Origin of the sequence: Desulfovibrio sp. JC022 (genome assembly GCF_010470665.1) — a bacterium.
Taxonomy (GTDB): Bacteria; Desulfobacterota; Desulfovibrionia; order Desulfovibrionales; family Desulfovibrionaceae; genus Maridesulfovibrio.
Genome location: NZ_VOPZ01000012.1, coordinates 1 through 57,671, shown reverse-complemented (window position 1 = coordinate 57,671; position 57,671 = coordinate 1). Strand labels below are relative to the sequence as shown.

46 protein-coding genes, 1 tRNA gene and 1 riboswitch (1 of these 48 running past the window's edge) are annotated in these 57,671 nt (G+C 46.9%); of the genes, 15 read left to right on the top strand and 32 right to left on the bottom strand.

All coding sequences use genetic code 11. The annotated features are described in order from the left end of the window. The 5 genes from FMS18_RS17885 to FMS18_RS17865 form a co-directional block, all read left to right on the top strand. On the top strand, nt 1-124 hold the end of the coding sequence (locus FMS18_RS17885; protein ID WP_163296036.1) for a protein-glutamate O-methyltransferase CheR. Its footprint begins 1,439 nt before the window's first position; the window shows 124 of its 1,563 coding nt (coding positions 1,440-1,563); its start codon lies off the left edge, out of view; it ends in the stop codon at nt 122-124. 24 nt (nt 125-148) lie between these two features. Beyond that, nucleotides 149-721, top strand: a complete 573-nt coding sequence (locus tag FMS18_RS17880) for a chemotaxis protein CheW (RefSeq protein WP_163296035.1) — start codon at nt 149-151, stop codon at nt 719-721. Nucleotides 722-743: 22 nt separating this feature from the next. Next, nucleotides 744-3,044, top strand: a complete 2,301-nt coding sequence (locus tag FMS18_RS17875; RefSeq protein ID WP_163296034.1) for a response regulator — start codon at nt 744-746, stop codon at nt 3,042-3,044. Nucleotides 3,045-3,182: 138 nt separating this feature from the next. Next, on the top strand, nt 3,183-4,250 hold the full coding sequence (gene cheB / locus FMS18_RS17870) for a chemotaxis-specific protein-glutamate methyltransferase CheB (RefSeq protein WP_163296033.1): 1,068 nt from the start codon (nt 3,183-3,185) through the stop codon (nt 4,248-4,250). Further along, nucleotides 4,250-6,718, top strand: a complete 2,469-nt coding sequence (locus tag FMS18_RS17865) for a response regulator (RefSeq protein ID WP_163296032.1) — start codon at nt 4,250-4,252, stop codon at nt 6,716-6,718. The genes cheB and FMS18_RS17865 overlap by 1 nt, the downstream gene beginning before the upstream one ends. Before the next feature lie 80 nt (nt 6,719-6,798). Here FMS18_RS17865 and pgm read toward each other — a convergent pair whose 3' ends face one another. The 6 genes from pgm to FMS18_RS17835 form a co-directional block, all read right to left on the bottom strand. After that, a complete protein-coding gene (gene pgm, locus FMS18_RS17860) occupies nt 6,799-8,448 on the bottom strand; it encodes a phosphoglucomutase (alpha-D-glucose-1,6-bisphosphate-dependent) (protein WP_163296031.1) in 1,650 nt (549 codons plus the stop codon). Between the two features lie 261 nt (nt 8,449-8,709). Beyond that, nucleotides 8,710-9,156, bottom strand: coding sequence for a hypothetical protein (locus FMS18_RS17855; protein WP_163296030.1), 447 nt, complete (start codon nt 9,154-9,156; stop codon nt 8,710-8,712). A gap of 211 nt (nt 9,157-9,367) precedes the next feature. After that, entirely contained in the window at nt 9,368-9,988 is a 621-nt protein-coding gene (locus FMS18_RS17850; protein WP_163296029.1) for a tetratricopeptide repeat protein, read from the bottom strand. 64 nt (nt 9,989-10,052) lie between these two features. Beyond that, nucleotides 10,053-10,400 (bottom strand): hypothetical protein, encoded by a 348-nt coding sequence (locus FMS18_RS17845; RefSeq protein WP_163296028.1) that lies wholly within the window; start codon nt 10,398-10,400, stop codon nt 10,053-10,055. Nucleotides 10,401-10,410: 10 nt separating this feature from the next. After that, entirely contained in the window at nt 10,411-11,181 is a 771-nt protein-coding gene (locus FMS18_RS17840; RefSeq protein WP_163296027.1) for a YkgJ family cysteine cluster protein, read from the bottom strand. 345 nt (nt 11,182-11,526) lie between these two features. Continuing rightward, nucleotides 11,527-11,715, bottom strand: a complete 189-nt coding sequence (locus tag FMS18_RS17835; protein ID WP_163296026.1) for a ferredoxin — start codon at nt 11,713-11,715, stop codon at nt 11,527-11,529. A 352-nt stretch (nt 11,716-12,067) separates the two neighbouring features. Between FMS18_RS17835 and FMS18_RS17830 the strand changes: the two genes are divergently transcribed. The 4 genes from FMS18_RS17830 to glyA all read left to right on the top strand — a co-directional run bounded on the left by FMS18_RS17830 (nt 12,068) and on the right by glyA (nt 16,284). Then, a complete protein-coding gene (locus tag FMS18_RS17830; protein ID WP_163296025.1) occupies nt 12,068-13,267 on the top strand; it encodes an aminopeptidase in 1,200 nt (399 codons plus the stop codon). Nucleotides 13,268-13,589: 322 nt separating this feature from the next. Beyond that, nucleotides 13,590-14,183, top strand: a complete 594-nt coding sequence (locus tag FMS18_RS17825) for a VPLPA-CTERM sorting domain-containing protein (RefSeq protein ID WP_163296024.1) — start codon at nt 13,590-13,592, stop codon at nt 14,181-14,183. 192 nt (nt 14,184-14,375) lie between these two features. Next, complete coding sequence (locus FMS18_RS17820) at nt 14,376-14,819, top strand: hypothetical protein (RefSeq protein ID WP_163296023.1); 444 nt, start codon at nt 14,376-14,378, stop codon at nt 14,817-14,819. Nucleotides 14,820-14,885: 66 nt separating this feature from the next. After that, nucleotides 14,886-14,974, top strand: a riboswitch (ZMP/ZTP riboswitch). Between the two features lie 53 nt (nt 14,975-15,027). Next, nucleotides 15,028-16,284, top strand: coding sequence for a serine hydroxymethyltransferase (gene glyA / locus FMS18_RS17815; protein ID WP_163296022.1), 1,257 nt, complete (start codon nt 15,028-15,030; stop codon nt 16,282-16,284). 594 nt (nt 16,285-16,878) lie between these two features. On the opposite strand, the gene FMS18_RS17810 is transcribed toward glyA, so the two are convergent. Beyond that, on the bottom strand, nt 16,879-17,478 hold the full coding sequence (locus FMS18_RS17810; protein ID WP_163296021.1) for a phosphatase PAP2 family protein: 600 nt from the start codon (nt 17,476-17,478) through the stop codon (nt 16,879-16,881). A gap of 320 nt (nt 17,479-17,798) precedes the next feature. Here FMS18_RS17810 and FMS18_RS17805 point away from each other — a divergent pair, with 320 nt between their 5' ends. After that, complete coding sequence (locus tag FMS18_RS17805; RefSeq protein ID WP_163296020.1) at nt 17,799-18,917, top strand: glycosyltransferase family 4 protein; 1,119 nt, start codon at nt 17,799-17,801, stop codon at nt 18,915-18,917. Nucleotides 18,918-18,961: 44 nt separating this feature from the next. Here the strand turns inward: FMS18_RS17805 and hisF are convergent, their stop codons facing one another. The 5 genes from hisF to FMS18_RS17780 form a co-directional block, all read right to left on the bottom strand. Then, a complete protein-coding gene (hisF, locus tag FMS18_RS17800) occupies nt 18,962-19,741 on the bottom strand; it encodes an imidazole glycerol phosphate synthase subunit HisF (protein WP_163296019.1) in 780 nt (259 codons plus the stop codon). Further along, complete coding sequence (hisH, locus tag FMS18_RS17795; RefSeq protein WP_163296018.1) at nt 19,734-20,372, bottom strand: imidazole glycerol phosphate synthase subunit HisH; 639 nt, start codon at nt 20,370-20,372, stop codon at nt 19,734-19,736. The genes hisF and hisH overlap by 8 nt, the downstream gene beginning before the upstream one ends. A gap of 236 nt (nt 20,373-20,608) precedes the next feature. Then, nucleotides 20,609-21,412, bottom strand: a complete 804-nt coding sequence (locus FMS18_RS17790) for a DnaJ domain-containing protein (RefSeq protein ID WP_163296017.1) — start codon at nt 21,410-21,412, stop codon at nt 20,609-20,611. A 9-nt stretch (nt 21,413-21,421) separates the two neighbouring features. Continuing rightward, nucleotides 21,422-21,856 carry a YkgJ family cysteine cluster protein gene (locus FMS18_RS17785; RefSeq protein WP_163296016.1) on the bottom strand — a complete coding sequence of 145 codons (435 nt, stop codon included), beginning with the start codon at nt 21,854-21,856 and terminating at the stop codon, nt 21,422-21,424. Beyond that, on the bottom strand, nt 21,856-22,278 hold the full coding sequence (locus FMS18_RS17780) for a CoA-binding protein (RefSeq protein ID WP_163296015.1): 423 nt from the start codon (nt 22,276-22,278) through the stop codon (nt 21,856-21,858). The genes FMS18_RS17785 and FMS18_RS17780 overlap by 1 nt, the downstream gene beginning before the upstream one ends. Before the next feature lie 144 nt (nt 22,279-22,422). On the opposite strand from FMS18_RS17780, the gene FMS18_RS17775 reads away from it, so the two are divergent. Further along, nucleotides 22,423-23,652 carry a Xaa-Pro peptidase family protein gene (locus tag FMS18_RS17775; protein WP_163296014.1) on the top strand — a complete coding sequence of 410 codons (1,230 nt, stop codon included), beginning with the start codon at nt 22,423-22,425 and terminating at the stop codon, nt 23,650-23,652. Between the two features lie 61 nt (nt 23,653-23,713). Here the strand turns inward: FMS18_RS17775 and FMS18_RS17770 are convergent, their stop codons facing one another. The 7 genes from FMS18_RS17770 to FMS18_RS17740 form a co-directional block, all read right to left on the bottom strand. Next, nucleotides 23,714-24,628 carry a DMT family transporter gene (locus FMS18_RS17770; RefSeq protein WP_163296013.1) on the bottom strand — a complete coding sequence of 305 codons (915 nt, stop codon included), beginning with the start codon at nt 24,626-24,628 and terminating at the stop codon, nt 23,714-23,716. A gap of 143 nt (nt 24,629-24,771) precedes the next feature. Continuing rightward, nucleotides 24,772-25,431 carry a nitroreductase family protein gene (locus FMS18_RS17765; RefSeq protein ID WP_163296012.1) on the bottom strand — a complete coding sequence of 220 codons (660 nt, stop codon included), beginning with the start codon at nt 25,429-25,431 and terminating at the stop codon, nt 24,772-24,774. A gap of 163 nt (nt 25,432-25,594) precedes the next feature. Next, a complete protein-coding gene (locus tag FMS18_RS17760) occupies nt 25,595-26,482 on the bottom strand; it encodes an AMIN domain-containing protein (RefSeq protein WP_163296011.1) in 888 nt (295 codons plus the stop codon). Between the two features lie 254 nt (nt 26,483-26,736). Further along, nucleotides 26,737-27,924 (bottom strand): iron-containing alcohol dehydrogenase, encoded by a 1,188-nt coding sequence (locus tag FMS18_RS17755; protein WP_163296010.1) that lies wholly within the window; start codon nt 27,922-27,924, stop codon nt 26,737-26,739. A gap of 86 nt (nt 27,925-28,010) precedes the next feature. Then, entirely contained in the window at nt 28,011-28,532 is a 522-nt protein-coding gene (locus FMS18_RS17750; RefSeq protein WP_163296009.1) for an AAA family ATPase, read from the bottom strand. 14 nt (nt 28,533-28,546) lie between these two features. Continuing rightward, on the bottom strand, nt 28,547-28,942 hold the full coding sequence (locus FMS18_RS17745; protein ID WP_163296008.1) for a VOC family protein: 396 nt from the start codon (nt 28,940-28,942) through the stop codon (nt 28,547-28,549). Between the two features lie 9 nt (nt 28,943-28,951). Next, a complete protein-coding gene (locus tag FMS18_RS17740) occupies nt 28,952-30,862 on the bottom strand; it encodes a cytochrome c biogenesis protein CcdA (protein ID WP_239061094.1) in 1,911 nt (636 codons plus the stop codon). 111 nt (nt 30,863-30,973) lie between these two features. On the opposite strand from FMS18_RS17740, the gene FMS18_RS17735 reads away from it, so the two are divergent. Then, a tRNA-Lys gene (locus tag FMS18_RS17735) sits at nt 30,974-31,049 on the top strand. Nucleotides 31,050-31,073: 24 nt separating this feature from the next. Here the strand turns inward: FMS18_RS17735 and FMS18_RS17730 are convergent. Together FMS18_RS17730 and FMS18_RS17725 are read right to left on the bottom strand one after the other, a co-directional pair. Further along, entirely contained in the window at nt 31,074-31,787 is a 714-nt protein-coding gene (locus FMS18_RS17730) for a hypothetical protein (RefSeq protein WP_163296006.1), read from the bottom strand. A 142-nt stretch (nt 31,788-31,929) separates the two neighbouring features. Continuing rightward, nucleotides 31,930-32,097 carry a hypothetical protein gene (locus FMS18_RS17725; RefSeq protein WP_163296005.1) on the bottom strand — a complete coding sequence of 56 codons (168 nt, stop codon included), beginning with the start codon at nt 32,095-32,097 and terminating at the stop codon, nt 31,930-31,932. Nucleotides 32,098-32,151: 54 nt separating this feature from the next. Here FMS18_RS17725 and FMS18_RS17720 point away from each other — a divergent pair, with 54 nt between their 5' ends. Beyond that, complete coding sequence (locus tag FMS18_RS17720) at nt 32,152-32,646, top strand: relaxase (protein WP_239061093.1); 495 nt, start codon at nt 32,152-32,154, stop codon at nt 32,644-32,646. A gap of 341 nt (nt 32,647-32,987) precedes the next feature. On the opposite strand, the gene FMS18_RS17715 is transcribed toward FMS18_RS17720, so the two are convergent. From FMS18_RS17715 to FMS18_RS17670, 10 genes are all read right to left on the bottom strand, one after another. Continuing rightward, the gene (locus tag FMS18_RS17715; protein ID WP_163296003.1) at nt 32,988-35,117 is read right to left on the bottom strand and encodes a M50 family metallopeptidase; all 2,130 of its coding nucleotides are present in this window, start codon (nt 35,115-35,117) and stop codon (nt 32,988-32,990) included. A 47-nt stretch (nt 35,118-35,164) separates the two neighbouring features. Then, the gene (locus FMS18_RS17710; RefSeq protein WP_163296002.1) at nt 35,165-36,526 is read right to left on the bottom strand and encodes an efflux RND transporter periplasmic adaptor subunit; all 1,362 of its coding nucleotides are present in this window, start codon (nt 36,524-36,526) and stop codon (nt 35,165-35,167) included. Nucleotides 36,527-36,529: 3 nt separating this feature from the next. After that, nucleotides 36,530-37,297, bottom strand: a complete 768-nt coding sequence (locus FMS18_RS17705; protein ID WP_163296001.1) for an efflux RND transporter periplasmic adaptor subunit — start codon at nt 37,295-37,297, stop codon at nt 36,530-36,532. 47 nt (nt 37,298-37,344) lie between these two features. Beyond that, entirely contained in the window at nt 37,345-38,859 is a 1,515-nt protein-coding gene (locus tag FMS18_RS17700) for a TolC family protein (protein ID WP_163296000.1), read from the bottom strand. A 51-nt stretch (nt 38,860-38,910) separates the two neighbouring features. Beyond that, nucleotides 38,911-44,085 carry a DUF4347 domain-containing protein gene (locus tag FMS18_RS17695; protein WP_163295999.1) on the bottom strand — a complete coding sequence of 1,725 codons (5,175 nt, stop codon included), beginning with the start codon at nt 44,083-44,085 and terminating at the stop codon, nt 38,911-38,913. 435 nt (nt 44,086-44,520) lie between these two features. Further along, a complete protein-coding gene (locus FMS18_RS17690) occupies nt 44,521-48,198 on the bottom strand; it encodes a hypothetical protein (protein ID WP_163295998.1) in 3,678 nt (1,225 codons plus the stop codon). 371 nt (nt 48,199-48,569) lie between these two features. Next, the gene (locus FMS18_RS17685; protein ID WP_163295997.1) at nt 48,570-51,128 is read right to left on the bottom strand and encodes an ATP-binding protein; all 2,559 of its coding nucleotides are present in this window, start codon (nt 51,126-51,128) and stop codon (nt 48,570-48,572) included. A 44-nt stretch (nt 51,129-51,172) separates the two neighbouring features. Beyond that, nucleotides 51,173-52,492 carry a sigma-54 dependent transcriptional regulator gene (locus FMS18_RS17680; protein ID WP_163295996.1) on the bottom strand — a complete coding sequence of 440 codons (1,320 nt, stop codon included), beginning with the start codon at nt 52,490-52,492 and terminating at the stop codon, nt 51,173-51,175. Nucleotides 52,493-52,781: 289 nt separating this feature from the next. Further along, the gene (locus tag FMS18_RS17675) at nt 52,782-53,084 is read right to left on the bottom strand and encodes a nucleotidyltransferase family protein (RefSeq protein ID WP_163295995.1); all 303 of its coding nucleotides are present in this window, start codon (nt 53,082-53,084) and stop codon (nt 52,782-52,784) included. Further along, on the bottom strand, nt 53,084-53,494 hold the full coding sequence (locus tag FMS18_RS17670; protein WP_163295994.1) for an HI0074 family nucleotidyltransferase substrate-binding subunit: 411 nt from the start codon (nt 53,492-53,494) through the stop codon (nt 53,084-53,086). Before FMS18_RS17670 ends, FMS18_RS17675 begins: the two co-directional genes overlap by 1 nt. A gap of 695 nt (nt 53,495-54,189) precedes the next feature. Between FMS18_RS17670 and FMS18_RS17665 the strand changes: the two genes are divergently transcribed. Further along, entirely contained in the window at nt 54,190-54,507 is a 318-nt protein-coding gene (locus FMS18_RS17665) for a conjugal transfer protein TraJ (protein ID WP_163295993.1), read from the top strand. After that, nucleotides 54,504-56,120 carry a TraI/MobA(P) family conjugative relaxase gene (traI, locus tag FMS18_RS20750; protein WP_239061092.1) on the top strand — a complete coding sequence of 539 codons (1,617 nt, stop codon included), beginning with the start codon at nt 54,504-54,506 and terminating at the stop codon, nt 56,118-56,120. The genes FMS18_RS17665 and traI overlap by 4 nt, the downstream gene beginning before the upstream one ends. Before the next feature lie 469 nt (nt 56,121-56,589). Here the strand turns inward: traI and FMS18_RS17650 are convergent, their stop codons facing one another. Further along, nucleotides 56,590-57,363: an ABC transporter substrate-binding protein gene (locus FMS18_RS17650; protein ID WP_163295992.1), complete on the bottom strand. Its 774-nt coding sequence runs from the start codon at nt 57,361-57,363 to the stop codon at nt 56,590-56,592. Between the last annotated feature and the right edge of the window lie 308 nt (nt 57,364-57,671).

Here is a 57,671-nt window from a genome sequence, read left to right as displayed (position 1 = left end):
TTTTCGTATCTCCATGCAGCAGTTGAAAAAAATGGATCAGGAAGAGCCTGTCCCCTGTTCTGACAGTATAACTGCCGGGCGGCTGATGGAAATGGTGCAGCTGGTTCAGAAGAACCTGACTTAGCGGAATTTGACCAGAGGTGGGATAATGGAAAGTAATACCTTGGATTATTTCAAACGGGAAAGTGACCGGGAGCTTCTTCGCAAGAGAGCGGAAAAGCTGGCTCTGAAAATTTCCGATGAGACTGACGGGCTTGATAAAAAGTCCGGTGCACGGGACTATGTGTTTTTTCGCATGGGCCCCAACAGCTATGGTTTTGATGCGTCTGCGGTCAAAGAAGTTATGATTCCGGAAGAGATTGTATCCGTTCCTTGCACCCCTGATTTTCATCTTGGGCTAATGAGTGTGCGCGGACACCTTTGGGCTGTAATTGATTTGTGTGCTTTTTTTAGGACCGGAGAAAGCATTGAATCGGAGAATCCCGGCGTGATTCTGTTGGCGGACGATGAATCTGAATTCGGTGTTGCGGTGGATGAGATCCTCGGGGTTATTTCTGTCTCCGGTGATGAGATCAAGTCTTTGCCTGATGGCGAAAATCGCCTTGCCAGCTTTTGTGTCGGAGTTACCGCTGACCGCAAGACAGTTCTAAACGGTGCGGCGTTACTGCGTGAAGAGTCTTTCATGGTCAATGAATTTGTAGGCAGTAACCGCCTGTCTTAACGGAGAACACGGAGAAGTTGATATGCCCATGATTGACGGTGATCTCAAGAATAGGCTGCTGGCCGCATTCAGGGGGGAAAGTTCTGAGCGTATGCGGGTGCTTTCTTCTGATTTTTTGCAATTGGAAAAAGGATGCGGCAGCGAGGACCTTGCCGCAGTCATTGAGTCTTCATATCGCGAATTGCATAGTCTCAAAGGTGCAGCCAGGGCAGTCGGACTTGGGGTGGTTGAGGAGTTTTGTCAGGCATTTGAATCTTTTTTTTCCGTGCTGAAACAATTGCAGTTGGTCCCTTCAGGCAAGACCTGCTCCATGATGCTTGGCTGGCTTGATCTGTTGGAAGATATGCTCCGCGAGGAAGATGATTCCGTGGAGGCTAAAGCATCTCCTGCCGTTATGCTGGCTATTTCACGGATGCAGGAAGTGGTGGATTCACCGCAGTTGATTGATGGGGTGGATGATCTTTCAACACAGGTTGATGCTCTGTCGGAGGCTGAAGATAATGTTGAAGGTCATGACACGGAAAGTGATTTCGGTGAATTTGAGCAGAATGATGCTGAGCTCATTAAGCATGACAGTGGTACAAATCCGGCTGCCATGGGCGATAGTGTCCGGGTTAGCTCATCGTTTCTGACCGGACTTCTTTTGCAGACAGAAGAACTTATTTCGTCACGAAATGCACAGCGAAGCAGGATTCAGGAAATTTCAGAGCTTGATAAGCTGCTTGCTGATTTTACGAGTTTTTATCATGGCTCCAATGAGGGGCATGTTGCATCATTATCCGGTGAAGAGCTTAAGCAGAATTTAGTGATGGGCAAAAAATTGGATGATTTTTCCAGAAGATTCAGCGCGCTGGGTGTTTTGGCCCGTAAAGCAGAGCGGGATCTTACTTCCAAAATTGATTCCCTGCTTGGTGATTTTAAAAATTCGATGCTGTTGCCGTTTTCATCCTTGCTGGACGTCTTTCCGCGGATGGTCCGTACTTTGAGCATGGAGCAGGGCAAGGAATGCCGTATGGAAAGCAGCGGGGAAAATGTGCGTATTGATCGCAGAATCCTTGAAATGCTTCATGATCCGCTCATGCATATGCTGCGCAATTCCATTGATCACGGCATTGAGAGCAGGGAAGATAGGATTGCTCAGGACAAGGACCCTGTAGGGCGGATATTTTTTTCCATTACCCAGAGCGACCGGGACGTGGTCAAGATTGTCTACGGTGATGATGGCCGGGGTATTGACCTTGAACGTTTGAAAGCAGTTGCGGTTAATAGCGGTATTATTTCAGCGGACGATGCGGAAAATATGGACCGCCGTTCCGCACTGGAATTGGTGTTTATATCCGGCATGTCCAGCAGCAAGATCATAACTGATATTTCCGGGCGTGGATTGGGTATGGCCATTGTCCGCGACAAGGTTGAATCCCTTGGCGGCAGTATTGTGGTTGCCAGTCCGGAAGGTAAGGGATTTCGGATTGTTTTGAATATCCCGGTTGCCCTGACATCATTCAGGGGGATTGTTGTTGAATCCGGTGAAAAAAGTTTTGTCGTGCCTAAATCAGGCGTGCGTAAGGTCATGCTGGTCCGGCAGGATGATATTGCTTCAGTCGGAGGCAAGGAGACGGTTTTTGTTTTCGGCAGACCTCTTCCTCTGATTAGCCTTGCCGAAATTCTTGAGTTGGAAAGTAAGGAAAATCAGGATGGTGCTTTTCCCGTTCTGATTGCCGGTAAGGGGCGTAAGGCTGTTGCTATAAGTGTAGACGGTTTGTCCGGCGAACAGGATGTGATGGCTAAAAGCATGGGTCCATTGCTGAAAAGGGTTCGCAATGTTTCCGGTTTTTCCATGCTCGGTTCCGGTGAACTCGTACCCATTCTGCATACACCGGATATGGCTCGTACCGCACTGGGAATGCATGCTGAAGGGCGGGTACGTTCAGTTGTGCACAGGCAGGGAATCAAGGAACTTAAAACAGTACTTGTTGCTGAGGATTCCATCACTTCGCGTATGCTGCTCAAAAATGTTCTGGAAGCAGCCGGGTATAACGTGGTTACAGCTGTTAACGGTCTTGATGCCTTGCAGAAAATAGAATCGTCGTTGCCGGATGTACTTGTTTCCGATGTGGAAATGCCGCAGATGGACGGATTTACCCTGACTTCAAAGGTCCGCAGTATAGACAGCTGTGCCAATTTGCCTATTATTTTAGTGACCTCACTCGGTTCTGCCGAGGACCGTGAACGCGGAGTTGAAGCCGGAGCAGATGCCTACATTATTAAATCCAGTTTTGATCAAGGGAATCTATTAGAGGTTATCGATCGGCTTGCGGGTTAAGTTTTGCTATTAAATTCAGGGTAGTGGGGTATTTATTTGATGGATAACAGTGGTAAGTTTGCATGTGGGATAATTAGAGTGTAGGGGATACATCCGTATGTGGATGTTCTGGCTGGGATTGAATGGAGTTGGAAGTAAGTGATTAAGGTTCTGATAGTGGATGACTCGGCATCTGTACGCACATTGTTTGCGGAGATGTTTAAGCGCGAGGATGATTTTGAAGTGGTCGGCTGTGCCGAGGACGGCTACTCTGCTTTGCGCATGGTCCGGGATCTTAAACCGGACGTGGTCACCATGGATGTGAATCTCCCCGATTGCGACGGATTTCGGGTTACCCGGATGATTATGGAAGATAATCCGGTCCCTATTGTGATTGTAAGTGCCATTTACCGGGCCTCGGATGCTGAAATCGGGTTTCGCCTTATTGATACCGGTGCCCTTGCTTTTCATAATAAGCCGGCCTTGAAGAGTGAGAATTTCGAAGAGCAGATGCAGGATATCATCCTCTCGGTACGCTTGATGTCCGAGGTTAGGGTGGTCCGCCGTAAGACCCGTTTCAGAAGGGAAGCTATTAACGAAAAAGTTGTTCCGGACAAAGTTGCTTCTCGCTCGGAATCGTTGACCGGCAAGGGGAAAATTGTTTGTATCGGTGCTTCCACCGGAGGTCCGCAGGCAATTAAACAAATTCTTATGTCGTTGCCGCAAGGCTTTCCGGTTCCCATACTTATTGTTCAGCATATGTCAGACGGTTTCACTAAAGGTATGGCCAACTGGCTGAAGAATCATACCGGCCATGATATTAGAATTGCTTCCCATGATGATGAATTGAAGCCGGGAGTGATTTATTTCGCCCCTGAAGGCGTTCATACGGAAATTTCACCCAAAAGACGTATTGTTCTTACGGACGCGCCCAATGTTAATGGTATTAAACCCTCAGCTTCGGTGCTTTTCAATTCAGTTGCCCGCAATCTGGGACGCTCTGCCGTTGGGGTTTTGTTAACCGGGATGGGCCGGGACGGTGCGGACGGGTTGCTTGAGATAAGACGCAATGGTGGCTACACTATCGCGCAGGACGAAGAAAGCTCAATTGTTTTCGGTATGCCCGGAGAGGCGGTTAAAATCGGCGGTGCCGTTTCTGTTTTGCCACTCGACAGTATTGGTGGTGAGCTTTGCAGGATTTTTTTGGGATTGCTGGAGGATAAATAGTGGAAAGAAATCATATTCTGGTCGTGGAGGACAGCCTCACCCAGGCGGTTAAGCTGGAATATATCCTATTCGAAAAGGGATTTAAGGTTTCCCTTGTGTCCAGCGGCGAAAATGCCCTCCAGTTTCTTGAAGAAAAAGAAGTTGATCTGGTTATCAGCGATGTGGTTATGCCCGGTATGGACGGGTACGAGCTGTGTGAAAAAATCAGGATGAACTCCCGTTACAATGATGTTCCGGTGATCTTGCTGACCAGTCTTTCCGAGCCTGGAGATATTATCAGGGGCCTAAAGAGCGGGGCAACAAATTTCGTAACCAAACCTTATGACGAAGGTTTTCTGCTCGCCCGTATAGAGTCGGTTCTCAAGCATAAATATTTTGATGCGGAAAGTTCCACTGAACAAGAAGTGGATTTTGAATTTCAGGGGGTCAAGCATGTTCTCAAGGCTGATTTCAGTCAGGTTTTTCATTTGTTGCTTGCGACCTATGAAAATACGCTCCTGCAATCTCGCCAGCTTGATATCGCCAATCGTAAATTGCTTGCCCGTGAAGAACAGCTGAGTTCTGTGCTGGCTTCTATGTCTGCAAAAATTGCTGTGCTGGACACGAATATGAAGATCATCGCTGCCAATGAATCGTGGCGGGGTATTTTCACACCCGGCACCAGTGAGGAAGCTCTGGGCGGTCTTGATTTTAAGGATGCAATATTTTCTTCGGGCTGCTTACGCGGTTCCCTTACCGAATTGGTTGCCGGGGTCCATTCTGTGGTGGATGGAAAGAGCAAAAAATTTTCCTATGAATATTCATTTGAGCAAAATGGTAAGCCATGCTGGTATTTGCTGGAAGTAACCCCCATGCAGGGGGAGTCCGGCGGGGCAGTGGCTTCTTTTATTGAGATTACCGAGCGCAAGGAGATGGAGCGGGAGCTCATCGAAGCCCGTGATGCAGCTGAAAAGGCCAACCGCTTCAAGTCTCGTTTTCTGGCTTCCATGAGTCATGAAATCCGTACCCCTCTTAATGCCATAATCGGTATGACTGACCTTACCCTGCGTTCAGAGCTTTCTGCAAAGCAGACTGAAGATCTTGAGTTGGTGAAAATTTCCGCTGACCAGTTGTTGACCCTTATTAATGATATTCTCGACCTCTCCAAGGTTGAGGCCCGCATGCTTACGCTGGAAGAGATTGATTTCAGTCTGGGCGAAGCTATGCGGGATGTGGTCAGAAGTATGGAACAGCAGGCCAAAGACAAGGGTTTGGCTCTGAGTATTGAGGTTGGTGCAGATGTGCCCGTTGCGGTCTGTGGTGATCAGGGCAGGTTGAAGCAGATCTTGTACAACCTGATCGGCAATTCCATTAAATTTACCGAATATGGCGGTGTTTTTGTTCAGGTCAGTAAACTTGAAGACCGTAAAGATGCCGGCGAAGCTGTGATTCAGGTTTCTGTGCGTGATACCGGGGTCGGAATTCCTGACGAGAAACAGGAAATAGTTTTCAAGAGTTTTCGGCAGGCCGATGACTCCACTACCCGCAAGTTCGGTGGAACCGGGCTGGGCCTTGCTATTTCACGCGAGCTTGTGGAACTGATGGGCGGTCGTATCGGAGTTAAGAGTTCCGAGGGATACGGCAGTGTTTTTACTTTTCAGGTGGTTCTCAAATATGGGGATTCCAGCAGACTTGCATATGATAGCCCTGCTGAGCCTTTTGCTAATGTCTCAGCTGCTTCTGCCGTATATTCAATTCTTCTGGTTGAGGATAATCCCATCAACGTGCTTGTGGCTACCAGCCTGCTTGAGAAGATGGGACATTCCGTGGAGGTGGCCTCCAACGGTCTGGAAGCTGTCAGTATGCTTTCAGGAATTGATGTGGATCTTGTGCTTATGGATCTGGAGATGCCTGAAATGGATGGCTTTAATGCTTCACGGTGTATTCGTGACGGTAAAGCCGGGGATTCTGTTCGCAATGTTCCCATTGTGGCAATGTCCGCCCATGCCATGGCGGGTGTTAAGGACAGGTGTGCCAAGTCCGGAATGAATGATTATATTGCCAAGCCGGTGCAGTATGTTGCTTTGCGGGAAGTAATTTTAAGGACAATGAACGAGCGTTCCAGAGTTTCCGTATCTGTGCAGGAATCTGTTCCTTTGTCCAGCAAAGTAATTGACCCTGAGAAAGCGCAAGCCATGTATCAGGGGGACAGTTCATTGTATAATGAATTGTGCGGTATGTTCATGAGTGATGTGGCTGGTGATATTGAAAATTTCAAGGAAGCCCGTGAAAGCAATAAGGATTCTGTTGCCAGAAGGATAGTCCATACCCTTAAAAGCAGTTGTGCGGCTATTTGTGCCCCCCGTGCCCGTGATGCAGCCGTCTTGCTGGAAAAGGCATTGATAAAAGAAGATTCTCAAGCTGTTGAAGAGTTACTCGCCAGATTTGAAGATGAGGCTGCCATGGTGTGTAAAAAGCTGACTGATTAGCCTCTTTTTAATTTTTGATCATAAAAAAGAGCGGTACGCATTATGCCTACCGCTCTTTTTTATGTCTAGTGGAATGAATTTTATTTCAATGCAACTTCAAAGGCGGCATTAACTATTTTGCCCGCTTCTTCCTGAATGGCTACAAGATGAGCCAGTCCCTTGAAGGATTCAGCGTAGATTTTGTAAATTGATTCTGTTCCTGAAGGACGGGCAGCGAACCAGCCGTTTTCAGTCACAATCTTGAGGCCGCCGATGGCTTCACCGTTGCCGGGGGCGGCGGTGAGGCGTTCTTCAATTGTTTCACCTGCAAGGGTTTTAGCCTTGACCATGTCCGGGGTCAGAATACTGAATGCTTTTTTCTGTTCTTCAGTAGCCGGGGTATCGATACGTTTGTAGACCGGATGCCCGAACTGTTTTTCCAGGGTGGTGTAATGTTCACCGGGGTCCTGCTCGGTGATGGCGGTGATTTCCGCAGCCAGCAGGTTCATGATGATACCGTCTTTGTCGGTAGTCCATACTGTCCCGTCTTTTCTGAGGAAAGATGCACCGGCACTTTCTTCGCCACCGAAACCGCAGGTGCCGTCCAGAAGCGGGTCCACAAACCATTTGAAACCGACCGGGACTTCCATGAGCGGGCGGTTGATTGATTTTGCCACTCTGTTGATCATGGAGCTGGAAACAAGGGTTTTACCGACGGTTAGTTTTTCACTCCATTGCGGCCTGTGCTTGTAAAGATATTCAATGGCAACGGCCAGATAGTGGTTTGGGTTCATCAGGCCGCGGCTTTTGGTGACAATGCCGTGCCTGTCGGTGTCCGGGTCGTTGGAGAATGAAATATCATACTTATCTTTCAGTTCGATGAGTCCGGCCATGGCGTATGGTGAGGAGCAGTCCATGCGGATCTTGCCGTCCTTATCCACATGCATGAATGCGTAGGCCGGGTCGATTTTTTTATTCACCACACTCATGTTCAGGCCGTATTTCTCGGCAATGGGTTCCCAGAAATCAATAGCGGCCCCACCGAGTGGATCAACTCCGATGCTCAGGCCGGCAGACGCAATGGCCTGCATGTCGACGATGTTTTCGAGGTCGTTTATATACGGGGTGGTGAAATCGAATTCCTGAGTGGTGTCAGCAGCCAGAGCACGATTGAACGGAATACGCTTAACATCCTTCAGGCCGTTTTTGAGAATCTCATTAGCCCGGTTCTGGATGGTGCTTGTGATACGTGTTCCGGCAGGTCCGGCACTGGGCGGATTGTATTTGAAACCTCCGTCGCGCGGAGGGTTGTGTGACGGGGTGATGACCACGCCGTCTGCAAAGCCGTCCTTCCTGCCTTTGTTGTAGGCGAGGATGGCGTGAGAAATTGCCGGGGTGGGGGTGTAGCCCTTGTCATTGAGCAACACGGTAACGCCGTTGGCAGCAAAAACTTCCAATGCTGAAATCTGGGCCGGTTCAGAAAGGGCATGCGGGTCTTTGCCCATGAAGAGCGGGCCTGTGTAACCCATGGATTTTCTGTATTCGCTGATGGCCTGTGCTATTGCGAAAATGTGGGCTTCGTTAAAGGAACCGTCAAGGGCCGAGCCTCTGTGCCCGGAGGTTCCGAAGGCTACAAGATGAGAGTCAACGGAAGGATCTGGTTTAACGGTGTAGTATGCTGATACGAGTCTGGGGATGTTTTCAAGGATCTCGGCCGGTGCCGGTTGTCCTGCTAGTTTGCTAAGTGCCATTTAATCCTCCGAATTAATGTGTACCGATGAAGAATATCAAAGAAATATAAAAATACAATAGTTATCAGTTCTTTTTAAGCTGATTGTAACCTGCTTCAAAACAGGAATCCTTTTGCCTTAATTAACAGGTTGCTTATCCCTTTGTCCATAATTCTCGGCAGATATCGCTGTTGTTTTGTTTATAATTTAAGCGTCTGAAAAGCTGTTCTCAAAGGTGAGTTATTTTAATTCGTCGGAGCACGAGAGTTGTAATATGGCAGTTTAAGGAAGGAATATAAAATCCCGGTTCAGGAATGTTCCGTATAAAAGACAGAATCCGGTCAGCAGGGCAATTATGGAAAAGAAGATTTCCTTTGTCTCGGTCTTGTGGGGATTTTTGAGCAGGTTGAAAAGTTGTACAGGCAGGATTAATCCCCTGATACTGAAGATACTGCCGATAATTATCAGCACAGGGCCGAGCATGGGCATTCTTGCAAATTTTCCGGCTCCAGAAAAAGCGTAAAGCCCGAAGGCTGCTATTATAGTTGCAATGAATACGGTCAGTAGCGGGGGAATAGGTGAGTGTTTTTCCGCAAGGGAGCTTAGGTCCTCGCCGGCACCGAAGTAGCGGTAGGCTTTAGGGCCGACAATAATTATCACTATGTGCAGAATGGCGATCAGAAAGCAGACAATGCCACTGAAAGTAAGTAAGTCAGCTGCGTTATGCATATGAATCCGGTTGTGCAGTTAGGGAATGTGTCGCAGGTGGCAGGCGTGTTCAGCATGCCGTATTTTTCTCATTCAATTTCTTTTCTGCAACGTTAGCATAATTTATTGCTGTTTACGAGAGTAAGTATCAGCTTGATTTTAGAGCCCTAAAAAACAAAAGCTCCCCGGTCATAATGACCGGGGAGCTTTTAAATGCTGTTTCAAAAAGCTTCTAGCGATGTTCTTCAAGTTCCTTGAGGAAATCATCAGATACGTCAAAACCGGTTTCAACGGCTTTGTCTACGCATTCGACTGCTTTTTTGTAATCTTCTTTTTCAGTGTAGCAGAGGGCGAGGTTGTTCCAAGCCGGACCGAAGTTGTCTGCAAGTTTGAGGGCTTTTTCACAGACTTCGATGCAGTCGTCGACTTCGCCTTCGTTAAAGTATGCAGCACCGAGGGTGGAGAGAGCCTGCACAAAGTTGGGATCGTATTTGATGGCGCGTTTCAGGGCTTTGATTGCCTTGTCGGTTTCGCCCTGTTCCATGTAAACATACCCTATGTTGCCCCAGGGTACTGCGAAGAAAGGACGCTGCTGGGTAGCGGTAATGTTGTAGCGCAGGCAGCCTTCAAGGTCGCCGCGCTGCATGGCGATACCGCCGAGCTGCACGTATGCTTCCGCCATTTTGGGGGATTCGTCGATAGCTACGAGGAATTCACGCTCAGCTTCCATGAACTCTCTTTTGGAGAGGTGTGCAACACCAAGGTTGTAGCGGGTGTTACTACAGGTGGGGCTGGCTTCTTTTTTCTTTTTAAGATCTTCGATGTAGTCGTCGATATTGTCAAATTTCTGCATGGAAAAAACCTCTTATATTTACAAAAAAGTTTGTCTTTGTTGGCGGTTAACTGCGAAATTAGGGCTAAGGATTCTTGCCTTCTTTTTTCAGCAACTCATCGTACCAGACGCAAAAGTCGAAAATGGGGCGAACTTTTTCAAAGTTCATAACCAGCATTACTCCGAACTCGGCGGCAGCCTGAGCGTATTCCGAGTTACGGCTTACATGGACATCCCTGATGAACTCTTCGCATAACTGCTGTGAGGTTCGTCCGGTAATGTCCTGTCGAAGGTCAATGGGATCGAAAGGCTTTGCGAATGGTTCCCACTCGTCATAACCGATTTTGTCGACAAACCTGCGCCTGCGCGGCGAAAGTTTTTCGTACATGTACTTTTTTTGTTCTTCCAACTCTTCCGGAGTAAGGGTGCCCACTTTTAATCTCCTAATTCTCGGGCATTGCGCCGAGTTCAACAGAGTAGTTGCAGGTGGCACATGCGGATTTGTCCTTGTCGCAGGTTCCGCATTCTTCGGAAGGAGCTGCTTTTTCCGCCGGGGCTTCCTCTTTCTTTCCGGTGTTGGCGCCGAGGTATTCCGCTGTGTATTCGGTAACCAGAGCCATGGAAACAGGAACAAGCACTTCAGGCAGTTCCTTAAGGGAAGAGTTGATGGAAGCAGCAAGTTCTTCGCTGAGCTGCATCAGTTTGGACTGCAATGTGTCCATATTGATGGTGGGGTAAGCCTTACCCGGGGTGAAACCTGATTTTTGGCAGGAATGGGCCTGTCCGCCGATGTTCATGGGAACACCGTAGATGCGACAGGTCAGGGGCCTGAAATCATAGAGTGCACAGAGGTTGCTTTCCTTCAGGAGCGGACATTTAACCCTTGCAAGGGATACTTCCTTGAGGATTTCTGTTGTGGAGGCTCCGGACTGGCTGGCTTTGAAAGCTCTTCTTTTGATCTTATGGATGTGTCTATCCGAAACATCTGCTTCATGCATGATCTCAGAGCGTTCCATGCCGCTGTAAATTTCGTTGAACTTGCGGTTGATGTAGATCGCTTCCACAAGAGTCAGATCGAAGAGGGCGTGGCAACAGTCGCTGCATCCCTTGGCACACTTGATACCGTCTTCAGTCTGTTCGGATATCTTATTGAAAGTCTTGTCCACTTCAGCAACAAGATCTTCATATTTTTTAAAAATTTCTTTGAACTCCAAAGCAAAACCTCCGTAAAAAAAATATGTTCAGAGTCTTGGCGGATATGTCCGCGTAAGCTCGTATAAACTAAGTCTTATTGTTCAGCAGTCAATCGTCTGCGTGAAAATAATTACTGATTTTTTTGAAACCGGACCCGCACGGCGGTTTCATAAGTCGGCACAGAGAGCATGCCGGGGATGGCGCATAAAAAAGGGGAAAGGAGAAGGGGAGGAGAAAAAGAAATCCGGCTCCGGCAGGCTGGTCCAATGAACAATGTATGTTCGCTGACCCTTAATTAAAGAGCAGGCGGGAATCTGGGCTAGACCCTGATTCCCGCCTTGTAAACTTCGCTAATGAAGAATTTTCTACTGCTCGTCGATGGTAATAGCATCCTGTTCGCAAACTTCGATACAGGACTCACAACCGAGGCATTCGTCTTCGTTAACAGCTACTGCTTTGCCGTCCTGAAGTTCGTAAACTTCGGTAGGACATACATCAACACATTCGCCGTCACCGTTACATTTGTCATTATCAATGGTAATAATGTAGCTCATAGAGTTACCCTCCAAAAAGATTGATTTTTTAGCCTCTGGTAGCCTGCGTACAAAAGCCGACAGGCTACGCAGTCTTTTAACAATTAGGATTGGGTCGAATTTGGTTCGACTTTGACCCCGACTCAGGGCTATTGAAATGTGGATAGCCACAAGCTATCCGCATGTCAAGAACACAGGTACTAAAAAGTACAAGAAACATCTTAATTATCTAGATTATGATTTTCAAGCAGAGATTATGATTTTCAATTCAGAAGGGTGCTTTTTAAGACTATAGAGGATGACATTGCTTGAACATTGAATTAGTAGGTGGCTTTAACTGCCAATACTTGATGCTATAATTTTAGGAGTTTTTATGCTGACTAATGAACAGCTCGATAAATATGTTGATGCCCTGTGGTGGGGTCTGACCACCGCCCGTACAAAGCCTTATGAAAAGGGCGATTTGATCATGGTCCGCTATGAAGCGGAAGCTCTGCCTCTTGCTGAAGCTGTATTCAAACGGCTTATTGATGAAGGGCTTAATCCCGTGCCCAGAATGACCCTGACTCCGGAAATGGAGAGAAGTTTCTACGGCGACGGCAATGACGATCAGCTTCGCTATATTGCTCCGGGTGAAGAGGAATTTACCCAAGGTCTCAACGGCTTGATTGTTTTGCTGGCTCCTTCGTCCCTGACCCATCTAGCCGGGGTTGAACCTTCCCGCATGGGAAAATGCGCGGTTGCCCGCAAGTTCCTGCGTGATATTATGGAAAAAAAGGAGCAGAAAGGGGAACTCGGCTGGACACTTTGTTCTTACCCCACAAGGGCGCTTGCTGAATCCGCCGGACTTACAATTAAGGAATTCACTGCCCAGATAGTCAAAGCCTGCTATCTTGATGAAGATGATCCGGCTGCCTGCTGGAATTCCGTTTTTGAAAAAGCTTCCGAGGTTAAAAATTGGCTCAACGGTCTGGGTATTGAGTCCTACCGTGTTGTGACCGACGATATGGACCTGACCGTGAAGCATGGCGAATTGCGTCAGTGGATCGGTGTTTCCGGTCACAATATTCCCAGCTTTGAACTTTTTATTTCACCTGACTGGCGTGGAACATCCGGTGTCTATTACGCGGATCAGCCTTCTTACCGTTCCGGTAATTATGTTGAAGGCGTACGCCTTGTTTTTGAAGATGGCATAGCCAAGGAGGTCAGTGCCAAGGAAGGTGAGGAGTTCGTTAAAAAGCAGCTGGCAATGGACGAAGGTGCATCCAAGCTTGGTGAATTTTCCCTTACAGACCGTCGCTTTTCCCGTATTGACAAATTTATGGCCAACACCCTTTATGATGAGAACTACGGTGGAGAATTCGGGAACTGCCATGTTGCGGTAGGTTCTTCCTACCCTGATACCTATGCGGGGGATCAGGCCGAACTGAATGAACAGATGAAAGAAGAGCTTGGCTACAACACCTCTGCCTTGCATTGGGATCTGGTAAATACACAGGATAAAACAGTTTATGCTAAGCTAAAAGATGGCAGCGAAGTGGTCATCTATAAGTCTGGTGAATTTCAGATTTAAGTTAGTCTTCATTTTTTGAAGTTTGCATCAGAGTCCCGGCTGAAGTTTTTCAGCCGGGATTTTTTGCGCCATCTGTTTCTGGCATTGACCTTGCTTGACTAAATAAATGCAGCTGGCAGCTGTCGGTATTATGGCAATGAGCACTTGTTTTTTTGTTGATAATACATAATATATTTATATGTGTTTTTTGACACATGTTTAAAGTTTCGAAATATTAACAGGTTGGCTTACCGTAGACCTGATACGGTTTTTCCGGGATTTCTTGACTGAATTTTGTACAGAGGTTATTTTCAGTCTAGGAAAATCGGTGGAGGTGATCCTAATGAAGAATATTTTAAGCATTCTGGCTTTGCTGGTTATTTTTGTTCTCCCGGCACAGGCTTTTGCTTCATCTTATTATTATACCCTTGAAGGTACTGTTGGTGCCATCAGTGATGGTGGCGGGTTGGCCAGTGCAGCCGGGTTATCCATCGGCGATACTGTGAGGTATGTGATTGAAATCGATACTGATCGGACCGGATACTATACGCAGAACAACGGAAAGACTAAAACTGTAAATAAATCTTATTACAGTTCTTTGTTTTCAGGTACGCTGAATGGTTATGGATCCAATACTAATGCATACTTGAAGGATGGTAAGCACAATTATTATGCATACACTGGAAATGATTATTCATCAGTGTATATGAATGGTTGGGGGGATAGTTTTACAGATCTCGCCATCGGTTCAACTGTGCAGCAGGTATATGAAGCCGCTTACAATGTGGAAGATAATTGGTCCTATACTCAGGTTGCAGCAGTAGATTTGAAGGTTACCAATATCTCCAATGTTGCCCCGACCCCCATTCCGGGTGCCGCATTTCTCATGCTCGGTGGGCTTGGTGTGGTTGGATTTGTGAAGCGCAGGTTTTTCTAGGTTTTCATTTAAATTGTAAAGAATTAAACCGGAGCTGTGATCTGAATTAAGGTCGTGGTTCCGGTTTTTTTTGTTTTTTGGGCAGTTATTGTGCCGGAGTTAGATGCTGTTTTTCGGGAGCTTGAGCTATACGTCCAATTGGAATACGTTAGGGAGTAAGTAATTTAACGAATAAAAAAGGAACTTCCAAACATGGCAAAACACTACCAGCCCCGTATGCATTCTGCGGAGCATATTTTGAATCAGGTGATGGTACGTAAGTTTGATTGTGACCGCTGTTTCAGTGCGCATATCAACAAGAAGAAATCCAAGTGCGATTATAAGTTCGAGCGCGGGTTGACTGACGTTGAAGCTGGTGAGATCGAGCAGGGTGTTAACGAAGCGATTTCTTCAGAATTGATTGTGACTGAACAGATGATCAGTCTTAAAGAGGCCGATGAACGCTTCAATCTGACCCGTCTTCCTGAAGGAGTGACCGAGGTGCGGGTGGTAAATATCGGTGATTTTGATGCCTGTCCCTGTATTGGTGAGCATGTTGAAAAATCCAATGAAATAGGTGAATTCAAGATGGTTTCACACAGCTTTGATGACGGTGTCCTGCGCATACGCTACAAGCTTGGTGAACCGGAAATTTAAGCACAAGTTGAAAAACTTGTTTACAGAGGCTGAATCTGTTGCTAGTTATAGGTCAGTTTTTGAACACACATTCCGTGCAACTGGCGATGTAATGTGGAATTAACCACAGGGAAACACGGAATTTATTTTACCTGCCGCTCGCCTGGGCCTCGTCTTTTTCAAGACGTGCTTCCTTGCCTCTTCATGAGGCGATCTACAAGGAGTGCCCATGCAGGAATATCGAAATCTTCTCCAATCAAATGACCCCGACATTTTCAATGCACTTTCAGGCGAGGAATCCCGTCAGAAAGTCGGTATTGAGCTGATCCCTTCTGAAAATTACACCTACCCCGAAGTTCTCTGCACCCTCGGCAGTGTTTTTACCAACAAATACTCCGAAGGTTACCCCGGCAGACGTTACTACGGCGGTCAGGAATTCACTGATACTATCGAAGACATTGCCCGTGAGCGGGCAAAGCAGGTCTTTCGTTGTGAGCACGCTAATGTACAGCCGCTCTCCGGTTCTCCCATGAACCAGGCTGTATATCTCGGCCTTCTTGAACCCGGCGATACTATTCTGGCCATGGATCTCTCCCATGGCGGGCACCTCACTCACGGTGCCCCGGTTTCCTTCATGGGCAAGCTTTTTAATTTCATCCGCTACAAAACTGATCCGGTTGACGGTGCGATTGATTTTGACGAGCTGCGCAAAACCGCCCTTGAACACAAGCCGAAAATGATCCTTTGCGGATACACCTCTTATCCCCGCGATCTGGATTACGCCGCCTTCAAGAAGATTGCCGACGAAGTTGGGGCTATCACCATGACCGATGCCTCGCACTACGGCGGTCTCATTGCAGCCGATGTCATCCGCAATCCCTTTGACTTCGGCTTTGATGTTGTCACTTCTACCTCCCACAAGTCCCTGCGCGGTCCCCGTGGCGGAATGATCCTTTGCAAAAAGGAATTCGCGCCCAAGATCGATAAAGCCGTCTTCCCCGGTTTGCAGGGCGGACCGCACATGAACACCATTGCCGGTATCGCGGTTACCCTCAAAAAAGCACTTGAGCCGGAATTCAAGGAATACGGCAGGCAGGTGCTGCTTAATGCAAAAACATTGGCGGATGAACTGCTGAAATCCGGTGCCTCCCTAGTCACCGGAGGAACAGACAATCACATGATGGTTCTCGATACCGAGAAGAGCTACGGCATCAATGGCAAAGTTGCCGAAGAACTGCTCGATGAGGTTGCTATCACTACCAACAAACAGATCGTCCCCGATGACCCCAATCCGCCCCTGAAGCCCAGCGGTATCAGGATCGGTACTCCCGCAGCCACCTCCCGCGGCATGAAGGAGTCCGATATGGTCAAATTGGCGGGTTGGATGACCACCATCCTCCAAAATCCTGAAGACAAAAATCTGGCCGTCACCACCCGGTCGGAAATTGAATCTTTCTGCTCAAGGTTTCCGGTTCCGGGAATCTAGTTGAAAACTCCTTCCTTCCAATGTGTCCGGGATTCCACGCATCCCCGGGAATCCCGGACAAATATTTCTAACCGGAGCTGGCTGAAAATTTTATTGTAAATTGTCTTGTGGGTAACAACTTTTTTAGCCAGCCCGGTAATTTTTCATCACCCCATCCTTCAAATAAAAAATCGACTTGGTCCTTACGGATCAAGTCGATTTTTTAATGTATGGAGCAAAGGTTGTTTTTTATGTACCATTGTAAGTAGGAGAAACAGTCAATCAAGGAGCAGGGCAATGAAAACGAAAGCGTTGCGGGTCGCAGTACTCGCGTTTGTTTTGGGGATAGGTTTTTTTCTAGGCACAATGTTTGGCAATCAAGGTCAAGCTGCCGGAACGTGTGATGTTAGAACCGTAATGTGTAGTTCCTCGTTTATCAGGCTGGATATTAAGGCTCCTGTTCCTATTACTAAAGTGAATAGGCACATGTTTTATCAAAAGGATGCAAACACATGGAACCTGAGCATATGGTATAACCAGTAGATTGTTTCCGCACCAATCTTTGCAGTCAAGTAACTAAATCCCCCTCGGAATTTTCCAAGGGGGATTCAGTTTTTAAGGCCTATATTTTTCCGGCAACTTAAATTTCAGCCAATAACTCCAAAGCAGCCAGACTGAAATGGCGATGCAGGCCCCAAAGGCCCAGCCTGCCATGACGTCAGTAGGGAAATGCTTTCCCAGATAGAGGCGAGAATAACCGACCCCGATGGGCAGGAAGAGCATCCACGGGCGCAGTTGGCGGAAAAAGAACATGAGCATGACCGCGAAGGCCATGGAGTTTGCAGCATGGGCGGAAGGGTAGGAATTGCCGCGTTCTTTGGTCTGCTGGTAATCCAGCGGTCTGCGTTGCCAGATTCCGTCTTCTTTGAAATAGGTCAGGGCAATGGAATTGAGCGGGCGGACCCTGCCTATGGATTTTTTGATCATGTTGGTGGAAAAGTCGGCCAGCCCCATGGTGGCGGAGATTAGCAGGATAATGACTAGAAATTTTGGACCTTTTTTCCAGACTCCGAAAATAGTGACTACCGCGATAATGGTCCAGAGCAGGGCTGCGGAGGAAAGCAGAGGCATTGCTATGTCCATCCAGTGCTTGCGGAATATCTGGTTGACCAGAATGAATATCTGCATATCAAGCGGTTGGGTATAAAACGGCACTTATATTCTCCTGTGTGAGCGTTTTCCTTGGCAAGACGGTTGTTTCCGAATAACATCCCCGTCCGTTACAACGATTTCAACTCGGAATTTTAGTTTCAGGCGGCTTTTACGCTGCCAGACATGGTTGCGAGTATCAATATAAATAAAAGCCCGCAAGGGATCAGACTGCTGATAAAGCACCATCTGCGTCGTTGCTGCGAGAAATACTGAAACTCACGTATGCTTAATACGCTTCGTTCCAGTATTTTTCTTGCGCCTAGCATCTGGCACTTTCTCAATAGTCTGACGATTTTGTGAGTAACCAGATACATTAAATATAGATGAACATGAAAAGAATAGCCCTGATTTTGCCCCGTTTTGGCCGCTACGGCGGGGTGGAGCGTTTTGGATACAATTTGAGTGCAGCCCTTACCGATTCCGGATATTCCGTTGATTTTATCTGTGCGCGGGCTGAAGATGAACCGCCGCAGGGTGTGAATATCATCAACGTGGGGCGTTATGGATTCTGCCGGGCCGGGAAGTTGCTCTGGTTTGTGCTGGCTGCTGAAAAGGCGCGCAAGAATGGTAATTACGACCTGACCATAAGTCTCGGTAAATCCTTGAATCAGGATATGTTGCGCATTGGCGGCGGGCCGTTGGAATCTTTCTGGTCCCTGTCGCAACGGGCGTGGCCTAAAGGCTTTGCTCGTTCTTTCAAGATGTTTCGCCGTCGTACTGCGCTGGTCAATTTGATCATCAAATATATTGAGCGCAAACAGGCTGCTTCTGATTGCCGCATGGTTTGCGTTTCGCACCGGGTGCGTGACTGGATGGTTGATTCCCATCCTTCCCTTGCCGGACGCAAAATTGATGTCATCTACAATAAGCCGGATTTGTCGTTATTCAGCCCTTTCTCGCAAGAGGAAAGGAATTTCTCCCGTGCAGAATTTTCCCTGTCAGAGAAAGATGTCCTCATCTCCACTGCGACAACAAATTTTGCGCTCAAGGGTGTTTCGGTCCTGATCAAAGCCCTTGCCGAACTGCCTGAAAATTACCATCTGCAAGTGGCCGGCGGGCGCAATCCGTCCAAGTACATAAAGCTTGCCAAAGAACTGGGCGTTGCCGGGCGGGTGCGTTTTCTTGGGAAAGTGGAAGACATGCCTGCTCTTTACGGGCGTTCCGATGTTTTCGTACTCCCGTCATTTTATGATGCCTGTTCCAACTCCGTACTCGAAGCGTTGGCCTGCGGAGTCCCGGTAATCAGTTCCCGCGACAATGGAAGCAGCTATTTCCTGCCGGAGGAGCAGATTATTGATGACCCGTCTGACTACATGAAGCTGGCTGAAATGATCCCAAAGACAGCCACAGAGGAGCAAGGCCAACCATTCCAATGGCCGGACGATGTTCCATGCGGGATTGAGCCGTATCTAAAATTTGTAGAAGAGTTTTTGAGTAAATAAAAAAAGGCGAAGCTGAGAAATCAACTTCGCCTTTAAATTTTAATTTACCAGCTGCTACGAACCCGTACACCTTTCGATGCCATGTGTTCTTTGAGCTGCGGGATGGTGTAGTCACCGTAGTGAACGATGGAGGCGATGAGCGCGGCAGTGGCGCGGCCCTCGGTTACGGCCTCGACCATGTGCTGCGGATTGCCTGCACCGCCGGAAGCGATAACGGGAATGTGTACGCTTTCAGATACGAGACGGGTCAGCTCAAGATCGTACCCGGTTTTAACGCCGTCCGCGTCAATGGAGTTGAGGCAGATTTCGCCTGCTCCGAGTGCTTCGCCGGTCTTCGCCCATTCGAGAGCATCAATCCCCATGTACTTGCGGCCGCCGTTGATGACGATTTCAAAGCCGGAAGGAATCTTCTCGGATTTTTCAACCCGTTTAACGTCCATGCCGAGTACGATGCACTGAGAACCGAACGCTGCGGCACCTTCGCTGATGATGTCGGGATTTTTGACCGCACCGGAGTTTACGGAAACCTTTTCCGCTCCTGCGAGCAATACGTCGCGCATATCCTGTACGGAGTTGATGCCACCGCCTACGGAAAAGGGGATGAAGATCTCGGAAGCAACACGCTCAACCACATCAAGGAAAATTCCGCGTCCTTCGGAAGAGGCGGTGATGTCGTAGAATACGATTTCGTCCGCACCCTGCTCGTAGTACAGGCGGGCGGTCTCAACTGGATCACCGATATCAACGTTGCCTTTGAACTTGATACCCTTGGTGAGAATTCCGTTCCGTACATCGAGGCAGGGGATGATTCTTTTACTAAGCATCGGAAGCCTCCTTGCAGTATTCATAGAAATTTGAAAGCAGCTTCAGGCCGGGATTACCACTTTTTTCGGGGTGGAATTGTACAGCCCAGAGGCCTTCACGCCCGTGCAGGGAACAGAAGGGACGACCATAAGTGGTTTCACCGATGATGTGTTTTTCTTCGGGAGCCGGGTAGTAGCTGTGTACGAAGTAAAAATGTGCTTCAGGATCGATATCTTTGAAGAGAACGCAATCCTGCTTGAGTTCGATGGTGTTCCAGCCCATGTGAGGCACACGGATGGGCACGCCTTCATAATCTTCCCATGAAGGGTTGAAGAGACGGCATTCACCGGGAATTACGGAAAGAGCCTTGGTGTCGTTTTCTTCGCTGTAATCCAGAAGGATCTGACATCCGACGCAGATACCGAGCAGCGGTTTTTTCTGCTGTACGAGTTCTTTAAGCAATTCGTCCAGTCCGCCGGATGTGAGTTCATCCATAGCCTGACCGGCAGCTCCGACGCCGGGGAAGATGATGCCTGTAGCATTGGACAGGACTTCCTTGTCGGCGGTGATCTGGTTTGGAATGCCGAGTTTGTTCAGTGCGCGCTGCACACTGGTCTGGTTTCCGGCCTTGTAGTCAAGAATAGCCAGCATGAGATGGGCCCCCTTGTGTTTGTTAAATACTTATTGAACCGCAGAAGTCTGTAACTTTAATGAGGGTATATTTTCCGAATGCAGAGTTGAACCCGGAAGAATGGCTGCCTGTACGGGCAGTACATTACGGTTCTGTTCTAACTATAGGAGCTAGTCAAAAAAGCGAAGGAAAACAAGTGAAAATGTAAATAGGGTAATTTTTTTTCAAAAAAAGAAAGTAGCAGAGTATGAAAAAATTATTTTGCCAGAATTCGTAAGTAAAGATCGCCCTTGAAGGGACCGAGTTTTCTGCCTTGCCCTTTTAAGCGGATAGGACGCCCTATGACGAAATCGCGGGGCAGGGTTATCTCAAGGGTTTTGCTCTTTTTGCGGATGCCCTGTTGCAGGGTGATGCGTACGGTGCGACCGGGATGCAGGGCTGAAACCGGGAAATACACGGTCTGTTCATCGTCAAGCTGGCCTTTAAACCATGACTTGACCCCTGAGCCCAGACCGGATGAAACATCCACCGAGGCGGTCTTGTCTCCCCAGTTGACATTCAGCTTACGTTCTTTGACCGGGGCGCTGGGTTTCTGGAAAGGTTTGTCCTTGCTGATCTGGCTGTAGATATCCTCGAAAACCTGCCGGGCAAAAGGATCATTTAATATGTCCTTAAGTACGTCTTCTTCTTTCTGGAAAAAATAACGGCTTTGCTGGGCGTTGGAGGTTCCGTTGCTGCGAGCCTCGGTTTTGGCTTTGGATTGCTGTGCCCGATATGCGCTGGCACCTTCGCGTGCGGTCTTGCGGTCTGTCTGCGCTTTGCTTGTGTTCTGGTGGGTGTATGAACGTTTTTCCGAAGTTTTTCCGTTACTTGTGTTGCCTGTTACGTTCTTGAGAAAAACGTATGCTTCGTTCAGTTGGCGGAATTTCTTGGCGGCATCAGGGCTGGGGTTCAAGTCCGGGTGCATGCTGAACGCCAGCTTACGAAAAGAACGTTTGATGTCCTCTTCGCTGGCGTTGGGGCCGACTTTTAGAATGCTCTGTGCCTGTCTTGTGTTCATATCAAATTTTTAATCTTCAGTGATAAGTGCGTTGGGTGCAACATCGGGATCGTGCTGGCGCAGTCCCTCGGCGCGGATGTATTCCTTGCCTTCTTCTACGAATTTGGAGTGTCCGGCTTCTTTGTTAACGCCGGGGCAGTAATCCTGAATCATTTCCCAGCTCATTTCATCCACAAGGTTGCCCCGGAAAAAAGGCCAGGCACGACAGATATCCGGGCGACCGGGATGAATACCGCAGCCTTCATTATAAAATACACAGTACCCGTCTTCGCCTGATTGGAGGCGGATTTTTCCATTTACGGTTTCGCTGTGTTTTTCAATCAGTTCCTGTTCGGTGATGCCGAGATGATCGGCGAGACGATTGCGGTCCTTTGCGGTCATGATGATGCCGCCTTCGCCCTGGCAGCAATGGCCGCACATCTGGCATTCAAAAGCCTTACTCATTATATTTTGCCTGCTAAATTTTTATGGTCAATCATTATGCAACGGTCTTCAATTACTGTGATATCTTTGCCGGAGAGCAGTTCACGCGCCTCAGGGCTGAAAATTCCTTCCTGCATCCAGAAGCACTTGGGTATGGTTTCAAGCTCAAGTACCTCGCGGGCATGGTCCGCGCAGAACTGGGAAGCCCTGAACAGGTTAACCATATCGACCGGAACGGGGATGTCCTTAACTGATTTGTATGTCTTAAGGCCCCATACATTTTCTCTTTTGGGGTGCACGGGGATGACCTCGTAGCCCGCGTCAATCATATAGCGGCAGACCCTGTCCACTGGACGTCCGGGTTTATCCACCGCGCCGATTACGGCTATGACCTTGACCTCATCAAGAAGTGCGGCTACTTTTTTTTCGTCAAATATAAGCATATTCAGATCTCTCCGGGCGATTAATTCCAGCATGCTACAGTAAAGCACGGTTACTTGCAAAGTTCTCTTTTACCCGGCTAGCGGGTTTTTATTTTCTCAAGAATCCTTTTTATATGAACTCGATACATCCAAGGAGTAAATCTCATGTCTGATCTGGAATCCAACGTAGTTGTTCCGCGCAGTGAACTTGAAGCCCGCTGGGCAAAGTGCCGTCGTTTCCTGCCGCAAGTAGCTCCGCAGGCAGGGGGCATGCTCTGCTTTTCGCGTTTGCAGATTTATTACCTCTCCGGCTCCTTTGTCAACGGTGCAGTGTGGCTTCCGCTGGAAGGTGAGCCGATCCTCTTTGTGCGTAAGTCCTGCGATCGGGCAAACATTGAAAGTGCCATGAAAAATATCGTCAGCTTCAGATCCTTTAAAGACCTCGCCCCTCTTGCCAAAGAGTTGGGCCAGCCATTGACCGAAGTGATGGGCGCAGAGACCGCCGGACTTACCTGGCAGCTCGGTGAGATGCTTACTTCCCGTATGTCTGAATATAAATTTGTTCCCGGCGACAAGGTGCTGGCTCTGTCCCGTGCTGTGAAATCCGAATGGGAACTGGAAATCATGCGCGAAGTGGGACACCTGCACCATACTGCGTTGTTTGAGATTCTGCCGGAGCTGCTCGAAACGGGCATGAGTGAGATGGAGATTGCGAAATATCTCTGGAATATCTTTTTCGAGTTGGGGCACGAGGGTCACATGCGTATGCAGACATTTAACGAGGAAATTTTTCTCGGGCATATTTCCGCCGGGGATTCCGGGATCTATCCCAGTTCATTCAACGGTCCGCTTGGGCTGCGCGGTGTGCATCCGGCTTCACCATTTATGGGCAGCGGCGATAAATTCTGGAAGGAGGGCGCGCCCCTTTCCGTGGATTGCGGGTTTGTCATGCAGGGCTACCACACCGACAAGACTCAAGTTTATTGGTCCGGTCCCAAGAGTTCCATCCCCAAGGAAGTGCTGGATGCCCAGTATTTCTGTCAGGATATGCAGGCCCTTGCCGCTGATCATCTCATGCCCGGAACCCTTGTCAGCGAAGTTTACGCCAAGGTAATGGAACAGGTTGAGAAGGAAGGCTTTAGCGAAGGTTTCATGGGCATCGGCGAATGCAAGGTTCCATTCATCGGGCACGGCATCGGCCTTACCGTGGACGGCTTTCCGCCCATTGCCAAGGGTTTTGACCTGCCCGTGGAAGAAGGCATGGTCTTCGCCCTTGAGCCGAAGCAGGGCATCCCCGGCATAGGCATGGTCGGGGTGGAAAATACCTTTGAAATCACCGCTGACGGGCCGGAATGCATCACCGGGGATGATTACGATATTATTTGTATTGAGTAGGGGGCCCTGATTTAAAAGTAAGAAACGGTGCGCAGGTAGTTGTAACCTGAGCACCGTTTTTTTACTTGAGTTGAAGGGCTGTTTGTCTTCGCATGGTTCTTTTTTTCAATAGCTGTGGGATAAACGCGCTGGCGAGGATGATCATAACTCCTGCGACAGACAGGGCGTCGGGCAGTTCCGCAAAAAAGAAGTAGCCCAGAAAAATTGAGTAGATCATTTTTGTGTACTCAACATTTGAAATCACATTGGCCTCACCATATGAGTATGCGGTTACGCTGATCCATTGGGCTGCAGATGAGATCAGGCCGATAAATATCAGGATTGCCAGTTCAAACGCAGTGGGCCATTTCCAGTAGATAATGCTGGGGAGCAGGGTCAGCAGGCCTACAAAGAAAGCCTGATAAACCAGCAAATTTGTTTTTGATTCCACGTGAATTATTTTTTTCACGCAAAAGACCGCTACTGCCGCAGCAACAGCTGACCCAAGTCCGGTCAGGGTATACAGGAAAGTCATATTTTCCAGTGAAGGTTGAACCACCAGCATAACGCCTGCAAAGCCAGTAACAATCGTGGTCAGCCGTGATTTGCCTATTGCTTCGTTCAAAAGAAATCTGGCAAAGAGTGCTACGAAAAGCACTTTGCTGAATCCCAGAGCCGTGGCCTCGGCAAGAGGAAGGTTGCTTACGGTGACAAAGCCCAGCAACAAGGCAAAGAAAGCCCCGCCTATGCGTAAAGCATGAAGTTTCAGCATGCGCGGGCGGAGCAGGGTGTCTAAGTTTTTATATATTGATGGTGACAAGACTGTGATGAAGACCAGTTGCCGAAAGAGCAGTATCTGGAAAACATCGATGTTATCACTGATTTGTCGGACACAAACCCCGACAGTAACAAACATGGCATTTGCCACCAAGGCCAGCATGATCCCTTTAGCAGAATCCGGTAGCATTAAGTTCGGTGCGTGCGCACGTATGCTCATCTAAAATCCTCGTGTAAAATGTTTTTGTTGAGGATTAAGATAAGGGGTGAAGCTGTAGACAGGTCAATATGCATGAAATAAGAAGTTGCGTAGTTTTTTGCCCTGCGCAACTTCTTTTTTTTATATATTATTAAAACAATAGATTACAGCACAGTGATTACATCTTCCAGTGCCAGCCTTGCTTTAGGCTGACCGTGGTTGTAATCCCCGCCTTCCAGATGATATCCCAGTGCCAGTGCTGTTTCGCATACGTATCCGCCAAGTTCTTGTTTGAATATTTTACCGATAAGTTCAGAATCAACGCCTTCCATGGGAGTGGAATCGATTCCCAGCCTTGCAACCGTATGCATGGTATTGCCCAGTGCTAGGTATGTCTGGGCTTTGGTCCAGCAGCCGTTGAATCCGGTTTCATCGGTATTCAGTCCGGCAAAGAACATGCCTTTTTCCATCATCTCGTCATACTTATCCGCAGGCAGATGGCCTGATTTGACCTCGGCATCTACAACTTTTTTGTATTGTTTTTCTGTGAAGTAGGGATTGTAAGCAAATAAAATAATATGTGATGCCGCCTTAGCGTGGTGCTGGTTGAACTCAAATTTATTGGCGAATGTATCGTGAAAACGGCTCTTAGCTTCATCGCTTTCAATGATAATAAACTTCCACGGTTGTGAATTGACCGACGAAGGTGACATGCGCAGAGCTTCTTTGATTATTGCCATTTTGTCGTTTGGAATGCGTTTGGCTGCATCGTATTTTTTGCAGGCATAGCGGAAGTTAAGGTCTTTGATGACAGGGTGATTCATATTCGTCTCCATTTAAAGATTCAAAATTATTAATTGCATGAATATTATCTGGAAGTTTTCGAGCTAGTTTAGCCTATCACTGCGGGCTACGCCAACCAATTAAAAAATCCCCCGAAACCAAACGGTTTCGGAGGATTTAATTCTGTCTTAGTCTTAATAAATATTACTTCACATCAATATCAAGTCCGCTTGCGGTCTTGGTGATGACCGGGGCCGGGGTCTGGCCTTTGAGGTCCATAACCATGCGGATTTTATCGTCGTAGATGCCGATCCTGAATCTTGAGAAGATGGGATTCTCCGGCTTGAGGACGGTAGGTCCGAAGTAATCCCATTTACCTTGAATATCTACCACTAGGCGGTTGGGATCTTTCAGGAAAAATGATGTGTAGGACAGGGGCGAACCACCGAGATCCAGACTGATTCTGGTTTTACTGTCCACTTCCTTGAAATAGATGGACTTTAGTTTGCCTTCCTGTAAGCCGTGTTTTTCTTCTTTGGGTTTTAAGACTTCTGCTACAGCTTTAGCTGAAGAAGTCGCGTTTTCTACTTCTGTGCCGTTGAAGGCCAGAATTGTTTTCGAAGTGGCGTTGACCTGCGTTGCGTTGCTTAATCTCGCATTCGCGGTGCCGTTTACGGCTGCAATGGCAACAGTCCCGTTTTCAACAATAACCGAACTATTGGTGGCATTGGCAATAGCCATGGACAGCAGGGGAAGTTCGTTCTCCGGCTCTGCTTCAATGATTTCAATTTCTTTCTGTTCAGCAGGGGCGGCCATTTGTGGCTCTTCTTTGAGCAGCCAGCTTTCCGGGAGCAGCAGTTGCGGATTGATAAAGGCGAGAATTGCCAGCGTACCGAAAATATGGATCAAAGCCTGCTTGCTGGTAAAGTAATTGCCGTAACGGCGGAAGCTGCGGCTGCATGAGCCACAGGTATAAGACCTGACCGGGACGAGCAGGGAAATAAGCACGTCAGAAACCAGCCCCCGCCTGAAATATAAGCGGTTGCTGTCGCAAAACGGGCATTGAACTATTGCTTTCTGCTTTTTAGTCATTGTGCGGTATATTCCTCCGATCCCCATCTACCTACACTTTTGATCTTACCAAAATTCTTTAATTGTCTGTGGTTATACTTATAAAAGACCAGCCGACAATGTCAATCAGCAGTTAGTTAGAAATTAGTATCTTTCAATTGAAAGTCATAGTTTCCAAGTCTGCAGCGCGAAGCCTATTAAAAAGTTTTGAAGGGGGAATCCAAAGGGGGAAACTTTTCCCAAAAGTTTCCCCCTTTGGCCCTCGGAGAGATTCTTTATCCCGCAATAGCTTCGGACATGATGCATTCGAGATCTTCGCGTTCCATCTTCGCGGGGGTGAACTCGAAAAGCTTGCCCATGGTCTGCTCGGCGATATCCACCAGTTCGGCAACGTCTTCTTCTTTTGCTCCGTAATCCTTGAGGGATTCATCGTTGAATCCGGCCCGTTCGAGCAGGGAACGCAAACCTTCAAGAAAAACGGTAGCACGCATGTTTTCGTCAAACTGTTGGGTATCGTAACCCATAGCCATGGCCAGATCTTCGAAACGTTCCGGGCTTTCCGGGATCAAACGTTTAAAATAGGGCACGGAAAGTTTGGCAAGGCCGAGACCGTGCGGCAATTCAGGATATTTTGCACTCAAAGCATGCTCAAGAGAATGCTGGGAAATGCAGCGCGAAAGGGTTTCGCACATGCCTGCGGCGGTGCTGGCCCAAGCCATGACTGTGCGGGCTTCGATGTTGTCGCCTTCGGCAATTGCCATGGGCAGGTAATGGCTGCTCAGGTGTACTGCTTCCAGAGCCAGCATGTCGCTCATGGGCTGGTGCGCGGTGGAAAGGAAGGTCTCCACTGCATGGAAAAATGCATCGATGCCGGTGTAGGCGGTGGTGCGCGCAGGGACGCTGACCATGAGTTCGGGGTCAACGATGGAAATTGCGGGGAAAGTGGAATCATTACCGAGGCTGATTTTTTCAATACCACCGGATTTGTTGATCACTGCCCACTGGTCCGCTTCGGTGCCTGTGCCTGCTGTGGTGGGGATGGCGATGAGCGGTGCTGCCGGGTTCTCAGGGTTAACTCCGCCGCCGGAACCGGCCTGCATGTAATCCCAGCATTTGCCGACATTGGTGGTCAAAAGGGCGATGGCTTTGGAAGCATCAATGGTGGAGCCGCCGCCAAGGGCTACGATGAAGTCGATTTCTTTTTCGCGGGCGATTTTCGCGGCCTCGTCAACCTGATCTGATTTCGGGTTGGGGGAAATATTATCAAAAACAACGGTGGAAACATCCTGCTTGGCAAGTGCGACCTGTACTTTATCGAGATAGCCGTTCTCAATCATGGCCCCGGATTCACCGATGACGACCATGGCTTTTTTGCCTTTGGGCAGGGGCAGGGTTCCCAGTTCTGCAAGTTTACCGGGACCGAAAACAATGCGGGTGGGGATAAATATTTGAAAGTTGAGCATGCGCTTCCTTTATATATGTAGTTTTAATGTTGCTGTTGAGCCACGTGATAACTGACTGCGGCACAGTCGTAAAGGGCAGCATACACCTAAATTTTAGTGCGCCACTCTTTAATCGAGAGAATCAGCTCTTGAAGGCTTTCATTCTGGGTTTTGCCAGCCGTATCAAGTATAATTCTGTCTGACTGCCAAGGGTGGTATTCTCGTTGCCCAACCTGTTCCCATGTGGGTAGTTTTAATCCCTTTATGGGCGAAGGGCGGTTTTCAACCCGCTTTTTATGTTCTGTTTTGTCGGAGCAGATAACTTCAATATTAATAAATTCAGCACCTGCATTAATAGCAACATCTTGCCATTCAGTGCGGGTCAATTCAATGGGGTTGCAGGAATCGGCGATAATACTCATGCCACCTTTAAGATTATCTGAGGCAACCCGATAAGCAAGGCGGTATCCCTCGCCTTCGACTTTGAAGTTGCAGAGGTCGCGTATTGCTTGCTCTATTGTATCTATCCTGAGATAGGCACAGTTCAATTCGGAACTCACCCCTTGGGCCAGTGTACTTTTTCCTGATCCCGGAAGGCCGGAAAAAATATACAAGATAGTTGTGTTCAAACGAAAATCCTTAGTTAGTCTTTTTTGTCATAGGTGATGAGATTCAAATAAATTCCTTGCGGGTCCTGAATTACGCAGAATCGCCCGACATTTTCAATTTTTGTTGGCGCAAGCATTACTTTACCGCCGGACTTCTCAACCTGTGCGGCTGATGCATCCACATCGTCCACAGTGATATACGGGTCCCAGCAGCCTTTAATGTGCTCAGGAGTATCAGCGGGCTTAATCATCATTCCTGCTGCCAAGCGTCCGTCTTTGAAGGCTGTCAGGTAGGTATCGCCGTAAATTGTTTTTGACTCCTTAAATGTCCAGCCCAGAAGATCTCCATAGAATCTCTTGGCCGCTTCAAGGTCGGTTGTAAGCAGTTCGTTCCAACTGAAAAATCCGTGTGATGATGAATCGTTGTGCATATGTTTTCCTTACTTCAGTGTTTGCGATAAAGCTTCATCCATCTGCCCGGTGGTGTACAGGTCGCGAATTACTGTGGGCGACGACGAATCCTCTCCGGGTTTGAAGATAGCTGCCAGCGGGATGGAGCGGCTGCCCAGTGCGCGCAGAAATTCATCTGCCACCTTGTCCGGGGCGGTGAGGTCGACCTTGATGAAGGTCAGGTTGTGCTTTTCCTGCCAGCGGTTCAGATTGGACGGGGTCAGCACGGTCTGTTCCAGCACTTTGCAGGAGGGGCACCAGTCAGCGGTGAATTCCACCAGCATGGCTTCCTGTCCGATTCGTTCGGTAAAATCTTTCTGCTCAAAGCTGATCCAGTGGGCGGTACGTTCCTGCGGAGTCGCGGCCCAGAATCCGGTAGTTATGCATATTGCCAACGCAGCGATTCGCAGCAGGTACATGGATGATTTTTTATCAGTGCCGGAAGAAAGCCCCCACATCCACGCGCCCACAGCGGTGAACCACATAAAGATCATAGTCGGGATGTACATATCTTCAGGCAGGATGCTGAACAGGTAGATGCAGGTTCCGGCAAGGAAAAATCCTGCGGCCCGTTCGATCCAGATAGTCCATGCTCCGGGTTTGGGAAAACGTGTCGCCAGTGCCGGGAAGAAGGCCATCAATATATAAGGCAAGGCCATGCCTGCACCTACGCTTAAGAATACTGAGCTGATCACATAATGTTGCTGCACCATGGCCCAGCCGAGCACGCCACCGAGGAACGGTCCGCTGCACGGTGTTGCCAGCAGGGTAGCGAGAACCCCGGTAAAAAGGGCCTGCCTGCGTGGTCCGCTGTTTTCTGAACCGAGCTTTAGATCCACGATGGGCAGGTTAAACAGCCCGAACAAACTAAGGCTAAGCGCAAAGACAACCCCGGTCAGCCCGATAACTACCGGGGGTTTCTGGAAAATTTGTCCCCAAGCCATTCCGGTTATACCGAGAATTCCGCTGAGAATCCCGAAATAGAGAAGAATGCCCAGCGCAAAGAAAATATTGTGTTCCCGGAAACTGCGTTTTTGTTCTTCCGCGCTTTTATGTCCGGCCCCGGCGAGCAGGGTGGAGAGCTTCAGGCTGATCACCGGAAGTACGCAGGGCATGAAGTTGAGCAGGAATCCTGCCAGCAATCCAAACAAAATCGCGGTCGTCAGGTCGGTAACTTCAAGGCCCGGAGTAAAAGAGCGGGGCTTGAGTGAATCAAAAGAGAATGTGGCTTCCGTCTTGTCTTTCGCCATGTTTTGAACGGGCGGGGCGGTCTTTTGCGGCTGGATTTTGGTGGTCTTTGCCGCATTTTTTCCTTCAACTTTGGAAGCAATATCTTTCAGAGAAATTTTGATGGTCTTGGCACCTTTGCGCATTTTCGCAAATTCCGGCCACCACGGTTGCAGGCTGGCCTGCGGCAGTTTGTCCGGGGAAACAGCCATGCCGAAGAAGCTGAGGTCAGTCTTAAAAGGTTGGCAGGCTGTCTTGGAACACATGAGCAAAGAGAGCTTGGCTTTGAGGGTAAATGATTTTAGTGCTGGCGGCACCGGAACCAGAATCGGGGTCGGCTCTGAGTAAGTGGCAACTTTTTTCCCTTTGTTAAAGGGATCATCCTTGAGTTTACCCGGAAGATAGATGGCGGGAAGAATTGTGTTATCCGGGGTAAGGGTGACCTTAAGAGTGGTTGGCTGGCCCAGTTTGCCCGGATTGTGGGAGTATGTGTACCAGCCGTTTTTGGGTTCAAGCATCAATCCGGCCAGAATATTGGTTTTTAGCCCGGCCAGTTTTTGATCATCCTTGGTAAGACTGTACAGCTTCCATTTGGTATCAAGATTGGGATTCTGATTCTGGGCACTAACAGCCGTTTGCGGACAGATAAGCGCAAGGGTCGAAATGAAACTCAATAAAATTAAACAAATTAGCTTAAAACGCATTTAGTTGCCTTTTTTAAATAAAAAAATGAAAAACCGATTGACATCCGCAGTGAATATATCTAAATCCTTTTCTCACGACACGGGTCACTGGCTCAATTGGTAGAGCAGCGGACTCTTAATCCGTTGGTTCAAGGTTCAAGTCCTTGGTGGCCTACCACAGTAAATACAGGGTGTTAGACGTTTAGTCTAGCACCCTTTTACTTTTTGTTTTTCCGATCTCTCCCGGTCCTCTCCCGGTTTTGGGGGATTTTTTTAAATTTGCCAGAAATATTTGACTGAATCTGCTGGTTGAATTTTTCATACATCCCTCTAAGTTCTTGATATGGGGCTGGTGGAGAAATAAATTTTCGAAATGATTCTTCTGCTTTTTCGATAATGCATTGCATTTTTTACTTATTTCATCATCAGTTGTCTCCCAAATGATGTCTTCCAACGCATACATTTCATCATAAAAGGCTTCCTTTTTCTCGGGGGATAATATCTCAGGATTTTTAGGCCAGTACCGACGCGCCAGCTTTCTAGTGGCTATTTGTATCTCTCTGATAATATCAAACACATCGTCAAAACATTCAAGCTCTGCTTCCCCAAATAATACTCTGCATCGTTGTCGTGTTGTGCGAATTTCATTGAATAGCTCACTCTGTTTATCGATACGAGAAAACACAACATATGACATGTCCAAAGCCCTTTTCGCTTTTGGATCTTCATCATCATTTATTTTTCGACTAGCATATTCAATGCCAGATGAAAATGAATTCCTGATCGCTTTAATTGCAGTCCTTGCCTCATAAATTAAAAATAGAGATTTTTCGGCAAGTTCGGAATTCCTTTTGTATTGAATCTCTTTCCTCCAAGCATTTATTCCAAATATGGCTACAATGGCCCCAGCTGTCACTGAAAGGTTACTGATGATGGATACGCACTTTCTAAGCTTATATGTATTTCCTTGATTCTACTTGTCTTTTGATGAGTTTATCTGTGTTAAAAATTGTGCAGAGGGGCCATCCTTTAGCATTTTTTTATCGATTGTGCGGTCTTTAGTTCTTCTTGCTCAAATTTTCGGGAATTGCGACTGCTCTTTTCAATCCTATTTCTTGAACATGGTTTGCGAGTTCAAGTTTTTTGTTTTGCATTTTTGGGAACATCTCAATGTCTCTCATAAGTTCTTTCTTGTATAGCTTTGGAATATGTTCCTGTCTTGCCATATGGTTAATGCGGAGTTGCGGCAGCAAACACCTTTCAATCGCTGGAATGATTTCTTGAAATGGAAGGCTGAAAATGGCGATGAAACAGCTTTGCAGATTTTGCGTTCAAAGAAGGAGCCGACTCAAAATCAGCCTTCCCTAGAATTTGTTGGCCCAGCCTCAAAAGTTTCAAGCCTGAAGATCAAGCAAAGCCAATTCAAATCAGATTCAAGCTTAGCATGGAAAGATAAACGGAAGCTTTTGTCCATTTCCAAGATGCTTCAGTTGCAGGCAGAAGAGGCCAAGTGCGTGACCGATCCTAATCAACGCAATTTGAATCAAATGACTTGGCGTGTGGATTCTTCTGGAAATGTACTCGACACGCTGAAGAATGGAGCCATAGTTAAGGATAACGGCAATAAAATTTTCTTCAGCGTGAATGAGCCGGGAGCCACACAGGTTGCGCAGAATTTTGCGCGGTTGATGCTTGGGCGGAATGTAAAGGTTTCTGGGAATGAGATTTCGAACAGTAGGGGCAGAATTTGTAATGATAGAATTAGCCATGTGTAATTGGTTTTCTTCTGTGTGATGATAGGGTGATTTTATGTGTTTTTGAAGGAATTAGGTGTGATCTTGTAGGATGTATATGCTATAGAATTTATTTCTGTGATCACGATAATTATGTGTATTTTGTTGCAGTCTATGAATTTATATATGGACTATGTTTTTAGTATTGTTTTTGGTATCAAGGTGACATTGTTGATCAGATTGTTTCCCAAAATGTTAATTAGTTATATTTGTCTATCGATAATAATGCCGCCAATTCGTGATGGGGAAAATATGTCTAGTATGATTAAAAGGATAGATTGGTTTATTCAATATAAGAAACCCCAACGATCAGTTCGTAAAAATCAAAAACCACTTTCCCGCAACAATGTACGATAGACCATGCGGGCCCAATGTATCAGCAGAGATTTATTTTTCGTCTTCAGGCGAACGATGCCGCTCTCCCCTAGCATCAGGTCTTTTGAGCTATCATTCGGGGAAAGTTCAATTGAATACCATGCATCGACGGTTTTCATTCGCCCGGATGTATCCGGGGCGACCGGAATCATCCCTTCTGCCATTGAGGTCAAAGCTGAGTGTTCAATGTCTCTGGATCGTTCCGGACTGATCCTTTTCACCATGACATTAATCTCGGGTGTCATCGAAATTGGCTGAAATGTTCCTATTGTATTTACAGGAATTTCGGAGAGACTGTTTTCATTAACATAAGCCCGCACAATTTTTTTTTCTGGGGCGGCTACACGCCCTAGAATTCTTTTTTCATTTACAGGTCTTCCCGGGTAAAGGGTTTCATCCCACCAGAGAACTTCTCCGCCGCTCCGAGCAACAATTTTCAGCTCGTTCATCCTATCACGAACCCCGTCAAGTCTAGCCATGATCTTTCCGATTTCTTCTAATTTTTGGGGTAACATGACTTTTTTTTCTTCATTCAGCTGCAAATCACCTTTCTGTAATTCCAGAATTTCCAATTCCGCTTCAAGGGTCGCAAACTCTGTTTCAAGTTCAACTGAAGAAAAGCTTATAATCTGGGCGTTTGCTTTCAGAATATCACCTTTTTTGACATGAATGTGATCCACAACTCCGGGAAAAGGAACATAGACTATCTGCATATTTTTGGAAACGACAATAGCCGGAAGAGTTATGCTGCGTTCAAGAGGCAGGCCGACCCAAAGCCCGGTTCCGGCAAGCAGAACGGAAGCCACAATCATGGCAGGTGTAATTCGGATACGGGATAACATTCCAAACAAAGCCTTGACCTCCTTTAAAATAGGACCAAGCACAAACCACCATATTTCAATAATGAAAAGAGTCAGGCCAAGTGTCTTGGTAAACTTGTAGTATACAAATATAGCGATCCCCAGATAAAGCAGCAACCGGTAAATCCATGAATAAGCTGCATAGATCACAAATCCAGTCATGCGGCGGGCGCTGATCCTTTTCTCCGGGTTGGGCTGTTCGACGCCAAAGAGGTGTTTTCTGTACAGCCAGCGGGTGCAGTTAAAGGCCCTGCTGCGCAAATTGTCGATACCCCATAAATCCATAAGCATATAATAGCCGTCAAAACTCATGGCCGGGTTCAGGTTTATTGCCAGCGTTGAAATAAAAGAGACCGATGAGACCACAAAACAGATGCTGTTAAACACTCCCGGCGGCGATATTCCCCAGCCGAAAAGGGCCAGTCCGGCGATAACGAACTCGGTTGCAACCCCGGCGGCACCGATTCTGAACCGTTTTTTCCGATCATTTATTTTCCACGCATCAGTCGTGTCGCAAAATGCAACAGGCCACATCACAATGAAGGCAATCCCCATGACCGGCACCCGGACGCCTGCGCTTTTAGCTGTATATGCATGAGAAAATTCATGGATCGTTTTTAGCAGTACAATTGAAAGCACATACCAGAACAGTCCTAGCGGGTTGAAAAAATATGAAAAGGTGGTGAGGTACAATTCCCATTTCTGAGAGAGAATAATCAACCCGATCAATCCAGACAGCATATATATGCACAAAGCAGGAGTAGAAACAAAAATCCGCGCCATGACGAGGGTTTTATCCAGAAACAGATCCGGTTTGAAAAGAGGAAGCCTGATGTATAGATAGTTTTTGACCAGCAACTTGATGAGGCTGGTCCTGCGGGCTTTAACCTGCTGCATTAGCGTTTCAACCGGGAGAACAGCAGTCGAATCGGTCAGTCCTGAATTTACAGCTTGAATTACAAGCATATTCAATTCCGGTAAAGATACCCGTACTGTTGTTTCCCGCTCAAGTTTTTTTTGCAGAGAACTGAGGGTGGAAGAAGTCCGTAGCCTCTCAAGCACCATAGCTTCGGCCCAGTGAACTTTGGCAAAACGGCGTTTTACCGGATCATGCACAGTGTAGGTTGGTGCTCCGTCAATAGAAAGTGGACCGATTAGGATTTCGAGATCGGATCGCAGAAGAGGCAGAGGAGCATCGGGATCAATTTGATCAAGCATATTTAAAGCTCATGCTGGAAATGATAGATGTCATAGTCGGGAAGATCCTAAAGCCCCAGAAACCTGTTGAATGCAGCCCACGGCTTCCTGAACAGCCAATAGCCCAAGCTTACTTTGTCTCCGTACAGGATTGCAGTTCCTTTCAACCCGATCTTAACTCCAGATTCTTTCTGGACCCATTCAGCTTCAGCCTGAACTCCTGCCGGAGTATCGGCATTGGAAAATATTTCATTGCCGACATAATCCAGCAGTGCAGGGATTGTTTTTTCAGGAAATACATTAAGCATAATTTTTGCCGGACGCTTGAAATCAAAGGGCATGTTGTCATCTTCAGGAATATGTATTCTGATCTGGGTGTTATCCGGATCAACAACAGACAGAACTCTCTCTCCGATGGAAACAGGACGACCACGCCATCTTTCGGGATCGCTTATCTCTGCAATTCCCTCTTTTTCCGAGCGTACCTCAAGACGCGAAACATTATAGCGGGCTAAATCCAGCCGAGAGTTTTCCTGCTTCAGCCTATGTTCAAAAATTTTAATCTCGGACCGTGCCCGCGGGTCAGCAAAGGCCTGCATTCGTGCCCGGTCAAGGCTGGATTCTATGATTTGTACTTGCTCCCGGGCCACGTTGAGTTCTTTTTCTACCATCCTGCGGTCATAGACAAACAACAGTTGCCCTACTTCAACTTGATCTCCAGGGCGAACCTTTAGTTCATTCACAACCCCGTTTAAAGGGGCTGTAACAACAAGTGGTTCTTTGGCTACAACTTCGCAGGGAGCCACCACCCGTAAAGGCAGACGCAAGAACATGAGCAAGACTATAAAAAAAAGGCAAAATGTCATGGAGCGTTTTTTTTTGCCAAGGGCTTTGAATTTTTCGAAAAAAGGTCTTTGAGGATGCAATCTTTCCCAGGCGCCGCCGTAGCCCATGGTAAGAGGGGAAAGTAATTTCATTTCCTGTTCGGACCAGGTCTTCCCGTTCCAGCACTCAAGCCAGATACCGCCTACAGTCTTGCCCCACGCCCGTATGGGCATCCAGAGCACAGAAATTCCGCCGCTTATTTTAATGTAATCTTCCCAGCTTTCCAGAGCATTTTTTGTAAAACTATCTTTGCTGATAATGCTGATTTTATTTCTGGATTCCAGCTCCTTGATCATGGAAATCCATTGTGCAGCTTTTTCTGAATTCTTGTTTACTTCACTTTGTCCAGAAATTCCACTTAGTGAAGGAGATAAGGAATCAAAACGAAAAAAAAGCGCCCGATCATAATGGCAAAGTCCAATGCTGCGGTTGAGCATTCTGAAAACAAGTTCCTGTTCGGATTTAGCTAGAACAGCCTCCAGCACCAACTGGTGCAGCAGACTGACAACCTTGAGCGCGGTGGCAGAAGAAGTGTCGTGTTGCATGATTTAATTCTCGGGAATGATCCGGATCGCGCCGCGCATTCCTCCACGCAATTCTCCGGATGTATTTTTTATTTCAGCATAAACTTCAAAAGAACGGCTGGAGGGATCAATCTCCGCCCCTATATGAGATATTCTGCCAGTGTATGACTTCCCGGTTTCCTGAATGGATACATGGGCTGCACTGTCTATTTTGACATTCTCATACATTGAGGAAGGGAGCAGGAACTTTGCAAGCAGCACTGAATCATCAACAATGTCAATGAGTGGCTGGCCTACTTCGACCCATTCATGCGTATGTATTTCAAGTTTGGAAACCCGTCCGCTGAACGGAGCATGGACAGTGCAGCGACTAAGTTTCTGTTTAGCAATGACAAGGTCGACCGTGGCTACTGTCTGTTTGGAACGAGCCTCTTCAAGTTCAAGAATGGATACTGATTTAGTTTTGAACAAATCTTGCGTAATCTCAAATTCCTTACTAGCGCGATCAAGCTGGGCCTGAGCTTTACGCACGTCAAGTTCGGCAGGCCCGTTGTCCAGTCTGATCAGGGTATTACCCTTACGGAAAGACTGGCCGAATTCTTTATATATCTTAATTACCCTTGAACCAATTTCTGCTGCCAGCACTGATTCATGTCGGGGAGCAAGTACAATGGGGATTTCGCCAGTTGCAGGTTTCTGCGCAAAAGCTGAGACTGAGCAAAACAGCAAAATGCAGACAGCCAGAAGAGCAGTCTGCATTTTAGCACAAATATATTTAATGCGTGGGTTCATTTCCCAGCATCCTCCAATGTGTGGGTCTTATTTATATTATTTAATTGTTACTTTGCGGTCAGAGGAACGGACAGTTCATCGCTGGTAAAGGCGATCTCTTTACCATGTTCGTCCCAATCGCGACCGAGACTGTTCAGGATGCGCTGACGGGCAGTCATGAGCCTTGCATAAGCTGTTAAACGCGCCCTGTGGGCAACAATAAAGAGCTGGTCTGCATTGAGCAGGGTGCTTTCTTTGAGTCTTCCATTTTCAACCTGCAAGTGAACTTCTCTGGCAAGTTCTTCACGCAGGTTCTCCAGTTCATAAGCCTGCTCGACCTGACGCAGATAGTTGTCATACTCAATCGTGGCCAGCCTGAGCTGGGTAAGAACGGCCATAGCCATATTCATTCGTCTTTTTTGGATCAACTTGCTTCTTGCAAGTGCTGAGCTGTGGTCGGCACTTGATTGCGGAATGGAAAGCAGATCCCAGGAAAGACGCAGACCGGAAACAAACCAGTCATGACGGGTCAGGTATTTGTTGTCATCATGCTGATAACGCGCAAAAGGAGTAAGTGCTGGAAACATGCGCATGATGGATATTTCAGCTTCCTTGGCTGAAATTTTCTCTTCCAGATCTAGTTCGAAAAGCTCCGGACGGTTTAGGAGAGCTTCGCGGTCAAGATCTTCAGAGTCTATGCGGATCGGTCCAGGAATCGCTAAAAAATCTACTCCCTTGAGTTCAAAAGGAGTGGAGGGGGAAAGGCCCATCAATCTGGCCAGTTCGGTCTTGGCGGCCTTGTACTCGTCTGAATATCTTGTGAGACGGATCATGAGTTCCGCGATGTCAATACTGCTCTGCAGACCATCAACTTTGGGAATATGATTCATCTCCATCTGTTTTTCAATTATCTCCTGACGTTCGAGAGCATATTTCATGACAGTTTCAGCCTGCTTAGCTGCCTCTTTGGCTACTACAGCCCGCAGGTAAGCTCCGGTAACGTCAAGGGCAAGATTTTGTTTCACGCGCTGCATCTGCAACTTGCGCATCTGAACCCGGTCTCCGGCCTGTCTCCAGCGGTTGACGTTCACGGCCAGATCAAGCAAATCCCATGAAAGTTCAACACTTTCGGTACTGGTTTCAAGCTCGGAAGAAATGGATGGGGCTAAGGATTCTTCCCCTGTGGAGTAGTTCACGGATTTGCTGGGAACGTGCTGGGACTTCCAGCTACGTTCGGCATTGGCAATCAGAGAAGGCAGCATACGAAGCATGGCCGCTGTTTCCATCTCACGCTGCACATTCTCTTCTTCCTTGGAAACAGCTGCATCAAGGTTATGGGTCATAGCGTACGCAATTGCATCATCAAGTGAAAGAGTCCCGCTTAGAGTCGGCAATGCTATTACTTTTGTTTTCCCGGCTGTCGGAGGCAGTAGGTCTGCATTTCCAGAAGTAAATTTGATATCGCCTTCGACATTGAAAGCGCGTAGTTGCTCAGGGTTTTTCTTGGGAGCACACCCCGTGAACAAAAGTAGCGTCACTGCCATGAGTACATACATTAATTTTAAATCTGCTCTCTTTCGCATATAGAATCCCTTTTTCAAGAAGCTTGAATTATATAAAACAATCCAAATTTATTAATTTGAAAGCATTGCTTTTGCTTGATCCAGCTTTTGTAGCAACTCATCAACATTTTGTCCATTTTCAGCGCACTTTTCGCAAATCTCGGTCAACTGGTCCGTCATCTTATTCAGTGTATCTCCTGCTGCAGGATTAGCTGACTGTCTTGATTCTCCGGCAAGCTGAGCCAGAGTGTCAACGGCATGTTCAAGGGAGGTAATGGTAAAATCTGGTGTGCTGGAGCTGAAAGACAGCCCGGATAGTGCATTATTCAACTCGCTGAGACTGGGCTGATGAAGTCTTTGTCCCTCGGTTCCTTGAGCTGTTTCAAGTACTGAAGTAGCTATAGCTGTACTCTGGTCGGAACCAGCGGGCTGCTCAGGACCAGCTGCTACAGATGTAGCGGCTTTATCTGTAATAGAAGTCCGAGATTGTGCCTGAATGGAGGTGTCTGCTGTTGCAGGTCCGTTATCCCCGGCTGGCGTGCTTGTGCCTGCTCCATCTAGCAGGGAGTTGGCATCAATTCCAAGGGGATCGCCCTGTCCGCCGAAGCCGGAATCAATGGATGCTCCGGCACTGTCCAATACTTGCAGAACCTGATTGAGATCCACATCAGCTGCTCCGGGACCATCGCCCATATCACCTGAAACGCTGCCTCTGCCAAGAGCTGTTATAACCTGATTGAGATCTGCGTCAGCCCCTGCGGGGCCATTACCTTCGGTTCCTCTTCCGCTTGAGGCGGAATCTATAGAAATTTCTCGACCTCTTTCAGTCTCGGATTCAATAAATTCATTACCGAAATCGCCATTTGAATCAGCTGAATCGGCAGGATCAGACGGTTCTGTTGTTGAGGGAGTTTTGTCTCCTGAAGAATTATTGCGAACCTGTTCCGGTATGGGATCCGGGGTAGTTGCAGGAGTCTCGGCTGTATCTGTATCTGTTTCAGGTTCAGGTTCAGGTTCCGGTTCCAGCGGAGGCGGAGGAGCCTGATAATTCAAGGTGATGGTTCCGGTCTGGGCTTCTTCTCCGTGCTCACCGCCATCTTGAATATTCACTGTAATGCTAACAGCGGAAGTAAGCCCGTTTATCGGCTCGAATGCTGCCGCTGCCAGAGCTGTATTAACTTGCTCAACGGTTCCGGTAATGGTCCAGATGCCTGTTAGTGCATCATATCTTTCATTACCGCTATGGATTGTACTGATACTGCCCTGAGTTATATCCGCAAGAGTTAATGTTGCGGTAACCTGTTCGTCGGTATCAGGATCACTGACAATAATGTCATCCAGCGCGACAGAACTGTCTCCATCAGTATAGGTTTGCACCTGATCAACATTGGTTGCAGCAGGACTATCGTGTGTAGCTGTTATATCAATGTTCACGGTGCCGAGCGTCACGTCCGAACCGCCGCCTGTACCGGTGTTGCCTCCATCGTTGATTGTTACAGTCAAGGTGGCTGCATCATTGCCGTTCGCATTCAGGGCACTGGTATATTTGACATTGGAGGCTGTGTTCAGGAAAGCGTCCACATTGGCAAGCGTGCCGCTGAGGGTGATCGCACCTGTTCCTGAGCCGGACACGGTAACGCTACCGCCAGTGCTGGCTGCAAGAGTTCCTGCGCTGGCGGTCAGGATCAGAGTTATGTCTCCTGTTCCCGCATCAATATCTTTTAAAGTTATAGCCGAAAGGTCCACGTTGGAAGCCACATCTTCGATAACGGTCACGTCAGAGGCAAGACCTGTGGCAGACGGATTGTCATTCACCGCCGTGATACTGATGGAAGTTGTGACCGTAGCCCCCGTATTGCCACCTGTATCTCTTCCCGCCACCTCTACGGTGCGTGTGGTGGTATCCGGATTTTCCGAGCTGTTGTTGTAGATGAGTTCCCGGAGCAGTGCCTGATAATTCGCAGCTGTGGCAGATCCGGAAAGCGTGATCTGTGTGGCGGAATTATAGGTAATGGTAATGCCATTCACTGTATCACCGCTGTTGCGACCACTCATGGTGATGGATTCGGATACGCCATCCTGTGCATTGGTCAATTGGACGGTCATCCTGTTCAGATTTTCGCCGTCCGGTTCTATAATGGTGGCCGTGCTGGCTGCCAAGGAAACGTTCATGTCTCCTTCATTGAAAGAGACTGTGTGATTTTGGTTGTCCGCAGTTCCGTTGAGGTCAATAACCGGGGCCGCTACAACTGACACTATGGAAGTACGGGCGGTGGAATCGCCGTCACCGTCATTAACCATGACAGTTATTGAGCGGTTACCTGTGGTTATATCCGACCCTGCATCTGAGTTGGAATACTGCACTCCCCGTAGGACGGCCTGATACACGGAAGCACTGGCTGAGCCGGTAATGGACAAGATGCCCGTATCTGCTGTGTAACCTACGGTCAGCCCTGCATTGGTGGCCGCCGTGGCGGCTGCAACGTCTAGACCTAAGCTTTCAATGGAATCACCGTCCAGACGCGAGGTCAGGGTTACAGTCATGGATTCAAGAAAATCACCGGTATCCGCATCGCTGATTATGGCATCGGCTGCAATGGGTACGCCGGAACTTCCTGCTGCAAAAGTGGCGGTGCTGTCGGTTCCGGCTGTGGAACTATTGAGGTCAATCACGGGCAGGTCGTTCACAGCGGTCACTGTTATGGAGCCGGTGGCTGTGCCACTGGAATAAGCCGTGTCATTGCCGTTTGTGGATGTGTTGGCGTAATTGGCAGTGGTTCCTGTTGAGGCCGTGCCTGAACTCTGGTCCCAGCCGCGCATAGTAATGCTTGAGGTTTCTGCATTATTGCCGTCCGGTACATAACGCACCCATGCTGCCCCAGTGAGCAGCAGAGAATTACTAGGTGAAGGTGTCTGGGTGTCGGCAAAGGATATCCAGTTCCCATTTGCACCATCTGTAGAGTCTGTGGAGAATTGCCATGTACCGTTGCCGGAAGTGCCCGTCACGGCAATGCCCAGTGTATCGAGGTCCACATCGGAAGTGGTGAGACCTCCGATAATGGTACTTACCTGAACCCCTGTGGATGCGGTGTCTTCATTGATGGCAGTAAAGTCGTATGCTCCGGAGGTTTCGGGCGCATCATTAACACTTGTGATGTCCACATTGACAGTCTTGAGAGCCACATCCCCGCTGGTGCCGTCATTGACCGTAAGATTCAGGGTGTCGCTGTTGTCCCCTTGGGTGTCAGGGGTGTTATTCTTATATTTAATGTTGGTAATCTTATCCAGATAGGCATTGATATCAGCAACCGATCCTGCCAGAGACAGCGTGCCTGTCCCGGATCCGCTGATGGTGACACCGGAAACCGAACTGTCATTGGCTGCCGTGGTCAAGGTTCCTCCACCTGCAGCAATCTTGAGGACGACGTCCTCACCGTCAACTTCCTGCACGCTGACGCCGGAGAGGTCTACGTCGGAAACGGTATCCTCCAGAACGGAAACATCAGTGGGTGCTGTGCTGATGGTCGGGGCGTCATCCACCGGGGTGATTTCTATGGCAACAGTGTCGGAAGCCGAGGAGAAAGCGGTACCTGTATTGGTATTTTTGAAGCTTCCATTGTAATAACCGGCACTGCGGTCATAGGCCTTGAAGGTTATGGCGTCGTTGATAGTTCCGTTAAAATCGCTGTTGGGTTTGAAATAAATTCGTGTATTGGTGTAATTCAGAAGTATTAAGGCGGAGTTTGCTGACACATCACCTGAATTTAAGGCTTTCCATATACAATCGCCAGTGCTGTTTACCGTATAATACAGCGTCCCTTTGTCGCTGATGCCGGTAATGGCTATGCCTCGTTTAACATTGTCGTCCACATCATAATAGTTGTCCAGAGAACCGGCGGTTTCGGTGGAATCAAGGATCGAGTATGCATATGCGGACGTGCCTATGTGTTGGTTTCCATTGGTCGGCGCGCCGAGATCTTCGGAAATTGTGGGCAGCGTTGGCGATTTTGTATTGTCGAGGATGGGGGCGGTATTGGGGTGTTTTACATCCTTGAAAACCAGATTATCAAGAGCGAGAGAAAAGTAATTATAATCAGAGTAGTTTGTGTCTTGAATATAAATCTTCTTCACACTGTTGAAATTGGACAGATTGACAGTTTTGGTCTCACCACTACCTATTGATTCAGTGGTCATGGAAATCCAGTTTCCGGAGGTCGTCAATCCTTTGATCACAAACGGCATTTCGTAATGTTTGTGATTCGTAATATCTAAAGACGACAAACCGAATGATGATCCGTCACTTACTGTGATGATTACTCTTTTTTCATTTGCAGACGTTTCAAACCTTTCCCTGTCTGCGGAAATAGATTCGGCTTGTCTTGTCGAATCGAAAATGAACGTAAAACCATTGGTCGTATATGTGGCGTTGTAAGAGGAATCTCTACCCATGGCAGAGTCGTTGGAAAAATCAATTGTGAAATTCTTACCCAGCACCCCGTCAAAATCATCGATAGCTTTATCACTAAGCGGGGAATCCGTTTCAATCTCGCCGGTGGAGACTTCAAGATCCCAGTCACCACCCGCATCAGCAGCCCCGGTATTATCATCGGAAGCGGCTACGTCTGCACCTGTGAGCTCCGCTACGGCATTGACAAACTCCTGCCCTGTTCCGGTAGCTATTTCACAGCCGTAGAGCAGCAGATCACCGTCTTCGTTCAAAGATTCTCCGATGATGGATAGGTCACCCTGATGATCATCCAGATTCTGCGCAGAAATCGTTTCTGTTCCCAGAGAAAAAAATCCTTCGCCGCCGTGGGAGATGATGTGGATGGCGTCCAGATCGCTTCTGCCTTCAAGGATGGAGACCATCTCGGACATGGCGTCGCCGTCACCGCTGAGCAGTATAACTTCAACACTCTCGTCGATGTCCTGCAGGAGTGCTTCGTAATTGTCTACGCTGGTGTCAACAAAGACCAGCTCTTTCCTGACGTCTACAGGCGTGGCAAGGGCTTCGACCATCTCATTGACAGCCTGCTCCGGTTGGGTCTCGGACGTATTGTCAGAAGCACCATCAACGTTTTGATCCGCATGAGGTGCGTCAGCGTTGTCAGCCGCATCAGTGTTTTGGTCCGCCTGAGGTTCGGCAATATTGTCGGCAACAACGTCCACAGCCTCATTCACCAAGACATCAGCCGCTGCTGCTTCGAGCACGATGCGCTCTTCAAGGAACATTATTTCAAGATTCATGATTTATCCCCTCAAAAAAGAGAATCTTTTATTTTAAGCTAACTTTTATTTCTTAAAAGTTAAAATTTTGATGTTCTACTGCGAGCAGTATACAAAGGCACATCTATGCTTATGGTAACCGCATGTCAAAGTGGAAATTAATAGCAAAAAATGTCGTGCTACAACTAATACGACACGCTATTTGAACTTTTTTGCAAACTTAGAAGTTTGGGTATTTGTTAAGTGAAAAATAATTCAAAAAAATGGAGGTGCATGTGGTACCGGATTTAACAAATAGGAAAAATATTTCTTAATAATTGCTCAAAAAGTAATTATAATTTTTATGTATAAAATAAATTTACCCCTGTATTTAACCCAAAAGAATAAATCCCTTCTTTCAGTTGTAAAGAAGGGATTTATTCTTTGTTCAGTTAATTATCTAGTCATGTTAAATTTTTATTTCTTAAAGCGACAACGGAAGAACGCCGCCACAGGTGCAAAGGCCAGCATCAGCCATTCCAAACCGAAGGTCTGGGCGGGGTTGAAGACACAACCGGAGGATCCTGAACTGGAAGTGGTGCCGAGAACTGCCGGGTCGGTGATCTTACCGGCCACGCTGTCGTCATCATACTGGCTGCCGTCTGCAAGCGCGAAGTAGACAGAATATGTGGTGCCTGCAGCGAGGGTATCACCTGCGCCTATTGCTCCACCCACAGATGTGGTGATCCAGAAGTCACCGGAAGTGGGGCTTGCCGGAGCTGCACTCAGTCGGTTGTAAGTCAGGTTGCTTCCGGTTGCTTTGAGCTTATAGAGAATTACTTCGTTAAAAGCGAAATTCTCAGTCGGTGTGAAGTTGAAAGTGAAGGTGTGAGTTGATCCACTGACAACACCGCCGGTGGTGGTGAATTGCTGTACATCACTTATAACAGCCATCTCCGGGGGAGTTCCGTAAGTCTGAGTCAGAACTTCCGGGGTTCTTTTTACCGGAACCTCGGAATCTACAACAGCAGTATCTTCGCTGTTCGGATTGACGTAGTTATTCTTTGAACCGCCGCCGGAAGAGTTGATCTCATCAAGATATGAAGTACTGTCCGCACCTACTGTGAGGATATACTGGCCTTTGGAAGAACCGCTGATATCTGCTAGGGCTACACCATTCCTGACAGTCTCAGTGGACCATGCCTTGGTTTCAACGTTATAAGTATGAACTTTACCAGCATCGTCGGCAGCATAGAGAAAACCTTCGTATGCCCAGCAGGAAATCAGGTTAGGGTTGCCGGTGATTGCAGGCAGTTTGATTGCAGAGCTGCCATCATAGATTGCAGTGTAACCGTTGTTACCTACGATATATACTTTCTCGCTGGAAATAGCGATAATATCATTCAGAACAGGAGCATCGCTCAGGGGTATGCCAGTGATGACCCAGCTGTCACCTGAAGCTAACTCAAATTTATAAGCCCTGTTTCCGGTATGATCGCTATAAATTGCATAGAGTGTGTTCTCATCCAAAACACTCAATGCGTTAATACCAGTGGGCATATCCATACCGGAGGTACCTTTTGTTTGTTCTGTGTAGGTAATCTGATTACCACTCATAACGCCCTTGACCAGACCGCGCCCGCTAGTACCAAAGTATAAAGTGGAACTGTCAAGAGTGTGCATGTCCAGAACAGTACCGGTGGCTCCTGAATCCACTCCGATTTCAGTCCATTCAGTTGCGGTCAAGTCTTTCCACGCTAGGCCGCTTCCTGTGGTTCCGTAGGAAACGAAAACCTTATCTCCGGCGCCGCTTACTTTATTGAAGTCGTTAGCACCGAAGAATGAATCATTATAGCGTTTTTCCTTCCAGACGATGGAGTCAGTACCTGCTTTCCGAGTACCGTTGTAGAGCAGGCCATCCTGACCGGCTACATAGATTTCACTCTTGGTTGCGTTGAAGACGCTGCTGATCTTGGTGCCCACCGGAAGCGCGCCGCTAGGCACTGCGGCGGTGAAGGTGTTACCTGCGGAGTAGCCTAGTTCGTCAAAGTCATAAACAACGACTTTGGCTCCGGAAGCTGCAACACCGTATGGAGAGCTGATTCCTAAAGTACCTGCAAGGTCTTTATAGTTTTCCCAGCCCCCGCTATCAGTATAATGCCAGATTCCAGGGCCATCTGCTCCACCGGGTTTGGCTACTATAGTCATGTCAGTTGCAGAACCGGAAATATCGCCAATTTTATTCGCAGCATCAATTCCGGTTGCTGGGCAGTTAAGGGCTTTGATTTGTATTTGGTTGCTGGTTACATCTGCTCCGGCCTGATCAGTGATCAAGTGTAACTTGCCATCAGAGGTAACCAGAACAACGCCATTGGTCACAGAAAATAATTTCTCCGCTGTTGCACCGCCAAGGGTGCCGATATATGTGGTGATATCGGTTGCAGCTGTCCATCCCGGACCTACTTCGGTTTTACTCACATCTAAATGATCATCAATACCAGCGTTGGTAACACGGGCGTAAACAGTAGTTTTTGTGCCTGAATCAATTCCGTAAAGACCATTGGTTGATGCGGCAAGGGATTGTACACCCCCGCTAAGCCCACTACCGGCCCCCATAAAAGATATAAAAGATGAAATTGTTCCAAGATTCCTTGCTCCAAAGTTTGTACTGGCAGCTTTAAACAAAATCGGTTCATTGTTGTAATTTACAACAGCTAAATGAGATGTTGCTATTCCCCCACCTATGTTAACTGCACCCGGTTGGTTTGTTGTATCACCTACTTTATAAACGAGGACATAATTATTCATGCCATCACTACCTGTGCCAGCTACGTAAGTGTCACCGCTGGAAGTTGTTCCGGCCACAAGCTTTGAGTATGTATCCGGGCTGATACTACCTGAGAGTCCTGTTGATACTTCAGTCCATGAAGAGCTGGGATTAGTAGAAGCGTACAGCTTCGTTGTAGAGCCGTCAGTCATATAAAATGTTGCGTCGTAAGCCAGTATTGATCTGGGAGTGGGGGTTCCGGAACCGGGCAGTCCGGTCACAGAGCTGATGTCAGACCAGTATGACTCAGATCCGTACATGGATGCACCGTTGTTACCGGAAGCAAAAGCCCTCTTGGTTGCACCATTGATTACGAGATTTACATCATTCAGATCTTCGGACGATCCGCTGGGCTTGGCAACCACTTCGCTGCCTGAAAGACGGAACAGGCTGCCCTCAGCACCGGAGATGTAGCCAAGACCGGCAGCACTGTTATACTCAATTGAAAGCAGATTGGATGTTCCGGCATAGGAAGTGGTTCCGTCTGTCTGTTTGAGCGCAAGCTTTGCTGTTGTGATGTTGGCTGTCAATCCGTCAAGATCCTGCGCGCCTTTAACGGCTGTGGCTGTATCACCGACAACATACCATGCACCTTTAGCCTGAATTGAAATATCATTGATGTTCGGGCAATTCTCAACATTGAAACCGACAACAGTGTCACTTCCAAGGGTCAGTGTGTACATGTTGTTGGCGTTACCATTGCCGCCGCCTTTACCGAAAACAACGACCTTACCGTCTTCCCCGGTCAGGTCTTTAATACCGGTGACTCCGGCTGTGGCAATGTTCTCGCCTGCGAGGTCTGCAGCAGTTACAGCCCAAGAGCTGGCAGAGACATCGTAATAAATTACAACACCATCTTGAGTCGCAATAACGATATCGCTGTCAGCCGCACCATCTCCGCATGTGGTAAGACCGACGATAGTCTTACCTGCAATTGCGGCTTTGGCAGGATCAGCTATTCCCACAACTGACCATACGGAGCCATCGGAGCTGCTGACAAGTTCTCCTGTAGTCGTAACAGCCCAAAAATATCCCGAAGAAGTTGTCTCGTATGCGGCATCTGCAAAGTCTTCGGTCACGGAGGTTGTTCTTTTGGACCATTGCGGATCATTTCCCCTCATTGCATCCTGAGACATGCGGTATATTTTACCTTCCGACCCGACGATTACCATGCCTTCATTACCTGAATTAGTGACAGCACCGGCTGTAATATTCGCAGCCAGTTTGTTCGGCGCATCAGAAGTCCAAGCGGCAAAAGCCGGACCGGAAACTGCACATGTACCAGCGATGGCAGCCACTGTAATGGCAGCTTTTATTTTCTTGATCATTGTCATTTATAAACTCTCCTAATAATATACTTGCTAAGCAATCCTTAACAACTGAATATTCTTGTTTAAAAGCTTAGTATTATTATAAATTTACTTATGTTAAACCGGAAATATAATTCAAAAAGTGACATTTTGTGCTCACGCCCTCTGTTTCTTGAAATAAATTTCACATCCAGATGGCGGGGTTGATTGTTTGATGTAAAATAATTCAAATGTGGTGCTCGTTGGCTTTTTATATTCCACAAAAATGAAAAAAATTTCTTAAGAATTGCTCAAAAAATAATTATAATATTTTCGTATGAATAAAAAAATGCACTCCCATTATTTATGGAAGCGCATTAGATATCCGTTGGTATTATTAAAGAATAGTATTACAGTTTTGCCAGAACCCTCTCCAGATTTTCGGCAGCACTGAATAAAGCGTTCATAGTTTCTTCTGTTTCATTTCCAAAGGATAAGCTTGCCTCAAGCGCGGCTATAGTTTGTGCAAAATCTATAATTTTCAGCAATGATGCTGTCCCGCGTAACGAGTGGAGAATATTCATCATTCTCTCTGTGTCTCCAGCAGCATTAGCCTGCTTTAAATCTATAAGTAATTTTTTGATATACAGAGAAAAATCTTTTAGCTGGGCCTTGTAGAATTCCATGTTGCCCTGACAGTCTTCCATGGCTGCTTCAACGTCTATTCCGGGAATATCAAAGTCGTATTTGGTTAAGGGCGTGGGTGGGGGCGGGGTTGGAATCCAGTTAGCTAGGCAGTCAAGGAGCGTGCTTTTGGTAACCGGTTTTGTCAGGTAGGCAGCAAAACCCTCGTGCTCGGATCTTGCAATGCTTTTACGGGTGGCGTTGGCGGAAAGTCCTATAAATATGGGTGAATTTTCACCGGTATTTTCCTTGATTTTTTTGGCTGCATCAAAACCGCCCATCACCGGCATCTGAATATCCATAATTACGATGTCATAATGGTTCTGTGAAGCTCTGTGTACGGCCTGTTCTCCGTTTTCGGCAGTGTCGACATCCAGTCCCACGCTCTGAAGCATTCTTTCGATTATTTCGCGGTTGATCGCAATGTCTTCGACCAGCAAGATTCTGGTTGAACAGGAAGAAAAAACTATCTTCCCTTGTGCTGTTTTGCGAAACCGTGATGGTATTTGATCTTCCGGTAATTCGAGTCCGTGCGCTATTTCTAGAAATAAACGTTTCGCCCTGATGGGTGATTTGGTTACACCATACCCTGTAAAGTCTAATATTTCAGTATCTACCTGTGGGGTGCAACAAAGCATAAATGGAGCTTGCGAAGCGGAGAAATATTTACGAATTTCATTCTTTATTATGGGTAGATCCTTGATAAAGTCAGTATCTGGAACCATGACCAACGAAGCAGAGAATTGGTTTGCTTTTAAGAGTGAAGCTATCTGCTGAATATCCGTGCACTGGCTGGTCTTAAAACCGAAGGAATGCAGCAGATTTACAGCCTGTTGACACTGCTGGGAATTGTTACCCATGACAATAGCTTTGTGTCCGTTCCAGCATTCAGTTTTTTCCTGCACATCAGTAGCAATAGCTTTGAATGGTAGGGTGAAGCTGAAAGTACTCCCACTTTTTGCTGAGTTGGAGGCCTCAAGCCTGCCCCCCATAAGTTCAACAAGACGCGCGCTGATAGCCAGCCCCAGTCCGGTCCCACCATATTTACGTGTGGTCGAGGTGTCAGCCTGTGTGAAAGGAGAGAACATAGACGCTTGTATCTCAGGACTGATTCCGATTCCGGTATCAGTAACTGTAAAATTAAGTAATATAATGTCTGCAGTTCTGGAGACATTTTCAATGTTAATAGCGACGCTGCCTTTTGGAGTAAATTTAACCGCATTGTTTACCAGATTAAGAAGAACTTGCTGCAAGCGTAAGGGGTCACCTTCAAGTCGGGGTGGAATTCCTTTGCCTGTCAGCAGAGTTAACTCAACACTCTTTGAGGCAAGAGCCCCTACAGCTACATCAAGGACCAAATCGGTTATTGTATCTAGATAAAATGGAACTGCTTCTATCTCCATCTCATTTGATTCGATTTTTGAATAATCAAGAACATCGGTTAATAGTCCAAGCAAAGAACTGGACGAGGAGTTGATACTTTGCAGATCGTGTACTCGACTGCGGTCTTTTTCAGTGCTGAGCAGCATTTCAGAAAGGCCGATAATCGCATTCATGGGAGTGCGTATTTCATGACTCATATTGGCGAGAAATTCACTTTTAGCCTTATTTGCAGATTCTGCTTCATCCTTGGCGAACTGTAATTTTTCGTTAATTCTATTGCTTAGCAGCAGAACCATGGATGCAGTCAACATCACCTGGTAAATTATTGACGCGCTGTAAAGTGATAGAACAAAGTTATAGGCATCCATGAACAGGTTGCTTTTCAAATAAAAGAGCATGAAAACTATCCAGAATGCATTAAAAATACCGAACCCGAAAAAGACAATGGAAATTTTTTTATGTAGGGGACGTTTACTTTTGCGGAGTTCTATTCCGGAAAAAATCTGACTGGCACCAATCATAATCACGGCAATAGTGAAGCGAAATTTGAGGTTTGGATCTGTGGCTGCGTCCCAGTAAAGAGCTCCGCTAGCCAGCAGGGTCATGAATATTATGGTTCTCCATTTGGAAGATTTACTCCTGAATATGCGGATTCCGCTCCATGTTGTGAAGAGTCCCAGAAAAATGGATGCATTCGCTGCAAATATGGTCAGCACAACAGGAAGTTCGGCTCGCATCGCAATAAGAGCCACACCAGTCCCGGTAAGCAGGCTCCCTGCTCCCCAGCAGGAAAGAGCTTTTTCTTCAGCAAAATTGTTTTTGAGCCAGAATAAGGCAACTCCGGTCATAAAGGAAACCAGTGCGTAGGCAAGCAGCAGTGTCTTCAGGTCAAGGTTTAGCATTGGTACTCCTTTATTGCATCGAGGGCACTATTAACCTGCTGCAGTTATGATTTTTCAAGGTTGTATTTTTTGAGCATATTATATAGCTGACGGGCGGATATGCCTAGTGCTGTAGCTGTTTTGCTCTTGTTCCTTTCGCTGCGGTCATAGATGGTTTTGATGAATTCTCGCTCAGTCTGTTTCCGGGCTTCTTTCAGCGATGACGGTTCAGTCGGAAAAAGAAGCTGTCCTTTTTGCAAGAGAATGTCATCGGTTTCAACCTGTTCCAGTAAGCTTGAAGTGAGTGGTGCTCCCGAAGATGCCTCAAAGAGACGTTGGAGCAGGGTTTCCAACCCCTCGAACTCCTGTGCAAAAAAAGCTGTCGAAATATGTTCGATTAAACTGCTGTCAATTTCCGGTGTGGGAGCATTTTGTTTTATGCTTAGTTTTTCAATAAAATCTTCAACTACGAGTGGTAAATCTTCTCTGCGTTCCTTCATTTCCGGCAGTTCGGTCTTGCTTCCCCAATAGTGAAAAAACAATTCTGAACCGTAAGTGACTTTGAGGCGAGGTATTGATCGCGATGTACTGGTTGAAATAACTGAAATACCAGTCCTTCCTGAAGAATGGTGGGGGATGTGTGTTTCTAGAGTGCTGAGCAGGTCAGACAGAATTTCAGGATCAGCCTGATCAATATTTAAAAAAATGCAAGTACCTGCGCTTCCGTATTGGTCCAGATAATTAACCAGTTCGTCTTTGGCTGTTTGATGGGGCAGCTCCTGCGTCAAAGGAAAATCAATTTCGTATGCATGGCCGTCTTTTGGGGAGGAGCTTTTGCCTATGTGCTGCGCCAGAGCCTTTCGTCCAGTCCCCGGTGTGCCGACAAGTATGACGTTCATGCTTGCAGAAGCTATTTTTCTTGCTTGTAACAGAACACTTGTAAAGGTTGCTCCTCTGGTTTTAAGGCGCGATGATTCCACTGAAGTTTCGGCGGGATTGTCAAAGTTTTTTTCTGTCTTCCGTCCGGCAATATCTTTAATGTCGGAAATAAGCTTACGAGCCGGATCCCCTTTTACAAAATAAGAATAAGCACCCAACTTGATTGCTTCCACGGCGGTATCAATGGACGCATGTGCTGTAATGATAATGACTTCTGTAGCGGGGTAATATCTTTTAACCAGCTCAAGAATCTGCATTCCGCCCATATCACTCATTTTTAGGTCTACTAATATTAAATCATAAGAATGCTCATTTAATACTTCAAGAGCTTCATTTGGGTGATGTGCTACATCTGAGTCATAGCCTGCTGAGCTCAGAACGGTCCTAATAAAGCGTGCATCAATAACATCGTCTTCAATGATCAGAATTTTAATATTGTTCTCCATAAAATACCTGTATTTTGAGCGTTTATATAAACCGTGCTATCAAATGTATTTATGGGAAATTAAAATTCTTATCAAGGCTAGACTTCAACTTAGTCGAGTCATTGATACCAAATGAGTTTGTTAAAACTTAATCAATTCCAACTGAAGAAATTTATCCTCCGACTATTAGGCTGTCGTGGTTTCTGTTGAGTCGCCCAAAATTTTTTACGTCCGCATTGAAATCAATGGATGAACCTTGTCCTGCAAAAGAACTTGCGGAGAAGCGTGAGGTAAAGGAGAGAGTGTCTGGTTAGCCCTCCACCAAAACAATCCGTTCCCGCTCAACATTCCCCCGAAACTCATCAGGCACACTGTTCCAGACAAAAAGATCAACTATAAAAGGTAGATCACTTTCTTCAAATGCCTCTTTCAGGGCATAAATTGCTTTTTTCTGATCAGCAGAAGCAAAGGCCACAAGGTCCAGATCTGACTGCGGGCGGGCAGATCCTGTGGCGCGGGAACCATATGCCCAGACAGTGGTGTTCGGCAGGTGGGTTTCAATCAGCGAAAGGATTATTTTCAGCTGTGCAGGGCTGACGTCAATTTTCGGCATTATTCCCATGTTTCCTTTGAAATCTTCTCGTATAGATCGACCACATCATCATAGAAATCATCTACAATATCCAAAATGGCGTCTGCCTTGTCGCCGGAATAATCGTGCGAGGTGTCATTGCGGGCATTGATGTATCCGATCCAGTTGTCAACATTGGCGATAAGATCCGCAGTGAAAGCGAAGCGCATCATCGGCTTCGGACCCATGGTTTTTACTTCAACGTATCCTTCTTCAAACAGGTGCCGTTTGCAGCTTTTCCAAGCCAGTTCCAGCGTGTATTCAAAACGTTTGACCAATGAATCCTGAACAGCGTCCTTGGTTATCTCGTCAAGATCGGCTGAACCTTCGTTGTATTTACGGAGCATTTCCTCAAAGCGGAGGATCGCTTTTTTAAACTGTGTGTAATCCATGACTATCTCTCAAAAGTGGCACAAGCTGTGCCATTTTTATTTGCTGGGTGATTTTTTGTAATTTGGCAACAGGCTGTTGCCAGCTTGCGGCCTTTCGTCCGGTTTACCTTACGGGAAATGCGAAGGCAATTTCTAAATAGAAAGGTCAAGCGATTGAGATGGATCAACCGGGCGTGCACAATCCCCTGTCCCGGCGTGAGCTAGCTTGTTAGGAAGAACTTCTAATTGCGAAAGAATATGAAGAAACAAGGATGCTTAAGAAAAATCAGCATCCTCGCTTCTTTTAGGGGAACGAAATTTCCGTTGTTTAGGTACTTATTAAAATATTAGTTGTTAAAAGTATATGGTTTATATTTTGGGGTAATTTAAATCAGAACTGTGTGTGTATTGAGATTTGCAGTTCGAATTATGATATTTTTTGATACTGAATGATATTTTTTGAGAAATTTTGATTCTGTTTGATTTCGTTTGGTTCCATGTTTTATTAATTGATATGATTATGAATTTTCGAAGACCTCCTTCCTGAATATCAAAAAATGGCATAGTTTCTCATGGTGTCCGAAGGCAGGACAGGTAAGGTAGGCCCACTTTTTCAAAGCGGTGTACCTTACGTCCTGCTCAGCCTTGGACTGAGGGTGGCTTATTCACCTTCGGTTCAACGCAATTGATAAGACAATCGTGAGGAAAAGTGATTCGTGCCCAGCAAAAAGAAAGTTATCAAAACCTATGTTTCGGAAAAGGAATATGAGCAAATCTGTTCAAGCGCAGAGCAGTGTAGTTTGTCTCTATCTGCGTTTACCAAGGCGGTATGTCTGGGCCATGAAATCAGAAGCAGCACGGATCAACAGACCCGCCGGGAGCTTCTGAAGCTTAATGGAGATCAAGGCCGTCTGGGTGGTCTTTTAAAAATGCTGATTCTGGACGATGACGACAATCGAAAAGCGGCTGAGAAGCTGCTTAGAGAAATAGGTCAGACTCAACGGCAAATAGTCCAGAAGGTGAGGTCTATATGATTAGCCGCAGGGTTGCCTGTAAGCCGCAAAACGACAATTACCGAAGACTGGCCCAATATATTGCCGACGCCAAGCACAAGGGCGAAAAGAGCCTCATGTCATGGTGTGCTGGGTGTTGGGCCGGAGATGATTACGAGCTGGCGATTCAGGAAGTGCTCGATACTCAGGATCTTAATAAACGAACCCGTAAGGAAAAGACCTATCACTTGATCGTGTCCTTCAGGCCGGAAGATGAGTCTGTCCTTACGCAGGAAAAGTTTAAAGAGATTGAGCAGGAGTTTTCCAAGGTTTTGGGTTTTGAGGAACACCAGCGGCATTGCGGGGTGCATAAGAACACCAATAATCTGCACATGCACATCGCATACAATATGATTCACCCGGAGAAACTGACCAGACACGAGCCTTACCGGGATTTTCATAAGCGCGACCGGTTGCACCGTGAACTGGAACAAAAGTTCGGCCTGAAATTGGACAATGGCAGGCAGAAAGATTTGCAGCCCAAACGCAATAACGACCTGGCTGCAACTTATGAAGCCCATTCCGGTCAGCAGTCTTTTGATTCGTATGTGAAGGAGCGCAAGGGTTTTATTTTAAAGGCTCTTGATAAAGCTCAAGGCTGGCAGTCTTTTCATAAATCACTCGCAGGTATTGGCATCGAAGTTCGGCTGCGCGGGAATGGTTGTATTATCAAAGACCGTCATTCCAAGACAGCTATCAAAGCCAGCCGACTTGACCGTGATTTTACCAAGTCCAAGCTTGAGGCCCAGTTCGGCCACTATCAGAAGCCCATAGAGTTCGTGGGGAATGATAAAGATAGGTACGTAGCCCGGCCTTTACATAAACCGCGTGGCAAACTTTACGCCGAGTATAAAGTTTCTGTAACTGACAGAAAAAAAACTTATGAGGCTTTGCGTGAAGAGCAGGATTGCTGCTGGAAACAGATCAATTCTGAGTGGGGTGACAAGATCAAAGCCTTAAGGAGAGACAGCAAGTTGAGGCCCAAAGATCGAAGTCGTCTGATTGCCTTGGCTGCTGGCAGAAAGTCGGAAGCTATTGAAGTTTTAAAAAAAGAAATAGCTGAAAAGCGTGCGGAGCTGCGTCAGCAAATACCATTCAATCGTTGGAACGTTTTTTTGAAATGGAAGGCTGAAAACGGCGACAAAGTAGCTTTGCAGATCTTGCGTTCAAAGAAGGAGCCTATTCAAAGTAAGCCTTCCTCGGAATTTGCAGGCACAGCGTCAAAAGTTTCTGATCTGAAGATCAAGCAGAGCCAGCTCAAATTTGATTCAAGCTTGGTTTGGAAAGATAAACTAAGGCTTTTGTCCATTTCTAAGATGCTCCAGTTGCAGGCAGAAGAGGCTAAGCGTATTGATGATCCTAACAAGCGTAATTTAGATCAAATGACTTGGCGTGTTGATTCGTCAGGGAACGTTCTATACACGCTGACGAATGGAGCTATGGTAAAAGACAATGGTGATAAAATTTTCTTCAGTGTGAATGATCCGGGGGCCGCACAAGTGGCGCATAATTTTGCGCGGTTGATGTTTGGGCGGAAGGCTGTCATCTCTGGCAATATGATTGAGCGTTCGTTGAATATGAAGTTTTGTAGGTAGCACTGCTGTTATAAGAGTTGCGACTTGATACAGTATAGGACTCCAAGGACTAGATTAATTTGTAAGCTCTTGGAGTTTTTTAGTGAAAATGACAGGGGCTGGCTATCTTCCAACCGGGAAGCTGCGTTTCCGATTCACACATATAATATTAGCATAGTATTGATAAATGAAATTTTAAAGGTTTATCGGTTAAAGCGCACTTCGCTTGATGAATCCCCATGATTTTTAGTTTGAAAAACTCCAAATCGAGGTATCCGTATGGACAAAGCACTTCTTTCCGATGATCCCGAAAAGCTGAAAGAGCTTTTTCTGCAACCGAAACCGACGCTTGCCGAGTAGGGTGTTATTTGTATGATTCATAGACATCGTTTCAATTTTCTGAGTTGTAATTCACGCCGATAATTCTGCTCCTGAATATGTTCTTGGTCTGAGTGATAGTCTTTAGCTGTTATTGCAGATAAAAACAGCGTCATTGAGGAGTTGTTTGAGTAGTCCTTGACTTTTTTGGGGGGAGCGGAGGAGTTGAGAAAATAATGTCTTCATATTGCCCAAAGAGTTTCTTTGCTGTTCCATCAAGGAGCATTCCCCTGAGGGATTTATCCAGTTTGGGCTTAAGAAAATGAGCATGTTTATTGTTTATTATGTGATAAAGTTTTCTTGAAACTAATGGTTCGGATTCGATTATTCCTTTTGCGTTTTTTTTCGTGAACAGTTTTCTTGCTAACGTCCTTTCCATTATGATGGCATCCACCCGGCCTCGTTCCAGTAATCCCAGGAGGCTTTCGTAAGAATTTACGATATGGGCTTTCTTCGCGTATTTGTGGGCTATGTTGCAGGGTGTTATTTCTCCGCGGACAACACCCACAGTAAGTTTATGGAGATCTTTGGGGGTGGTGATTATGTTTTTCTTGTTTTTGCTGAATGAAGAAAAATTTGCAACCGCAACGGGGGTGGTGATGTTTGTGAGATTGGAGTATTGTGCTATAGCCTGAAGAGTACGTACTCCAGAACCATCTGTGATCCCGTTATTTGCGGATATTAAGTCACGTAATCCTGGAAAATATTTAAATTTTATAGACAAATTGGCACGAGAATACATTTCACTTATGAGTGCTTCTATTTTTGGGGTGATACCTTTTTCTGCGTTGAGGTATGGTATTCCAATTGTATAAGTTTCGTTTGCTAGGGCGGATGTGGATAGGATTGTGAATGAAAGAAAAATAAGGATGATGATTCTCTTCATGTTGTCCTCGGGATAATGAGAAAGTTGCGATGATTATAATATTAGGAGAATCTTATCTTTTAAGCAAGTACTCGGTATTATAATTTATAAAAAGTTGTTGGTATTTACTACTGTACATTGCTATCCGTTGACACGCCAAACTCAATAAAGGGCAACTAGCTTTAATCGTCCGCCTCTAAGGTTAAATCCCCCGGCTTCAGCCGGGTAGCTTTCAGCTAGTAGTTGCTTTATATTCTCCGTATGGAATACCGCAGAGGCAGTCATACGAAGTACAAAATTGAGTATCACTTTGTTTGGGTCACGAAGTA

Bases quoted from the DNA above. Each gene is read 5' to 3' on its own strand.
- FMS18_RS17880 (WP_163296035.1), top strand. From the start codon at position 149: ATGGAAAGTAATACCTTGGATTATTTCAAACGGGAAAGTGACCGGGAG.
- FMS18_RS17875 (WP_163296034.1), top strand. From the start codon at position 744: ATGCCCATGATTGACGGTGATCTCAAGAATAGGCTGCTGGCCGCATTC.
- pgm (WP_163296031.1), bottom strand. From the start codon at position 8,448: ATGGCACTTAGCAAACTAGCAGGACAACCGGCACCGGCCGAGATCCTT.
- FMS18_RS17855 (WP_163296030.1), bottom strand. From the start codon at position 9,156: ATGCATAACGCAGCTGACTTACTTACTTTCAGTGGCATTGTCTGCTTT.
- FMS18_RS17850 (WP_163296029.1), bottom strand. From the start codon at position 9,988: ATGCAGAAATTTGACAATATCGACGACTACATCGAAGATCTTAAAAAG.
- FMS18_RS17835 (WP_163296026.1), bottom strand. From the start codon at position 11,715: ATGAGCTACATTATTACCATTGATAATGACAAATGTAACGGTGACGGC.
- FMS18_RS17830 (WP_163296025.1), top strand. From the start codon at position 12,068: ATGCTGACTAATGAACAGCTCGATAAATATGTTGATGCCCTGTGGTGG.
- FMS18_RS17825 (WP_163296024.1), top strand. From the start codon at position 13,590: ATGAAGAATATTTTAAGCATTCTGGCTTTGCTGGTTATTTTTGTTCTC.
- FMS18_RS17820 (WP_163296023.1), top strand. From the start codon at position 14,376: ATGGCAAAACACTACCAGCCCCGTATGCATTCTGCGGAGCATATTTTG.
- glyA (WP_163296022.1), top strand. From the start codon at position 15,028: ATGCAGGAATATCGAAATCTTCTCCAATCAAATGACCCCGACATTTTC.
- FMS18_RS17805 (WP_163296020.1), top strand. From the start codon at position 17,799: ATGAACATGAAAAGAATAGCCCTGATTTTGCCCCGTTTTGGCCGCTAC.
- hisF (WP_163296019.1), bottom strand. From the start codon at position 19,741: ATGCTTAGTAAAAGAATCATCCCCTGCCTCGATGTACGGAACGGAATT.
- hisH (WP_163296018.1), bottom strand. From the start codon at position 20,372: ATGCTGGCTATTCTTGACTACAAGGCCGGAAACCAGACCAGTGTGCAG.
- FMS18_RS17790 (WP_163296017.1), bottom strand. From the start codon at position 21,412: ATGAACACAAGACAGGCACAGAGCATTCTAAAAGTCGGCCCCAACGCC.
- FMS18_RS17785 (WP_163296016.1), bottom strand. From the start codon at position 21,856: ATGAGTAAGGCTTTTGAATGCCAGATGTGCGGCCATTGCTGCCAGGGC.
- FMS18_RS17780 (WP_163296015.1), bottom strand. From the start codon at position 22,278: ATGCTTATATTTGACGAAAAAAAAGTAGCCGCACTTCTTGATGAGGTC.
- FMS18_RS17775 (WP_163296014.1), top strand. From the start codon at position 22,423: ATGTCTGATCTGGAATCCAACGTAGTTGTTCCGCGCAGTGAACTTGAA.
- FMS18_RS17770 (WP_163296013.1), bottom strand. From the start codon at position 24,628: ATGAGCATACGTGCGCACGCACCGAACTTAATGCTACCGGATTCTGCT.
- FMS18_RS17765 (WP_163296012.1), bottom strand. From the start codon at position 25,431: ATGAATCACCCTGTCATCAAAGACCTTAACTTCCGCTATGCCTGCAAA.
- FMS18_RS17760 (WP_163296011.1), bottom strand. From the start codon at position 26,482: ATGACTAAAAAGCAGAAAGCAATAGTTCAATGCCCGTTTTGCGACAGC.
- FMS18_RS17755 (WP_163296010.1), bottom strand. From the start codon at position 27,924: ATGCTCAACTTTCAAATATTTATCCCCACCCGCATTGTTTTCGGTCCC.
- FMS18_RS17745 (WP_163296008.1), bottom strand. From the start codon at position 28,942: ATGCACAACGATTCATCATCACACGGATTTTTCAGTTGGAACGAACTG.
- FMS18_RS17725 (WP_163296005.1), bottom strand. From the start codon at position 32,097: ATGGCAAGACAGGAACATATTCCAAAGCTATACAAGAAAGAACTTATG.
- FMS18_RS17715 (WP_163296003.1), bottom strand. From the start codon at position 35,117: ATGCTTGATCAAATTGATCCCGATGCTCCTCTGCCTCTTCTGCGATCC.
- FMS18_RS17710 (WP_163296002.1), bottom strand. From the start codon at position 36,526: ATGCAACACGACACTTCTTCTGCCACCGCGCTCAAGGTTGTCAGTCTG.
- FMS18_RS17705 (WP_163296001.1), bottom strand. From the start codon at position 37,297: ATGAACCCACGCATTAAATATATTTGTGCTAAAATGCAGACTGCTCTT.
- FMS18_RS17700 (WP_163296000.1), bottom strand. From the start codon at position 38,859: ATGCGAAAGAGAGCAGATTTAAAATTAATGTATGTACTCATGGCAGTG.
- FMS18_RS17695 (WP_163295999.1), bottom strand. From the start codon at position 44,085: ATGAATCTTGAAATAATGTTCCTTGAAGAGCGCATCGTGCTCGAAGCA.
- FMS18_RS17690 (WP_163295998.1), bottom strand. From the start codon at position 48,198: ATGATCAAGAAAATAAAAGCTGCCATTACAGTGGCTGCCATCGCTGGT.
- FMS18_RS17685 (WP_163295997.1), bottom strand. From the start codon at position 51,128: ATGCTAAACCTTGACCTGAAGACACTGCTGCTTGCCTACGCACTGGTT.
- FMS18_RS17680 (WP_163295996.1), bottom strand. From the start codon at position 52,492: ATGGAGAACAATATTAAAATTCTGATCATTGAAGACGATGTTATTGAT.
- FMS18_RS17675 (WP_163295995.1), bottom strand. From the start codon at position 53,084: ATGCCGAAAATTGACGTCAGCCCTGCACAGCTGAAAATAATCCTTTCG.
- FMS18_RS17670 (WP_163295994.1), bottom strand. From the start codon at position 53,494: ATGGATTACACACAGTTTAAAAAAGCGATCCTCCGCTTTGAGGAAATG.
- traI (WP_239061092.1), top strand. From the start codon at position 54,504: ATGATTAGCCGCAGGGTTGCCTGTAAGCCGCAAAACGACAATTACCGA.
- FMS18_RS17650 (WP_163295992.1), bottom strand. From the start codon at position 57,363: ATGAAGAGAATCATCATCCTTATTTTTCTTTCATTCACAATCCTATCC.